A 55,907-nucleotide genomic window follows, 5' to 3' on the forward strand; every position below is an offset into this window, starting at 1 on the left:
CGATGCGGGCGGCGAGCTGGTCGGCCTCGTCCAGATACTGCGTGGTCAGGAGCACGGTGGTGCCGTGGCCGACGACCGCGCGGACGATGTCCCAGACCTGGTTGCGGCTGCGTGGGTCGAGGCCCGTCGTCGGCTCGTCCAGGAACAGCAGGTCGGGGGTGTTGAGGATGGACGCGGCGATGTCGATGCGCCGCCGCATGCCGCCCGAGTAGTTCTTGACCTGGCGGGACGCGGCGTCGCCGAGGCCGAAGGCGTCGAGGAGCTGTTCCGCGCGGCCGTACGCGGCCTTCCTTCCGTGGCCGGTCAGGCGGGCCAGGAGCACCAGGTTCTCGGTGCCGGTGAGGTCCTCGTCGACGGAGGCGTACTGCCCGGTGAGGCTGACCAGGCCGCGGACGGTGTCGGCTTCGCGGACCACGTCGTGGCCGAATACATGCGCCTCGCCGCCGTCCGGGCGCAGGAGCGTGGCCAGCATCTTCACGGTCGTCGTCTTGCCCGCGCCGTTCGGCCCGAGGACCCCGTAGACCGTTCCGGCCGGTACGGCGAGGTCGACGCCGTCGACCGCGCGGTTGTCGCCGAAGGTCTTCACCAGGCCCGCGGTCTCGATGGCCAGGCCACCGGGCCCGGGGCCCCGGTGCGGCTGCTTGCTGCTCATGTCCCTGCGCCCTCCGATTGCGGATCGTCGGCCGCTCGTCGGCTGCTCGGCTGCGGCTCGTCATGAGGGGAGACCGGGCCCGCGGCGGAAACTCATCGCCGAACGGGTGGCCGATTCCCAGAGTGGCACGGGCTCCGGTGGAGCGCGGGGTCGAACGGGTGTTTCCTTGATGGGACGCCGCAAGGCGTGCGCAGTACACCGCAAGGCGTGAGCAGAGAGGAGCCGTCATGGCTCACACCGCACACGGAGCGCCCGGCACCCCCACCCTTCCCGGCATCCGCGCGCTCACCGGCACCTGGGCGGGCCCCGCCCTCCTCGCCGTCGTCTACGGCCTCTGGGCCGCCGCGAACCACCGCGGCGGCGGACCGATCACCGGCGGGAACGTCCTCTTCGGCGTGGTCTCGGGCGTCGCCTTCGGCGCGCTCTACGTGGCCGTGCGCCGCCTCGCCCCCGCCCTGCCGCGCGAGCTGCGCGCCGCGGCCTGGGCGACCTTCGCGGGCGTGTCCTTCGGCTTCCTGTACAGCCTCACCGACGCGAGTGTGCTGCGGTCGGTGGGGATGGCGGGGGTGGTGGCCGCGAGCGTGTTCGCGATGACGTTCTACCGCTTCTACACGCGGGAGTGACCGTACGGTCCCGCGTCCGGGCATTTCGGAGGGCCCGGGCACGACGGAGCGGCCGGGGCGGACCAGCCGCCCCGGCCGCACGTGCCGCCGTGCTCAGCCGGGCTCTCAGAGCGAGCCGAGGTCGACGGCCCGCGCCATCGCCGCGTACCCGGCGTCGTTCGGGTGCAGGTGGTCGCCGCTGTCGTACGCGGGCCGGATCCGCTCCGGGTCCTTCGGGTCGGCGAGGGCCTTGTCGAAGTCGACGTAGCCGTCGTACTCACCCGACGTGCGCACCCACTCGTTGAACTCGTTGCTGACCGCCGCGGCGCGCTCGCCGTAGTGGTCGGAGCCGCCGAGCGGGAGCAGCGTCGCGCCGACGGCCTTCAGGCCCTTGTCGTGGGCGGCGCGGATCAACTTGCGGTGTCCGGCGATGAGTTCGTCGGCGCTGACGATCGGCGCGGGCTTGTAGGTGGGCTTGTCGGTCTCGCTGAAGCCGATGTCGTTGAGGCCTTCGAGAATCACGACGGTGCCGACGCCGGGCAGGTCGAGGGCGTCCCGGCCGATGCGCCCGGTGCCCTTGGCGCCGTACCAGGCCGAGTCGTTGAGGACCATGTTGCCGCCGATGCCGGAGTTGACGACGGGCCGGGGCTCGCCGGACTTGGCGAGGCGCTCGGCGAGCGCGTCGGACCAGCGGCGGTTGAGGTCGGTGGAGGAGGCGAAGCCGTCGGTGATGGAGTCGCCGAAGAGGACGACGCCGTCCCGCTTCGAGGCGTGCCTGCCGTCCTTGCGGCTGTCGGCCACGTCCACGCCGGACAGGTAGTACCAGGACTCGGTCGACTCCTTGAAGGCCTCGGCGCCGGTGTCGCGGGTGTGGTCGCCGTCGGCCCGGTAGCTGGTCGCGAAGGCCTGCGAGTGGAAGGTGGCGGGCCCGGTGGTGCGGGCCAGGTGCAGCGTGACGGTGACGGACTCGAAGCGGTCCAGGTCGAGTCCGGCGGCGTCGCTGGAGAGCTGGCCGCCCGCCGGGACGGTCACCGACTTCTTGCCGCCGAAGGTCAGCGTGCGCACCGAGCCGCGCTCGACGCCCGCGCCCTTGCCGCCCTCGGTGCGGGCGACGGTGGCGCTCGCGATGTGCAGCGGCGACGCTCCGTACGCGTTGGAGAGGCGGACGCGGGCTCTGTCGCCCCCCTCGGTGACACGGACGACCTGCCGCACGGTCTGGTTGTCGAAGCCCGCCTCGGACCAGTTGGCCTTGAACCCGGTGCTCGGCCGCTGCGGCGAAGCGGCCCAGGCGGCGGACCAGGCGACCCCCTTCCCGGCCGCGTGGCGGCCTTGGCCCGCGCCGCCGTCGGAGGCCTGGGCGACGGTGACGGCGGTCCCGGCGGTGACGGCGAGGGCGACAGCGACGGCGAGGGTGCGGGTACGCGAAAACATGGGGTGCTCCTGGAGGTTGGCACGGCGGCACCGGGTTCTCCCGGTTCCTGAGCCGGTGCGGCGGGCTTGCCGCTCCGACTCCTCAAAGATCCGCCGATCGCGCGGGACCATCAACGGCGATCCGTGAAACGATCTCGAAGCCGAGGCTTATCGATGCAGGTCAGGCGGGCGGGGAAGGATGCGGGGGCCTGCCGGTGTTGCCGCTCTCGGGCCGTACGCAAGTGCTCAGGCCTGACACAAGTGCTCAGGCCTCACGCAGGTTCTCAGGCCTTACGCAAGGGGGAGCGCGCATGGAACGCCAGGAACTGCAGACCTTTTTGACCCTCGCCGAGGAGTTGCACTTCGGCCGCACCGCCGAGCGGCTGCTGCTCTCGCAGGCGCGGGTCAGCCAGACCGTGAAGAAGCTGGAGCGCAAGATCGGCGCCCCGCTCTTCGAACGCACCAGCCGCGTGGTGCGGATGTCCCCGCTGGGACGGCAGTTGTACGACGAGCTGGCGCCGCTGCACCACCAGATGGAGGAGGCCGTGGCCCGCGCCAAGGACCAGGCGCGGGGCATCGACGGGGAGTTGGGCGTCGGCTTCCTCGGCTCCGGGGCCGGGTCGCTCACGCAGCCGATCCTGAAGCTGTTCCGGGAGCGGTGCCCCGGGTGCGAGGTGCGGATGCGCGAGACGCAGTTCCAGGATCCGCTGGGGGCGCTGCGCGCGGGCGACATCGACGTGCTGTTCACGTGTCTGCCGGTGGAGGAGCCCGACCTGACGGTGGGCCCCGTCGTCATCAACGAACACCGCGCCCTCGCCGTGCCCGTCGGCCACCGCTTCGCCGACCGGACCTCCCTGTCCTTCGAGGAGTTGGCGGGCGAGACGTTCTTCCGGGTGGCGGGCGGCGCGCCCGCTTACTGGTGGGACTTCCATGTGCCGCCGCGCACGCCGAGCGGCCGCGAGATCCGCCGCGGGCAGGCGGTGGCGACGTTCCAGGAGCTGATGACCCTCGTCGCCACGGGGCAGGGGGTGTCCCCGGTCATCGCCTCCGTGGAGACGTACTACGCGCGGCCGGACGTCGTGTTCGTACCCGTGCACGACCTGCCGACGGCGGATGTGGCGCTGGTGTGGCGGACCGGCAGTCAGGGGTCTCGCGGGGACGCGTTCATTCGGACGGTGCGGGACGTTCTCGCCGCGAACGGAGGGCCTGCGGCGTTCTAGACCGCCCGCTTCGCGGCGGATCGTTCTCCCGCCCGCCCGTCCGTTTCTCCACCGTCGACGAGCTTCGCGCCCGCCGCGAGGAACCGCGCGCCCTGCGGCGAGGTCCACTTGGCGACGAACTGGTCGCCGAGGGCGGCGGCGGGCGGGTTCACAGGCCGGGGGCCGCGCCGGGACGATCCGCATCGGGACGATCCGTGCCGGGACGATCCGTGCCGGGACGATCCGTGCCGGGACGATCCGTGCCGGGACGGTCCGCGCCCGACCCGTTCGCCGCCGCCCCGTCCGCCGCCGCCCCGTCCGTGCACAGCGCCCAGATCACGAACATGCCGAGCGCGATCGAGACGAGCGCCCACAGGGGTGTGTACGGCAGCCACAGGAACTGGGCGACGATGCTCACCGCCGCGAGCCCCACACCCGCGCCCCGGGCCCACTCCATGCCCTTGAGAACGCCCCACCCGGTGACGGCGACCACGATGCCGAGCACCAGGTGGACCCAGCCCCAAGTGGTGAGGTTGAACTTGTAGACGTAGTCGCCGAGGCGGGCGTACACGTCGTCCTTCGCGATGCCCGTGATGCCCGCGAGGACGCTGAGGACGCCGTTGACGAGCATCAGGACACCGGCGAACAGGGTGGGGCCGGAGACCGCGGATGCGGTGGCGCGCCGCGCGTCGCGCTGTGCAGAATCCATGGTCCGAGCCTCTGGCGCGGCCGGGCGAAGGGCCAGGTGGGGCGGGCCATTCGGGGCGCCGACCGCACGCGGACCGTGACCCCCGCCCGAGCCTGCCCCCGGCCGGGGGTGCCTAGCCCCTGCGCTGGGCCTCCAGCCCGTCCAGGATGCAGTCGAGCCCCTGGTCGAAGTTGCTGCGGCGGGTCTCGCCCACTCCGGCCGAGGTCTGCTCGGCGTGCAGCCGGCGCATGCGCGGGTAGGGCGCCATGGCCTGCTCGGCGATCGACGCCATCCCCGCGAGCCACTCGTCCTCGCTCTGGCCGCTGCGGGCCAGCGCCGTCATCCAGGCGGCCTCGGTGGCGGCGATGCCGAGGACGTACGACCAGATGGTCTTGAGCGCCATCTCGCCCTGGTCCAGGTCGAAGCCGCCGGACTCGAAGAGCTCCAGCATGTCCTCGGTGAGCCGCATCATGTTCGGCCCCAGGTACGACATGCCCATCTCGCCGAGCACGGAGGCGATCCAGGGGTGCCCGAGGATCGCCGAGCGCACGTTGTTGCCGCACTCCAGGGCGGCGGCGCGCCACTCGGCGCGGGAGGCGGCCTTGGGCACCTCGATCTCGCCGTAGACCTGGTCCACGACCAGCTCGATCAGCTCGTCCTTGTTGGACACGTGCGTGTAGAGCGAGGTCGCCCCGGCGTTCAGGCGGGTGCCGAGCTTGCGCATGCTCAGCGCCTCGATGCCGTCGGCGTCGAGCAGGGCGACGGCCTCGGCGACGATCTGGTCGCGGCTGAGCGCGGGCTGCTCGCGGCGTGAGCGCTGTGGACGGGTCCACACGGACCCGGTCGACGGGTCGGACGACGGCTTGGTCGGCTGCGCGGCGCGTGGCATGCGGCCACCCCTTTTCTGCTCGGCGAGTGCGTCTCGTCGCCTCCACCCTAGCGCAGCGGGCGCACGCCGTTCGGGGGTTGCGAACAGTGTGCGGCGTACGTACAGTGTTCGGAGTCAGCGAACGGCGTACGGAAGTACGCGTGAATCACTCGTGAATCACCCATTGGGGAGGTCCTGAATGGACGGGTCGGAAACGAAGGCAGCGGCCGCGAAAGCGGTGGCGCGGGAGCCGAAGCGGTGGCTGATCCTGGTCGTGCTCTGCCTGAGCACGCTGGTCCTGGTGGTCGACAACATGGTGCTGACCGTGTCGGTCCCGCCGATCGCGGAGGACCTGGACGCGAGCGCCTCGGACCTCCAGTGGATCCTCGACTCGTACATGCTGGTGTTCGCGGGACTCCTGCTGACCTCCGGATCGCTCTCGGACCGGTTCGGCCGCCGCAAGGTGATGATCATCGGCTTGCTGCTGTTCGGCGCGGCCTCGCTGCTCGCCACGGTCGCCGACTCGCCCGAGCAACTGATCGCCGGACGCGTCCTGATGGGCGTCGGCGGCGCGCTGATCATGCCGAGCACCCTGTCGATCCTCATCACCGTCTTCGACGAGGACGAGCGGCCCAAGGCCATCGCGGCCTGGAGCGCCGTGGCGATGGTCGGCCTCGTCGGCGGACCGGTCCTCGGCGGCGCGCTGATCGGTCACTTCTGGTGGGGCGCCGTCTTCCTGATCAACGTCCCGATCGCCGTGCTCGCCATCGTCGCCGCGGTCGTCCTGATGCCCGAGTCCAAGGGGCCCTGGCGCAAGGCCGACCCGGTCGGCATGATCCTGTCGGTCGTCGGCATGGTCTCCCTCGTCTGGACCATCACCGAGTGGCCGAAGGTCGGTCTTGAGGACCCGAAGGTGTACGTCGCCGCGATCGTGACCCTGCTCTCCCTGGTCGGCTTCGGCTTCTGGGAGACCCGCGTGGCCGAGCCGATGGTGCCGCTGTCCCTCTTCCGCAACCGCGTCTTCACCGGGGCCAGCTTCTCCATCGTGCTCCTGACCTTCGCCAACGGCGGCCTGATGCTGGTCCTCAGCCAGTACCTCCAGTTCGTCCTGGAGTACTCCCCCACCGACACCGGCTGGGCCTTCGCGCCGCTCGCCATCGCCTCCCTGATCTTCAACACCCTCGGCGCCACGCTCGGCCAGAAGGCCGGCAACCGCGTGATGGTGGCCCTCGGCCTGACCATCACCGCCGCCGGGTTCTTCACCCTCACCACGCTCCAGCCCGGTGACGGCTTCGGCATGGTCACCGTCGCCATGGTCCTCATGGGCATGGGCGGCGGCCTGGCGATGCCGGCCGCGCAGGCCGCCCTCATGGGCGCCGTCCCCGCCGAGCACGCCGGTGTCGGCTCGGCCCTCAACGACACCGTCCAGCAGGCCGGCGCGGCCCTCGGCGTCGCCGTCCTCGGCTCCATCCTGTCCCACACGTACGGCAACGAGATGCCCGCCGACGCCCCCGGCAAGGCCGACGAATCCATCGTCGAGGCCTTCGCGGAGGCCGCGCGCACCGGCAACACCGCCCTCATCCACACCGCCCGTGACGCCTTCACCGAGGCGATGTCCACGAGCTTCGTGGTCGGTGCCGTCGGTGTCCTCGTCGCCGCGGCCCTCTCCCTCCTCCTGATGAAGGACCGCACCCCCACAGACGCGGTGGTGGCCCCGGAGGCCGGTACGGAATCGGCGGGTGCTGCCGCGCCCGCCTCCGACGAGGCCGCTGCCACGGCCCCGAAGCCCGGCCTCTGAGCCCACGGCCCCGGGCCCCGCGCCCCGGCCCACCGCACCGACGGCCGCCCCGCGCTCTCCCCGCGCCGGGCGGCCGTCGCCGTCCCGGCAGGGGGGAACCCCACGACGGGCTCTCCCCCACCCACCCGCCCCACCTGTCCACAGCCTGGCCAACAGCCCGGCACCCACGGCCCCACCCCACCGACGCCTACCGGCCCGCCCCGGCGAAGTCTCAGCCCGTCCGGCGCTTGAGGACGAGGCGCGGAGCGCCGATCAGCGGGGTCCGGGGCGCAGCCCCGGTTTCGGAGAAGGGGCGGGACCGGGGCGCCCCCGCGAGGGCACCCCACCCGCATCGCCCCAGCTCACCCACCCCCAGCGATAATGACCCCATGCGGCACCGCACCCTCCGCCCCCTCACCCCTCCCGACTGGCTGGTCAGGTCACTCAAACCGCAACCCGCCCCCATCCCATGGGCAGCCGTCACCCGGGCGGCGATCGGGATGTCGCTGCCCCTGGCGATCGGCACGGCGGCAGGGAAACCGACGTACGGCGCACTGGCGGCGATGGGCGCCCTGTCAGGGGTGATCGGCGACACGGCGGACGCGTACCGCATGCGCATCCTCAACATCGCGGTGCCCCAACTGTTCGGCGCCCTCGGAGTCACCCTGGGAGCCCTGGTCTTCGGCCACGGCTGGGCGGCGGTGGCAGCGGTGACCCTGGTCGCCCTGGTCTCCGGGATGATGTCGACGATCGGCGCGGTGGCGTCCGTGTCGGGACTGTTGCTGCTGCTCAACTGCGTGATCGGGGCGGGCCTTCCACTGCCCGGCGAGTGGTGGCTGGCGCCGGCGTTGATGACGGGCGGCGGCCTCCTGGTCCTCGCCCTGGCCCTCCTCGCGTGGCCCCTGCGATCGGGCGTACCGGAACGCGCCGCGGTCGCCGCGACGTACCGGAACGCCGCCGCCCTCCTGGACGCCGCGGGCACCGGCGACGGCGACGACGAGGCGTACGACCAGGCCCGCGCGGCCGTCACCGCGTCCCTCAACCAGGCGTACGACCTGGTCCTCGCCCGCCGCGCCCGCGACCACGGCCGCAGCCCCGACCTGGTCCGCCTGATCGCCGAACTGAACGCCGTCACCCCCGTCGTGGAGGCCGCCCCGGTCGCCCACCGGTACGGCGAGAAGCTTCCGCCCGAACTCCCCGCCGCCATGCGGGAGCTGGCCACGGCCGTGGAGCGCGGGGAACGGGGCGAACGCGGCGGCGCCGCCGGCTACGCGGACCTCGGCCTGCCCGAGGAGCTCCCCGAGCCGCACGGCGCCGCCGCCCGCGCCGTGCACCACGCCCTGCGGCACGCCGCCGACACCCTCGCCGACCCCGACCCGCTCACCGTCGTGCACGCCGAGGACCGCCTCGGCCGCCCGGCCGCACTGCGGGTCCGCGCCCGGCGCGCCACCCGCAACGTCATCCTCTCCGGGGCGTCCTGGCGCTACGGCCTGCGCCTCGCCCTGTGCATCGGCATCGCCCAGGCGCTGGTGTCCCTCATCGACGTACCGCGCTCGTACTGGGTGGCCCTGACCATCACGTTCGTCCTCAAGCCCGACTTCGGCTCGGTGTTCTCGCGGGCGGTGCTCCGGGCGCTCGGCACGGCGGTGGGCCTGGTCGTGGCCGCGGCCGTCCTCTCGGCCGTGGAACGCGGCTGGTGGGACGTCCCCGTGGTCCTGGTCCTCGCGACCCTCATCCCGGCACTCACTCCACGCGGCTACGGCTACCAGACAGCCGCCATCACCCCCGTGATCCTCCTGCTCTCCGACGTCCTCAACCACCAGGGGTTCGGGCTCGTCGTGCCGCGCCTCGTCGACAGCCTCATCGGCTGCGCCATCGCCCTGGTCGCCGGTTATCTCCTCTGGCCGGAGAGCTGGCACACCCGCATCGGCGACCGCCTGGCCGACGCCGTCTCCGACACGGCCCGCTACGTCGAATGCGCCTTCGGCCCCGGCTCCGACGCCACCGCCCCGGCCGCCCGTGCCCGCATGCGCCGCCGCCTCTACCGCGACCTCTCCGACATCCGCACCGAGTTCCAGCGCGCCCTGACCGAACCCCCGCCGACCGGCGCGCGCGCCGCCGCGTGGTGGCCCCTCGTCGTGGCCGTCGAACGCATCGTCGACGCGACGACCGCGGCGCGGGTACGGGTGCGGCACGGCGCCGAGGCGCCCGGGGCCGGGGAAGTCGGCGAGGTCTCGCGCCAACTGAGCGAACTGGCCGAGGCCCTGCGCGAAGTCGAAGTCCTCGTACCGGTACCGGTGGAGTTCACCGGCTCCAAGGACAGCGTCCTGGAGCCGCTGCGCCAGGAGGTCGGCGCGGCCCGCGCGGTGGCGTCACCCCGGGGGTGAGGCAGCACCCTCCCCAGCGCTTTCGCGCAGGCAGGACCGCTGCGCCGCTCGCTGTTCCTGACGCAGGCGGGCACCCTCGCAGCAGTCCATCTCGCCCTGGCAGTCGGCGCAGTTGTCCACGTGCCGGAGGTAGGCCTCGTACGCCTCCTGGACCTGCTGATCAAGGTGAGACGCAGGCAGCGGGAGGTTCATCGACCCGCTCCCGTCTCCGCCGTCCCGGCGACGGCGAGGAGCGCGGCAAGGTGAGCCGTGTCGCACAGGCCGCCGCGGCGAGACGGCCTGACCACCCAGTACGTGACCGGTGAGACCTGCTCACCGACACGCGGCACAGCCAGATACGTGCCCGCGCCGAGACGATCCTCCGCACCCACCCATTCCGCGTCCAGGGCCACGAGTACGTAGTACGTGCCCTGTCCCGTCCTCGTGTCACGGATGACGGGTCCGCGCAGCCACTCGCCGAGTGTCTCCGCCACCACTCCCGGCTCGTCACTGCCTACCGCAGCGTGGACGCGCGACGCCGGGACGCGTACAGCGTCGAATCGCGCGCCGAGCGGCAGCAGCGCCACTCCGTGGTTCGCCCACTCCGCCATGGCCTGCCGCGGCACCGGGTGTGCCTTCGCGAGCCAATCGCAAACCGCACCTCTGTCAGGCGTCGGTGTACCGGTGCCCATGCCGTCCATGTGCGGCTCCCTCCCATGCCGGTGGACAGATCATGGGTTCCGGGAAGGGCGGCCAGGGACACAGGCTGTGTCCCTGGAACTCCCCCGGGAGGCTGACGTCACACGGCTCCGGTCCACGCCGCGAAGCGGGCCAGGCTCTCCTCGTCGACGCGCCTGAGCCGCAGCAGCGTGCCCGCCGTCTCCCTCGCCCACGGGTGCTCGCGGGTGTGCTGGGGTGCAATGGCGCGGGCCGTCTTGAGGGAATCGAAGGCGTCGTCTATACGCCCGCCCCACAGTTGGGCGCGAGCAAGCTCGATCCAGAAACCGGAGCGGCGTTCGGCGGGAAGATCGACGGACGGGTTCCACGACTCGGCCACCGCGAAGGCACGGTCCACGTGGTCGGGACCGAGGCTCACGGCCACCGACACCTCGTGGATGCGCACGCTTTCGGGTCCAAAGGCCGTGCCGAGATAGGTGCCTTCTGGAACTGTGTCCCCCAGCCTGCGGGCCTCCGCCAGATGGAGTTCGGCCGCTGCCGCGTCTTCGGCACGGCCCGCGATGACGGCGGCGCGCATGTGGAGTGCCCCGCGACAGGCACTCGCCTCGTCTGTACCGAAGGCGGGGGCGGCGTCGACGGCGGCCTCCAGTGCGCGCAGACCGGCCGATCGATGTCGTACGCGGCGATGCTCTGCGAGATGGCCGGCAGGGCGGCGTGGACACGGCGCTCGGTGCCGGTGTGGCCACGTTCCAGTCGGGTCGCGTCGACACCCAGTGCTGCCGCGATCGACTCAAGGGCGTTGTCGCTGGGCGTGCGACGTGCCTGCTCGATCTTCTTGATCTCCGACAGCGACAGGTAGCTCGCTCGGGCAAGGTCGGCCTGGGTGAGGCGCTTGGCCCTGCGGGCCGCCGCGATGCGCAGGCCGATGTGGTCGGTGGGTGCAGGCATGGCTGGCTCCGTTCAAGGCATCCCCCTCGAACGGTACTCATGCGGCCTCATACGGGATATGCGATCAGCCGCACCCGACCCGCAGGACACGTAGGGGTTTTTCGAGTCAGCCGGGGACGATCCGCAGGAGGTCCAACAGCCCGTTGATCCTGTAGTCGACGGCCGCCACCACCTGGGGGTCGTCCGCCCAGAGGTGGCCCCACGGGCCCCGGCGCAGGTGCGCGGTGCGCAGCCCCGCCCGGCGGGCCGGGAAGACGTCGTTCTGCGGGTGATCGCCGACGTACAGCACTTGCTCGGCCGTAACGCCCGCCGCCTCGACGACGCGGGAGAAGAACCGTGGGTCCGGCTTGGCGACGCCCCACTCGCCGGAGGTGGCGATCAGGTCGGCGGGCAGGTCGAGGCCACGCAGCAACTCCCCTGCCTTCACAGTCTGGTTACCGGCGACAATGATCTGGATGCCCTGCTCACGCAGTGCTGCGAACGCGGGGCGGACGTCGTCGTACACATCCGTCTCGTCGAGGTACTCACCGCGTCCGGCCGCCTCACGGGCGTCATAGGCGGACCTGATGTCGATACCCGGCTGGATCAGCCGCAGCGCTTCGGCGTTGTCCTTTCCCTGAGCGACGACAGCACCCACGATCGCCGACACCGTGTGCCGTGGCACGTGGAACCAGTCTGCCCAGGCTGCCCAGTAACGGTCGTCCCGGACAAGGGTCTCGCCGACGTCGAACGCGATGGTGTGGATCATCCCGGTCAGGGTACGCGTACACGACGCGCCGCCCGCTTCGCGAAACCTGGGGTGAAGCCCCGGTCTCACGAAACGGGCGGCGTCGGGGAAGGGTCAGGTCAGGCCGACACGGAGTCAGCCCTGCTTCTGGACCTGCTTCATCGCCTTGGCAAGGCCATTCGCCCACAGCTGGTTGACGCGGGCGCGCTCAGCCGCGTTGGGCTGCGCGTTCTGGCAGGACGTGCCGGGGCCGCCGCCCGACATCAGCTCGGAGCACGGGCCCCGGTAGTTGTCGGGGAGACCGAGGACGTGCCCGGTCTCGTGGGCGGTGACGCGGGTGGAGTTGTACTGCTGGTTCTGCCGGTAGTCGAGGAAGATGTAGCCACGGCCGTGGCCGTCGGTGCTCGCGTACGAACCGCGCGGGTCGTTGCCCTCGCGGTACGAGAAGCTCGCACCACTGGTGCCCTGCTGGAGCTTGACGTTGGTGACGGCGGCGTTCCATATGGAGGTGGACGACGCGATCTGCTGACGGAAGGACGGAGCCTGCGAGGCGTTGTACGTCACGGTGACGGCCTTGGCGCCCGGGTTGGCGGCGCGCTTCTCGGCGACGGCCTTGACGACCGCCTCGAAGAACGCCTTGTTCGCGGCGGCCTCTTCGCCGGAGCCCTGGTAGCGGGCGACGGAGGCGGCCGTGGACACCGAGGACTTCTCGGCACCGGCCCGGGGGGAGTCGGCGGCCGAGGCGACGGTCGACGTTCCGAGCGCGGCGGCGGCGAGGCCGAGGGCGGCGGCGACGGACAGATAACGCTTGTGCATGTGGGGGGCTCCCTACTCGTTCGGTGAAAGGTGAACGTTTCGGTATCCGTGAGTGTCGGGGAGCCACGGCGCCCGCGGATGATGGCAGATGGCGATAGGGCGGTGCTATCGCCGCACATCCGGACACCGGTCATACGTGCCAACTCATGGGGGTCCGTAGGGGTTTGGGAGGCTGGTGTGAGCACGTCAGCCGTTCTAGTCTCACGCCCATGGAGCTCGAGGTCAGGCATCTCCGCGCACTCTGTGCCATCGCCGACACCGGAAGCCTGCACAAGGCCGCCCGCCAACTCGGCATGAGCCAGCCCTCCCTGACCACCCAGCTGCGCCGCATCGAGCACGCCGTCGGCGGCCAGCTGTTCGCCCGCGAGCGCACCGGCTGCCGCCCCACCCCCCTCGGCCGCGTCGTGCTGAGCCGCGCCCGCCCCCTGGTCGTGGAGATGCGCGCCCTGGTCACCGAGGCCCGGGCCACGGCCGCGCGTGCCGACGACGGCACCCCGCACCTGCGCATCGGCTCCACCGCGAGCCGCGCCATACCGGGCTGGCTGCGCCGCCTCCGACACCGTATGCCGGGCACCGAGACCTCCCTCCAGATGGACGTCTCCGCGAACGCGCTCCTGCAAATGGTGGCCGCCGGTCAGCTTGACATCGCCTTCGTCCACGAGGTCGAGGGCTGTCCGCTGCGCCTCCCCGACGGGCTGCGCAGACGCGTCCTCGTCGACCGCGAACCGCAGTTCGTCTCGCTCGCCGCCGACCATCCCGCGACCCGCAAGGACGTCGTCCACCTCACCGACCTCGCCGCCGACCGCTGGATGGTGGACCCGACGGTCGACGGCGAATGGGACGGACTGCAAAGAGTGCTGCGGGAGGCCGGGCTCAACCCGCGCGTCCTGCACGGCGATTACCTCACCGCCGCCACCCTGGTCGCCACCGGCGAGGTCGTCACCGTCTGCCAGCCCACCTCGGTGGCGAGACCCGACATGGCCGTCAGACCCCTGTACGGCGATCCGCTCGGCGTCCGCCTCCTGGTAGCCGCCCGTACGACGGCGGAGCTCGACGCGGTCTACGGCGAGCTGGAGGCCGCGTACTGGGAGGCCGCGGCGGAGGCCCCGGCCTACCAGGACTGGCTCCTCGGCGGCAGGGGCGGCGGCAGACGCGACGACAGACTCGCCGAGAGACACGGCGAGAGACACGGCGACGCGAGATACGGCGACGGGCGAGGTACCGCCCCGGCCTCGGTGCCGGTCTCCGTGGCGATACCGGTCTCCCTTCCGAGCCCGGCCCCCGTCACCGCCCCGGTCGCGGGCCCCGTCACCGCCCCGCTCCCCACCCCCGCCCCACCCCCGGACCTTGGTCCCGCAGCTTCTCAGGACCTTCGCCCCACCCCCCTCTAGACCCCATCTGACCTGTGGTTTTCGCCGTTTTACGGTTCCGCGTCACGGCGTCCGGCCGGTTGTTACGTTCCCTACGGATGACGCACACATGGCGCCCGTAGCTTCATATCCGTCGCCACCGCAAAGGGGCACAAAGACGGACAGTACGTAAGCCAGCCACGAGGGAAGTCACGCCATGCGCGCCACCCGACGCACCATCCGCACCGCCGCCATCGCCACCGGCGCGATCGCCGCGCTCGCCGTCCCCACCACCGCGGCGTTCGCGGACGCACCGTCCACCCCGCAGTCCCACGTCGCCCCGGACGACGAGGGCACCCCCGCACCGAAGCCGGACGGCGAGGTCACGCCGCCCCCGAAGCCCGACGACGAGGTCACCCCGACGCCGGGCCCGGACGACAGGACCACCCCGGACGACAAGACGACGCCCGACGACAGGACGACGCCCGACGACAAGACCAGCCCCGACGACAAGACCGACCCCGACAAGCCGGTCCCCGGCGGCTGGGAGTCCAAGGGCACCGTCTCGCTGGGCGGCGGCTGGACCGCGGACGTCGAGGTGAGCGCCTCCGCGCGTGCCGCCAAGGCGCAGCTCTCCCTCGACGGCACCCCCAAGGGTTCGCTGAACGCCGACGGCGCCGCCGCGAGCACGAAGATCGACGGCTACACCTTCACGCTGGCCGCGGACGGCTCCGTCACGAAGTCCGGCAGCGGCGACCAGGACAACCGCGACAAGGACAAGGACAAGCCGGTCCCCGGCGGCTGGGAGTCCAAGGGCACCGTCTCCCTCGGCCACGGCTGGACCGCCAAGGTCGACGTGAACGCCTCCGCCCGCAGCGCCAAGGCGCAGATCTTCCTGAACGGCAAAGCCAAGGGCTCCGTGCAGGCGTACATCAAGCCCGCCTCCACGAGGATCGGCGGCTGTGTCTTCACGCTCACCGCCGACGGCACCGTCACCAAGACCGGCAAGCCGACCCCGCCGAAGCCCAAGCCGCAGCCCGCGAAGAAGCGCACCTTCGTGCGCGAGTACACGAACCTCGGCAGGACCGGCTTCGACGCCAAGGTCTACAAGACCAAGGGCGGGTACGAGGCCGACATGATCGCCAAGTCCCCGAGCGGCGGCAAGAAGATCGTCTGGGACACCCTCGAGCAGCGCGGCAACAAGGCCGCGTACGGGCAGCACAACGGCGCCCACTTCGTCCTCAACCCCGACGGCACCATGAAGGGCTGGGTCGAGGGCCGCACCGGCGGCAAGCCGGCGACGCACACCGGCGGCACGGGGACCGGGACGGGCACCGGCACCTCCGCGTCCGACCGTGCCGTCCCGCGGGGCGGCGTGAAGGCCGGCGCCGAGAACGCCTCCCCGGCCTCGCACGGCACCCCGCTGGTCGCCGCGGGCGGCGGCATGGCGGCGCTCGGCGCGGCGGGCCTGGGCTTCGCGATGTACCGGCGCAAGCAGCAGGGCCAGTAAGTCGCGGTACGTGGATGGGGCGCCCCTCCCCCGAGGGGCGCCCCATCCACGTACTCACTGCGCCACTGACAGACGCACTGGACGCACTAGACGCCGATGTCGCCGCCGTCCTTGCGCCACACCGACACGACCGCCGGGCGGACGATCTTGCCGGGGCCGTCGGGCCAGACGCTCGCGGGCTTCTCGACGGACGCGCCGTCGATCTCGCCCGGGTGCTGCACGGCCACCAGGACGCGGCGCTCCTGGACGAGGGGGCCGCAGGTCTCCGCGCCCTTCGGCATGGTGAGGAACTGCTTCAGCTCACCGCGCCGGTCGCCCTTCGTGGCGACGCCGAACAGGCCGTCGTGGGAGCCGAGCTGGTTGCCGTCGGTGGAGATCCACAGGTTGCCGTGCGGGTCGAAGGCCACGTTGTCGGGGCAGGAGATGGGGCTGACCTTGTCCTTGGGGAAGCCCGCGAAGTACGTGGCCGGGTCGTTCGGGTCGCCCGCGACGAGGAAGAGGTTCCAGCCGAAGCGGGTGGACTCGGGGCGGTTGCGGGACTCGGTGAGCTCCAGGACCTGGCCGTGCTTGTTGAGGTTGCGCGGGTTGGCCTCGTCGGCGCCGTCCTTGCCGGGCTTGCCGCGGTCGGTGTTGTTCGTCAGGGCGACGTACACCTTGCCGCTGCTCGGGGAGGGCTCGATGTCCTCGGGGCGGTCCATCTTCGTGGCGCCGACCTTGTCACCGGCGAGGCGCGTGAAGACGTACACCTCGTCGGCGGTCATGCCCTCGACGTGGGAGACGGCCTTGCCGCCCGCGTACGCGGTGGCCAGCGGGATCCACTTGCCGCTGCCGTCGAACTCGCCGTCGGACGGCAGCTTGCCCGTGCCGTCGATCTCCGCGGCCGGGGAGTCGCCGGTGAACTTGGCGACGTACAGGGTGCCCTCGTCGAGGAGCGTGAGGTTGTGCTCGCGGGCCCAGCGGGAGTTGCCCTTGGCCATGCGCTTGCTGCTGACGAACTTGTAGACGTAGTCGAAGCGCTCGTCGTCGCCCATGTACACGACCGGGCGGCCGTCGCTGGTCAGGCGGGGCTGGGCGCCCTCGTGCTTGAAGCGGCCGAGCGCGGTGCGCTTGCGCGGGACCGAGTCCGGGTCGTACGGGTCCAGTTCGACGACCCAGCCGAAGCGGTTCGGCTCGTTCGGCTCCTTGGTGAGGTCGAAGCGGTCGTCGAAACGCTCCCACTTGCGCTCGGACTCGGCCCCCGCGACGCCGTACCGCTTCAGGCGGGCCGCCTGCGTCGGGTCCGTGACCTTGTCCGCGTGGGCGAAGTACTGGTTGAAGTTCTCCTCGCCGTGCAGCGTCGTGCCCCACGGGGTGGTGCCGCCCGAGCAGTTGTTGAGGGTGCCGAAGACGGTGACGCCGCGCGGGTCCGCCTTCGTGCGGACGAACTCGCTGCGGGCGGCCGGGCCCGTGAGGTGGAACTTGCTGGTGACGGTGAGGCGGCGGTTGAGCTGGTGGCGCGGTACGGCGCGCAGGGCGCCGCTCTTGCGCTCGCCCTCGACCACGACCACGGACAGGCCGTGCGCCGCCCAGGCGATCTCGACCTGCTCGCGGGTGGGGTTCTTGGCGTCGTACCCCTTGAACATCAGGATTTCGTCCGTGTACTCGTGGTTCGCCACGAGGATCTGACGTCCGTGCTCCTCCCCGTGCTTCTCGCCGCGCAGCGGGAGCAGGCTGAGGAAGTCGTTGTTGTAACCGAACTGGCCCGCCTGCGCCTTGGCGGTCTGCTTGTCCGCGTCGAACGCCGGGGCGCCGCGCAGGATGGGCTCGCCCCAGCGGATCACGACGTTCTGGCCGTAGCCGCCGGGGACGGTGACCGTGTCGGCGGTGTTCGGGGCGACCGGGGTGAAGCGGAGGCCGCGGGCCGCCTTCTTGCTTCTGCGTTTCGCCTCGGCGGCCGCGGCGTCTCCGGCGGCGGCCTGGGCCTCCGCGGCGCCGGGGCCGAGGGCGAGGCCGCCCGCGGCGGAGGCCGCGACGGTGACCACGGCCGCGGCGCGCATCATCGAGCGGCGGCTCAGGGCGCCGGCTATGACGTCGCCCATGTACTCGTTGTCGCTGGTGTTGGGCACCGGGTGGAAGCAGGCGTCGCCGCAGCGGAACCGGCACGTCATGGCCGAGCGGCCGCCGGAGCCGCCCGGGTGAGAGGTGATCAGGGGCAGCAGCTTGCGCACGGGGTCCTCCATGGGTGGCCGGTTGACGGCGCTTTGGCTTCTTTTTGCCGGTGATTCCGGCTGGAGGCTAAGGGTGGCGGCCAGCTCCACGGGGGACTGCGGGTGAACGGCGGGTGAATCCGTGTCAGGCCCGGCCCGTCTGCCCGCCCCGAGCGGCGGCCGCTAACCTTACGTGTCCCTCATGGCCAGGGGCTGGCTCCGGGAACAAGTCATGCGAAGGGTTGCGCACATGGGCATTCTGGGACGTCTGCGAGCCGTCTTCCGACGGTCCTCCTCCTCTACGGTGCCCGAGGGGGCCTCGGGGTCGACTTCGGCGGTGCCCGAGGAGGCCTCTGCGGTGTCCGAGGAAGCGTCGGCCGCTGCGGTGCCCGCCGGGGAAGCGTCGGCGTCGACTGCGGATGGCTCTGCGGCCGGTACGCCTGCCGCAGGTACGTCTGCCGCAGGTACGTCTGCCGCTGGTACGCCGGAGAGTGCGCCCCGGGCGGGGAGTGTCAGGCCGTCGGCTGCTGAGGCGTTGGTGGCTGAGGCTTTCGACAACGTGTCGGTGCGTGTCCCGGCCCGCCGCTCCGCGGCGGATGACTCCCACCCACCCACCCGTGACTCCCGACATCAGGGTGCCCCCGCGGCAACCGCCCCAGAGTCCACCGCGGACGCCGAGGCGCCCACGGATTCGGACGCCGCGACCCCGACGGAATCGGCAGCCCCCGCAGTCGCGGAAGCCAAGGCGCCCGTCCAGCCCGAGACGCAGGCCTCCGGCCCCGTCGAGCCTGCACCCGCAGCCCCGGCCGCCGACTCCCCGACGGAGCCCGCCGCCCAGGCCAAGCCCACCGCCGCAGCCGCCACAGCCGAGCCGACCGGCATCCCGGCGCAGCCGGAAGCCTCCGCCCCGGCCCAGGCGGAATCTCCGGCCGAGCCGGTCGGAATCCCGGCCCAGGCGAAGCCCGCACCGGCCGAGCCGGACCCCGCCGCCGAGCCCGCCGCCGGGCCCGCCGTCGAGCCCGCCGCCGACGCCACCCCCGCGCAGCCGGAAGCCACCGACTCGGTCCAGGCTGAAGCTCCGGCCGAGCAAGCCGCCAGCCCCGCCTCACCGGACACCGTTCGGGCCGCGCCCGCCGCCGACGCCGCCCCGGCCCAGCCGGACCCCGCCGCCCCGGCCAAGGACGAAGCCCCGGCCCAGCCGGAGCCCACTCCGGCCCAGGCCGAGCCCGACCCCACCCCGGCCCAGCCCGACCCCACCCCGGCCAAAGCAACCCCCGCGCTCCCCCTGGCCAAGGTGAAGGCCGCCGCCCCCACCCTCGCCACCGCGTACCGCGCCGCAGGCGCCGCCCTCCGCAAGTGTCAGTTGGAAGGCACCCGCGCCCACGTCTACCTCGTACTGGACCGCTCCGGCTCCATGCGGCCGTACTACAAGGACGGCTCCGCCCAGAACCTCGCGGACCAGACCCTGGCCCTGGCCGCCCACACGGACCCTGCCGCCGCCGTCCACCTCGTCTTCTTCTCGACGGACATCGACGGCACCGCCGACCTCACTCTCGCCGGGCACGAGAACCGCGTCGACGAACTGCACGCCGCGGCGGGTCGCATGGGCCGCACCAGTTACCACCGCGCCATCGAGGAAGTCGTCGCCCACTACGAGAAGTCGGACCACGTCGGCGAACCCGCCCTCGTGATCTTCCAGACCGACGGCGCCCCCGACACCAAGGGCCCCGCCAACCAGGCCCTGGCCGACGCCGCCCGCCACCCCTTGTTCTTCTCCTTCGTCGCCTTCGGCGACAAGGACGCCAAGGCCTTCGACTACCTCCGCAAGCTCAAGGCGGACAACGCCGCACACTTCCTCACGGGCCCCGACCCGAGGGAACTCACCGACAAGGAGCTGTACGAGGGGCTGCTCGCCTCCTGGCGCCCGTAGCCCCACAGCCCGTAAGCACGTCACCCCGCACCACGGATCTCGTGGCGCCGACTCCCGCCTTGCGTGTCGTGTTGATGTCTTCCACGCGAGTGGAGCGAGGGGCGGCGACCGCGGGCAGTGGCGACAGGGGACGACCCGGCGGTGACGAGTGGCTCGCCGACCAGGAGGCGTACGCGCTCGGCCTGCGGGAAGCGGTGCTCTGCCTCGCCGACGTCTGCGCCCAGCCGGGCCGCGAGGACGAGGCCCGCTACGTACGCGGACACCTGGCGGCCCCACCACGGCCCCGCACCCCCTCGGCCCCCGGACAGGAGAGACCGCCGCATGACCACGGACCCGGCCCAGCTGATCGACGAGGAGCAGCGCGCGCCGCTGGCGTTCAGCAGTCTGCCGAAGTTCGTCTCCGACTACCTCGCGCTGATCACCAGGGCCGCACGGACGACGGCAGTCACCTCTGGTGTCCGTCCTGGTGGGCGCGCCCCGAGGCGATCGCCCGGCTCGCCGCGCTGTGACGTGTCTTCGAGTACCTGTGGTCGGACCCTGCGCTCGGCCTGTCCAACTGGTGGCTGCACCGCGCAGACCCCCACCTCGCGGTGCTGCTCAGCCCGACCGGGCCGTTCCACGCCTGCGCGCAGGGGCACCGGTCGGACGTCGAGCGGCTGCTGCTCGGCCGGATGCCCGCGGGCCTGATGGACGACCCGGTGTTCACGGTCCTGGTGGGCGACCCCTTCGCCATGTGAGTGGATCTTCGTTGGGCCGTTAGGATTTCGACCATGGCGGCCACTGGATCCGAGAAGCAGGGGGCGAACGACGTGCAGTCGTACTACGTCTCGACCCCCATTTACTACGTCAACGACGCTCCTCACCTGGGCCACGCCTACACGACCGTCGCAGGCGACGTGCTCACGCGCTGGCACCGTCAGCGCGGCGAGAAGGTGTGGTACCTCACCGGCACGGACGAGCACGGTCAGAAGATCATGCGCACGGCCGAGACGCACGGGGTCTCCCCGCAGGAGTGGTGCGACAAGCTCGTCGAGGAGGCCTGGCGGCCCCTCTGGGAGCACCTGAACATCGCCAACGACGACTTCATCCGTACGACGGAGAAGCGGCACACGGACCGGGTGCAGGAGTTCGTCCAGGATCTCTACGACAAGGGCGAGATCTACAAGGGCGGCTACGAGGGTCCGTACTGCGTCGGCTGTGAGGAGTACAAGCTCCCGGGCGAGCTTCTCGACGGCGAGGGCGAGTTCGCGGGCGAGAAGCTCTGCCCGATCCACAAGAAGCCGGTGGAGCTGCTCAGCGAGGAGAACTACTTCTTCAAGCTGAGCGAGTACACGGAGCGGCTGCTCGCGCACTACGAGGCGAACCCGGGCTTCATCCAGCCCGAGTCGGCGCGCAACGAGGTCGTGAACTTCGTCCGCCAGGGCCTGCAGGACCTGTCGATCTCGCGCTCGACCTTCGACTGGGGCGTCCCGGTCCCGTGGGACGCCAAGCACGTCATCTACGTGTGGGTCGACGCGCTCCTGAACTACGCGACGGCCGTCGGGTACGGCGCGGACGAGGCGAAGTTCGCCTCGACCTTCCCGGCGAACGTGCACCTCGTCGGCAAGGACATCCTCCGCTTCCACGCGGTGATCTGGCCCGCGATGCTGATGGCGCAGGGCCTGCCGCTGCCCGGGAAGGTCGCCGCCAACGGCTGGCTGATGGTCGGCGGCGAGAAGATGTCCAAGTCGAACCTGACGGGCATCAAGCCGCAGGACCTGACGTCCCACTTCGGCGTGGACGCCTACCGCTGGTACTTCCTGCGGGCCATCGCCTTCGGCCAGGACGGCTCGTTCTCGTGGGAGGACTTCACCGCCCGCTACACCAGCGAGCTGGCCAACGACTACGGCAACCTCGCGTCGCGCGTCGCCGCCATGGTCGGCAAGTACTTCGGCGGCGCGCTGCCCGCCGACGAGGCGCCCGGCGAGGCCGAGCAGGCGGTCCGGGACGGCCTGGCCAAGGCGGTCGCGGAGGCCGACCGGCGGGTCGGCGACGACCTGGACTTCCAGGGCGGCATCCTCGCCGTCTTCGACTTCGTGAAGCAGGTCAACGGCTACATCACGGAGCAGGAGCCGTGGAAGGTCGCCAAGGACGACTCTCCCGAGGGCAAGGCGCGCCTCGCGACCATCCTCTACACGGCCGCCGAGTCGCTCCGCGCGGTCGCGGTGCTCCTGAACCCGGTCATGCCCGAGACCTCGCAGCAGCTCTGGGACTCCCTCGGCGCCGAGGCCCCGCTGGGCGCCCTCGCCGACCAGCGGGTCCAGGACGCGGGCACGTGGGGCCTGCTGCCCGCGGGCGCGACGGTGACGAAGGGCGCGGTGCTCTTCCCGCGTCTCGAGGAGCCGAAGAAGGACGCGTAAGTCCTTCCCGGACGTGAGTGAGGGCCCCGGAACCTGATCGGTTCCGGGGCCCTCACTCACGTCCGGGGCAGGGTCCTACGGTCGGTCGTGGTCATGGCTCGGTCGGCTTCAGCGTTTCGGCGGTGGAGAGCGGCGCGGCGAGCGCGGGCACGATGGCACGACGCACCCGCACGGGACGGCTCAGGCGTACGAGGCGACCAGCCGTGCCAGCTGTCGGCCGGCTGCCCGCAAGGGCTCTTCGCTGCGGGCTACTTGGGCCGTCACCTCGGCGCCTTCCAGGGCACTGATGACGGTCGTCGCCACTTCGCGGGCGTCCTCGGGGGTGAAGCCGGAGTCGAGGAGTTTCTGCTCGACGATCTGCTCCCAGCCGAGCAGGGCCTGTGCGCACACGCGCTGGATCTCGGAGTCGGAGCCGAGGGTCTCCAGGGCGGCGGCGGTGACGGGGCAGCCGTCGGTCCAGCCGGACTCCCGCAGGCCGACGGCGAGTTCGACGGCACAGGCCTGGACGGCGGCGCCGGGGTCGGCCTCGGCGGCCATGGCGGCGCGCAGCACGGCCGCGAACTCCTCGTCGCTGTACTTGATCGCGGCGACGGCGACGGCCGCCTTGCCGCCGGGGAAGAAGTGGTAGACGGAGCCGAGCGTGGCCTCCGCCTCGGTGGCGATCTGCTTGATGCCGGTGCCGACGTAGCCCTGACGCTGGATGAGCCGGGCGGCGACGGTGACGATGCGCTCACGCGTGCTGGGGGGCGCGGTGTACTGACTCATCCCGCCACCTTACCCACCCTCTGAGTAGAGCGTTCGTTCTAGAGCTGTGCTACGTTTCCTCCAAGCGCTGGATAGAGCGCTCGTTCTAGTACTTTCCTCTACTCACCGGAGACACCCATGCCTCAATCCGTCACCGTCATCGGACTCGGCCCCATGGGCCAGGCGATGGCCGCCGCCTATCTGGACCGGGGCTACGAGGTCACCCTCTGGAACCGCACCCCGTCCCGCGCCGACGCCCTGGTGGCGCGCGGCGCGAAGCTCGCGAGGACCACCGAGGAAGCCCTCGCCGCCAACGAGCTGGTGATCCTCAGCCTGATCGACTACGACGCGATGTACACGGCGTTCGCGGGCGCGGAGCACGCCGTCGCGGGCCGGGTCCTGGTGAACCTCAGCTCGGACGTGCCGGAGAAGGCGCGCGCGGCGGCCCACTGGGTGGAGGGGCTCGGCGGCACGCACCTCACCGGCGGAGTGCTGTCCCCGCCGCCGGGCATCGGCAGCCCGGACATGTCGACGTTCTACAGCGGCCCGCGCGAGACGTACGAGAAGTACCGCGCGGACCTGGAGGTCATCACCGGCCGGACGGACTACCGGGGCGAGGACCCGGGCCGGGCCGCCCTCATGTACCAGCTGAACATGGTCATCTTCTGGCCCGCGATGCTCGCGTACTGGCAGGCGGTCGCGCTCGCGGGCGCGCACGGCATCAGCGCATCGGAGATCGCCCCGTACGCGTCCGAGAACTACGCGGGGATGCAGCAGTTCATCGACTTCTACGCGTCCCGGATCGACGCCGGGAACCACGCGGGCGACGTGGACCGCATCTCGATGGGCATGGCGAGCATGGAACACGTCGTCCACACGAACGCCGACGCGGGCGTGGACACGGCGTTCCCGGAGGCCGTCCTCGACGCGTTCCGCAAGGGCGCGGAGGCGGGCCACGGCGCGGACAGCTTCAGCAAGCTGGTCGACCTGATCCGAAAGCCGTCCTGACGCCAGGCCGGGGCCCGTCGTCCCCAGGGCCGAGAGCTCCGCGACGCCGAACCTGACCGAGTCCACCCGCGAGGCCCACCTCCCGCACCCGCTCGGCCAGGCCGCCCAGGTGCGCGCGGCCCGTCACGAACGCCTCATCCTCCTCGTGGACGGCCTCGACGAGGACCGGGGCGTGACGGCCGGGCCCGACGCGCACAGCATCGCCGGGCCGCTGCCCCAGCCGGCCGTCCCCGCGCTGCCGCACGCGGATCCCACCGCGGTCGGCGTCCTCACGGCGCCCGAGGTGTGGTGGCGCCTGCTCACAGCTCCTTCGCCAGCCGATGGATGAAGTCCCGCGACCGCGCCGGATCCAGGGACGCCGACCTCACCTTGTGGAAGAGGGTGCGGAAGAGGGCCAGTTGGGGCTCCGCGTCCAGGAAGGGGCCGCCGTGGGGCTCGTCGCGCTTGGCGGTGTCGAGCGGGGGGACGGGGCCGCCGAGGTAGACCGCCGCCGCGTTGGCTCCGGCGAAGCCGTCGACGTCGAAGGGGATGACGCGGACCGTGACGTTGGGGCGTTCCGACTGGCGCAGGATGCGGGTCAGTTGGGCGCGGGCGACCTGCCGGTCGGCGACGCGGGTGCGCAGGACGGACTCGTGCAGGACGGCCTCGTACGGCACCGCGCCGGGGCGTTCGACGGCCACGCGGCGGCCCATGCGGTGGGCGACTCTCGGCTCCAGCGCGCCGACGGGGAGTTCGGGGGCCAGGTAGGAGAAGACGGCGCGGGCGTAGTCCTCGGTCTGGAGGATGCCGGGGACGTGGGCCGTGGCGGTCACGTGCAGGAAGGTGGCGTGGTGCTCCAGCTCCGCGAGGTCGAGGAACGCGGGCGGTAAGACGCCCCGGTACTCCTCCCACCAGCCGCGGGTGCGGTCCGTCGCCATGCCGACGAGGCCCTCGACCAGGCCGGGGTCGACGCAGGCGTAGTGGGCGGCCAGCCTGCGCACCCGCGCCTCGCTCACCCCCGCGATCCCGGCCTCCATCTGACTCATCTGGGCCGATGTCGAGCCGAGCAGCTCCGCCACCTCGCGGGCGGTCATCCCGGCGGCGTCCCGCAGCCTGCGCAGCTCCGTACCGAGGCGGACCTGCCGGGCGGTGGGCCGATTCCTCGGCGGCATACGCGACCTGCCCCTCAACGCTGTTCGCCGCAGGACGTGTTGACGCCCCTCTTTCGGGGGGCAGGTTACGCGAACCTGTTGCCGTGGCAGAAATTACTGCCCTACCTTCGGTGATGAAGCGACCACCCACAGCAACTCCCCGCGACCACCCACAGCAACCCCCGGGTCCGGAAGTGCACCGCGTCGCCCCGCCACAGCGGGCACCGGCAGGCCACCACCCCGAGAGAGTCGATCTCCTCCAACTCCTCATCGACCCAACGGAGTTACGCATGACCGAGAGCTGCGACCCCGGCGACGACTTCGACGAACCCCCCGCTGCCCCCTCTCCCCGGCCCGCCGTCACCCCCTCCCGGGCGCCCTCCCGAGCCCCCTGGCAGTACACCCTCCACATCCCCAACGACCTCCGAGCCGTCACCGTCTGTCGTCATACGCTCGGCCTGATCCTGACCGCCCACGGCCTCCCGCACCTCACCGACTCGGCGGAACTGGTCGCGACGGAGCTGGTGGCCAACGCCGTGACGCACACGAAGGGACCGGCGGCCCTGCGCCTGCACTGGGCCGGGGGCATCCTCCGCATCGAGGTCTGGGACGCCGACCCCACCCCGCCCGAGCCCCCGGCGCCCCCGGCCAGGGACCTGGTCCTGGCGGAGGCGGGCCGCGGCCTCGCCCTGGTCAAGGGCTGCGCCGACGGCTGGGGCTGGTATCACCTGGGCGGCGCTCATCTGCCGGGCGGGGAGGGCAAGTTCGTCTGGTGCGAGCTGGCCGAGGCGGCGTGACGCCGCCGCGCCCCGAGCAGCGCCCACGCCACGCCCGCCAGGATTCCGAAGCCGACGAGCAGCGCGCTGGCGTAGCCGTGCACCGAGGCCTCCGTCGGGGCCGCGTCGCGGTGCTCGGCCAGATACGTCCCGGCCGCGCCGGACGCGATCGTGTTGAGCAGCGCCGTGCCGAGGGCGGCCCCCAACTGCTGCGAGGCGTTGTACGCGGCCGACGCGGCGCCGATGTCATGGCCCCGCATCCCGGCCGTCGCCAGACTCGCCGTCGGCGGCAGCACACAGCCGAGGCCGAGGCCGGTGAGGGGCGGCGAAGGGCGCGATGGGGGCGGTCGAGGCGCCGGGAAAGTCTCAAGCGGGGGTTCCGGGCGAGGGACACGGGAGGGGTGTGGGAGGGACGCGGGAGGGGTGGCCGACGAGTGGGCCCCCGGGGCCTGGCTGGATACATACGCTCCCAGTGAGCTGTTGATCACTTCGTGATCGGTCTCACTTCGCCTTCACTCCGGCGCACGTACGCTTCACAGTATGGCCACGAATCCCGCTTCCGAGAGCCGGCGGTCCTCACGCACCGCCGACGAGGTGAACGAGGAGATCCGTGCGCTGTGGCTGCGCTGCGGCGGGCGGCTGAGCACCGAGCAGCGCCGGGAGTATCAACGCTTGGTGACGGAGTGGGCGACGGCGGAAGCCGAGAGTCACAGGTCGTCGACGCGGCACAACTCACCCACCCGAGCGGCCTGACGGACCGGAATCAGTCCGTCCCGCTCGGGACGACGCGGTCCTTGGGCTGTACGCGGCCCTCCGGCCAGCCAAGACCCACGAACGCCAGCCTTCGCGTTCGCGGATCCAGCAGCACCACCGCCACCGGCTTGTCGTAGGGATTGCCCGCGTTGGTGAGGCACACCCACCCGCTGGTTCCGGCCACCCGGCGCGCGGACTCCAGGCGGGACCACTGGGCGGACACGCGCTCGCCGCCCAGCTCCCGGTCCCACGCCCCGGATGCGCGACGCGGTGTACCGCACGGTGACGGCGGCGTGCCGCCCTTGCAGCGCGGCTCGGCCTCGCGGACCATGGCCCGCACCCGGCGCATCACCCCTTCCCGCCCGCCAACTCCCGCTCCAGCGGCGTCCGGTAGGCCGGAGTCACCCGCGTCGGCCCGAGCCACTCGGCCAGCTCCCGGGCCCGCCCGGCCACCGCCTCGCGCGCCGCCGCGCCCACGTCCGTGAGCAGCCGGTACGCCACCTCCCCTGTCGCGCGCTGTGCCCACGCCCCGACGATCCGGCCGTCGGCCCACACGGTCGGGCCGATGTTGCCGTTGCGGTCGAAGAGGGCGGGCACGTGCGCCGGGTCGAGGTAGAAGTCGCGGTGGCGGCGGCCCATCGGGGTGGGGTCGAGGCCGGGCAGCAGGGCGACCCAGGGCTCGGCGGCGGGCACGGGGTCCTCGTCGTCGGGCGCGAGATAGCCGGTGCCGCCGTCGTCCAGGTCCACGTCCCGCGCGCCCACCGCGGCAAGGGCCTTGCGCGCGTCGGTGAGCGTCCAGCCGGTCCACCATTTCAGGTCGTCCACGGTGACCGGGCCGAAGGCGTACAGATAGCGGCGGGCCAGGGCGGCCTTGGCGGCGGGCGGGTCCAGGTCGGGGGCGGGGACATGAGCCGGGTCGGGGGCGGCGGCATGGTCAGGGTCGGGAGCCGGGGGCTCGGGCGCAAGGGTCCACCGGAACTGGTTGGAGGTCCACGCGCCGCGCGGCCGGGCCCGCCGGATCCGCCCCTCGGCCGCGAGGACCCGCAGGATCCGGGAGCCAGCGGTCTGCCAGGACGCGTACGACTTGCCGGGACTGACCAGCGCCTTCTCACTCAACTCCGGTACGTCACGAGCGAGTTCGGCGGCGCCCGCGGCGCCCCGTGCGGCCAGCGCGGCGAGCGCGGCCCGCTCCACGGCGGCGTACCGGCGCTCGTCCCAGCCGATCCCCGCGAGGAACGCGAGGCAGCCCGCGCGTTCCCTGGCGGCGACGGCCCGCGCGGTCGACGCGTGCACGAGCGGCGCGAGCGGGGTCGGCACGACGAACATGGTGCGCCGCATGCACAGCATCCGCGTCACCGTGAGGTCGTCGTAGAGCCCCCGCTCCACCTCGGCGACGGTGGGCCGCTCAAGGCGTGCGGCGGCGGACAGGAACACCGTCGCCGGGTCGGTGGCGTGCAGGCCGACCAGGGCGTCGGCGACGTCCTCGATCCGGTCGGAGCGGGTGCCGGGCGCGAGCAGGTGCCGGGCGCCGAGCCGGGCACGCCGCTCGGCGTCCGTGACGGCGCGCCGCCGGGCGATCACCGCCCGCCCTCCGGCCCGGCCGCGGCCCCCGCACGCCCGGCCTCCGGCCCCGACCCCGGCTCCGGCCCGGCCTCCGCCTCCGACCCCGACGCACCGGCGTCACCCCCGAGCGCCGGATTGGGCACGAGAATGCGCCGCAGCACCCGCTCGACCTCCGCCCGGCTGGGCGGCTTCGGCGCGGCCAGGGCCCGCAGGCTCACGCCCAGGAGCGCGACGCCGGCCGCCTCGGCGGTGTCCGCGTCGGTGTAGTGGGCGAGGGCCCGCACGGAGAGCCGGTGGTGCTGCTCGGCGATCTCCCGCAGGGCGGGGCGGCGCATGGCGGCGGCGTACAGCTCGAACTCCACCACCTGCTGGTCGTGTTCGGGCCCGTCCTCGGGCGGCAGGACGGCGTCGGCGAGCAGCACGGCGCACTGCTCGGCGGTGAGGCCGGGGCGGCGCGCGACCCACTCGTCGAGATACGCCCCGAACCGGTCGACGGAGCGGCGCAGGGCGGCCGCGATCAGGTCGTCCTTCGTGGCGAAGTGGTACGTCGTCGCGCCCAGCGGCACGCCCGCCTCGGCGGCGACCGCGCGGTGCGTGAGCCCCTCGATGCCGCGCTCGGCGATGACCCGCTCGGTGGCGGCGACGATCTCCTCGACCCGCCGCGCCGGATCCCGGCGACGACGCCCTTCGACGGCCATACGAGGCTCCTCACCATGCAGGGACGGCTTGATCAGTACATACGTACCGTAATGCCAAGCACGACGCCAGCGGAAATTAGATGCGAAAGATGTCCGTATTGCACCACTGTCGAATCTTCCTTACAGTACAGGTGTACTAGTTGCTGATGTGCTAGTCACTGCCCCCTCCCCCCACCCCCGAGAGGTGATCCCCATGAGTGCCCCCGCCATCGCCCCCTGCCTCGGCGTCACGGACACCGACGTGACCGTCGCGTTCTACGAGAAGCTCGGCTTCACCGCGCTGCCCGGCAACGACGACCCCGAGGACGACCTGCGCATCCTGCTGTTCGAGGGCCGGTTCGCGCTGATGGTCCACCGCGCCGAGCACCTGCGGAAGTGGCTGCCGGTGCACAAACTTCCCGGTGGGCGCGTTCGGCATGTTCTATCTGGGCGTCGCCGACTTCGACGGGTACGTGGAGCGGATCAGGCCGCTGGTCGACGTGATCAAGGAGACCGCGGTCGAGGGCCGCAGGATCCTGTACTTCACCGACCCCGACGGCTACGTCATCGGCGTCAACCAGCGCCAGGAGGGCGAGTGACCCTGCCCGCCCCCCGGCAGGGGTGCCTGACGCGGGGCACCACAAGCAGAGGGGCCCGGAACCGTGACGGTTCCGGGCCCCTCTGCCGTCACTGTCGTACGACGACTACTTGGCGTCCTGCTCACCCTGGCCGGAGGCCGCCTTGGCGGGAGCCGCCGGCTTGCGGAGCGCGATGTTCAGCTCCTTGAGGCGGGACTCCTCAAGCACCGTCGGGGCGCCCATCATCAGGTCCTGGGCGTTGCCGTTGAGCGGGAAGGCGATCGTCTCGCGGATGTTCGGCTCGTCGGCGAGCAGCATCACGATGCGGTCGACGCCGGGGGCGATGCCGCCGTGCGGCGGGGCGCCGAGGCGGAACGCGCGCAGCATGCCCGCGAACTCCTGCTCGACCGTCTCCGCCTCGTAGCCCGCGATCTCGAAGGCCTTCAGCATGACCTCGGGCTCGTGGTTGCGGATGGCGCCGGAGGACAGCTCGATGCCGTTGCAGACGATGTCGTACTGCCAGGCGAGGATGTCGAGCGGGTCCTTCTCCTCCAGGTCCTTCATGCCGCCCTGGGGCATGGAGAAGGGGTTGTGGGAGAAGTCGACGCGACCCGTCTCCTCGTCCTTCTCGTACATCGGGAAGTCGACGATCCAGCAGAACCGGAAGACGTTCTCCTCGAAGTGCCCGGCACGCTTGGCGGCCTCGACGCGCACCGCGCTCATGATCTTCGAGACCTCGTCGAACTCGCCCGCGCCGAAGAAGACGGCGTGGCCGGGGGCGAGGGAGAGGCGCTTGGTCAGCTCCTCGACATCGCCCTCGGTCAGGAACTTGGCGATCGGTCCCGTCAGCGAGCCGTCCTCGGCGACGCGCACCCAGGCCAGGCCCTTCGCGCCGTGCTCGACCGCGTACTCACCGAGGCCGTCGAAGAACTTGCGGGACTGCGACGCGGTGTCCGGCACCGGCAGGGCACGCACGTGCTTGCCCGCGAACGCCTTGAACTCGGAGTCGGCGAACACGTCCGTGATGTCGACGAGTTCGAGCTTGGCGCGCAGGTCCGGCTTGTCGTTGCCGTACTTCAGCATCGACTCGCGGAACGGGATGCGCGGGAACGGCGAGGTGACCTCGCGGCCGTTGCCGAACTCCGTGAACAGCTCCGTCATCAGCTTCTCGATCGGCTGGAAGACGTCCTCCTGCTCGACGAAGGACATCTCCACGTCGAGCTGGTAGAACTCGCCCGGCGAGCGGTCCGCGCGGGCGTCCTCGTCGCGGAAGCAGGGCGCGATCTGGAAGTACCGGTCGAAGCCGGAGATCATCAGGAGCTGCTTGAACTGCTGCGGGGCCTGCGGCAGGGCGTAGAACTTGCCCGGGTTCAGGCGGGACGGGACCACGAAGTCGCGCGCGCCCTCGGGGGAGGTCGCGGTGAGGATCGGCGTCGCCATCTCGTTGAAGCCGAGGGCCACCATCTTGGAGCGGATCGAGGCGATCACGGCGCTGCGCAGCATGATGTTGCGGTGCATGCGCTCGCGGCGCAGGTCCAGGAAGCGGTACTCCAGGCGCCGCTCCTCGTTGACCCCGTCCTCGGCGTTGATCGTGAAGGGCAGCGGGGCGGCCGCGCCGAGCACCTCGACCTCGACGGCCTCGATCTCGATCTCGCCCGTCGGCAGCTCCGGGTTCACGTTCTCCGCGCCGCGCGAGACGACCTTGCCGTCGACGCGGACGACCGTCTCCTTGGAGAGCTTGTCGAGGGTCTCGGCGGCGGCGGTGCCGGGGCGGGCGACCAGCTGCGTGATGCCGTAGTGATCGCGGAGGTCGATGAAGAGGATGCCGCCCAGGTCGCGCCGATTGTGCAGCCATCCGCTCAGCCGGACGTCGGTGCCGACGTCAGAGGCCCGGAGTTCACCGCACGTGTGCGACCTGTACCGATGCATCGTCGTTCATCCAGTCTTTCGGGATCGGGGAGTGCCCGGCGGGGGCCTGCCCCGGCGGGCGTAAAGAAGGTGCTGGCTGTCAAGGCTACCGTCCGGTGGAAGATCACTTCCCCCCGTATTCGGGCGCCCCTCCCGGTGTCCGGGGCGGGCGCCCGCCCTGGACGGACGGGGACAAGGTGGCGAGCGGTGCACAACTGTTCCTACAGTGATTCAATGCGCACCGATGAGCCCCGCGAGCAGGTGGGGGACGCCTCCCTGCCTCCCGACCGGGACTCCCTCCCGCCCGTGAGCGCCGTGCTCTCGGTCATCGCCACCGGCCTGTGGCGCTGGGACAACGCCACCGGGACCGTCACCCTCGACGCCGAGGCGGCCCGGCTGCTCGGCCTCCCGCCGCACGCCCAGACCACCACCGAGGCGGGCGTGCGCTCCCGCTTCCACCCCGTCGACTGGAACGAGATCCACGGCATCGTGCAGCTCGCCGTCGCCGAGGGCACCCTCGCCGAGGCCCGGCTGCGGATCATGGACGAGCAGGGCCGCCGCGTCCTGCGCACGGTGCGCAGCCGTACGAAGCCGATCGTCCACGAGGGCGGCAGCACCTACGAACTGCTCGGCACCATCCAGGAGGTCTCCGAGCCGTCCCCCGGCTCGGCCGCCCGCTCGCCCGTCACCGGGGACTGGCGCCGCTCCCGCGAGGCGTTCCTGCTCGACGCGGGCCGCGCGCTCGCCGAGGCACGGTCCACCAAGGAGGTCCTGCGGGTCGCCGCGGGCCTGTCCATGCCGGGCTTCTCGCCGGACGGGCTCGCCGTCTTCGGCGCCAAGGCCGACCGCCTCACCCTGGTCGGCCACCACGGCCACCACGGCTACGGCCACGACGACCCGCTCGCGTCGATGCCGCTGGACACGGACTACCCCGCCGCCGAGGTGCTGCGCACCGGCCGCGCCGTCTATCTGTCGTCCCCGGCGGACTACCGCCGCCGCTACCCGACCGCCTGGCCGCTGGCCTCGCGCTTCGAGCGGCAGTCGTGGGCGTTCCTGCCGCTGATCGTCGCGGGCCGCACGATGGGCGCGTGGATGGCGGCGTTCACCTATCCCGTCTCGTTCACGCCCGACGAGCGCTCGGTCCTGACGACGGTCGCGCGCATGCTGGCGCAGGCCCTGTCGCGGGCCGGGGTCGCGGAGTCCGAGCGGGAGCTGACCGAGGGCCTGCAGCGCTCCATGCTGCCGGTGCTCGGCCCGGAGATCCCCGGCATGAGCGTCGCCGCGCGCTACGTACCGACGGGCGGGGGGCTTCAGGTCGGCGGCGACTGGTACGACATGATCCCGCTGCCCAGCGGCCGCATCGCCTTCGTCATCGGCGACGTCCAGGGCCACGACGTGCGGGCGGCCGGCCTGATGGGGCAGTTGCGCATCGCCCTGCGCGCGTACGCCTCCGAGGGGCACCGCCCGGACGCGGTGCTCTCCCGTGCCACCCGCTTCCTGTCCGGCATCACGGACGGCATCGCCTACGGCTCGACGGACACCCGCGACGACCACGGGGGCGCCGCGGCCGACCCGCGCTTCGCGACCTGCCTGTACGTGGAGGCGGATCCGGCGACCGGGGTCCTGGAGATCGCCCGCGCGGGCCATCCCGAGCCCGTCATACGCATGAGTGACGGAACGGTTCTCCAGCGGCCCATCGCGGGCGGCCTCCCCCTCGGCATCGACCCGGACGCCGACTATCCGACGACCCGGCTCGTCCTCGACACCGGCGAGACCATGCTGATCTGCACGGACGGCCTCATCGAGACCGGCGGCCACGACCTGGAGACGGGCTGGAAGCGGATCCGCGAGATCCTTGAGCGGTACGAAGATGGCGCGGCCGGCGCAGCCGGGGACGTGGGCGCGGGCGGGGCCCCCGCCGCAGGGGGCGCCGCCGAGCCCGAGGGGCACGAGGGCTTCGGCGCCTACGAGGCCCCGCCGACCGGGGACGACAGCCTCGAACTGCTCGCCGACACCCTCGTCCAGGCCGTGCACGGTCCGTCCTCGCACCACACCACGGGGCCCCTCGCCGACCGCCGCGAGGACGACATCGCCGTGCTCCTGCTCCGCCGCACCGGCCGCCCCGACCAGCGCGCCCACACCCGCCGCACGATGCTGACCATCGCCCAGGCCGAGCCGGAGCGCGTCGCGGGCGCGCGCCAGCACCTGCGGGACCTGCTGCACGACTGGTCGGACGCCGAGCAGGTCGACTCGGCGGTCCTGCTGGTCTCCGAGATGATCACCAACGTGCTCGTGCACACCGACGGCGACGCGCTCCTGGTCGCCGAGGTCACCGGCGAGGTGCGGACGCGCAGGCTCCGGGTGGAGGTCGCCGACGGCAGCGACGACCTGCCGCACAAGCGCCACCCCGGCGAACTCGCCTCGTCCGGGCGGGGACTCGTGCTCATGGAACTGCTCGCCGACCAGTGGGGGGTGGATCCGCGGGGCGAGGGCAAGAGCATCTGGTTCGAGCTCTACGAAGGCTCGGGGGACTCGCCGGGCGAGGGCGAGGGTCCCGGGGGCGGGGCGGCCGGTGCCTTCGGCGGCGCGGACCCGGACGCCGCGCTGTAGCGGGCGCGCAGCTCGGACAGCACGCCGAACGCGGCGGCCGTCAGCGGTACGGCGAGCAGCATCCCGATGATCCCGGCGACGGACGCCCCCGCGGTGATCGCCAGCATCACCACCGCGGGATGCATCTGCACGGTCCGGCTCTGGATCATCGGCTGGAGCACGTGCCCTTCGAGGACCTGCACGGCGAGGACGACGCCGAGCGCCCACAGCGCGATGACCGGGCCGCGGTCGGCGAGGGCGACGAGGACGGCGATGGCGCCCGAGAGGAACGCCCCCAGGTACGGGATGTACGCGCCGACGAACACCAGGGCGCCGAGCCCGGCGGCGCCCGGCACGCGCAGGATCAGCAGGCCGACGGTGATGCACACGGCGTCGATGAGCGCGATGAACGTCGTCCCGCGCATGAAGCCCTCGACGGCCGTGAAGGCGCGGCGCGCCATGGCCTCGACGGTGTCGGCGGAGGACGCGGGCACCAGGGAGCGCAGCGCGCCCGCGGTCTTGTGCGAGTCGCGCAGGAAGAAGAACACGAGCAGCAGCGCGAGCACGGCGGTCGCGATCATCTCGCCGACCACGCTGATGCCGCTCACCACCCCGGAGGCGGCGGTGCCGCCGAACTTCCCGAGCAGGTCCTTGGCGTTGGACGCGAGGTCGTCGAGGGAGGTGCCCGCCGCGCCGAAGTGCTTCGACAGGTCGGCGGCGGCTTCCTTCAGGGACGAGATGATCTGGTCGCCGGTGTCGATGAGCGCCTTGACCACGATGTACGTCGCGCCGCCGACGACCGCGAGCACGGCGGCGCAGGTCAGGCCCGCGGCGAGCGAGCGCCGCACCCGCATCCGGACGAGCCGCCGGTACAGCGGCCCGAGCAGGGCCGTGCCCAGGAGCGCGAGCAGCACGGGCGTGACGGCCGTCTTGAACACCGTGCACAGCCACACGCCGACCCCGGCCACGCCGGCGACGAGCAGCGTGACCACGCACCAGGCGGCCACGCGCCGCACGGCCTCGGGCAGAAGGGTGTGCACGGGGTCCACCCGAACACGGCGGTACGGCCTACGCAGCGGGGCGTAGGCCGTACGGACGGCGCCGGGTCACCTGCCGCGGTGCCGGGTCGCCTCTCCCGGTGCCGGGTCAGATGCCGTGGTGCCGGGTCACATGCCGTGCACGGCGGGGACCGAACCCAGCAGGCCCTTCTGGAAGTCCTCGAAGGCCTGCTGCAGCTCCGCGCGGGTGTTCATCACGAATGGCCCGTAGTGCGCCATGGGCTCCCGGATGGGCTGCCCGCCGAGCAGCACGACCTCCAGGTCGGGCGTGTGGGAGTCCTGCCTCTCGTCCGCCCGGACGGTCAGCGAGCCACCGGCCCCGAAGACGGCGGTCTGCCCGAGCTCGACGGGCCGCCGCTCCGCGCCGACGGTGCCGCGCCCGGCGAGGACGTAGGCGAGCCCGTTGAAGTCCTCCCGCCAGGGCAGCGTGACCTCGGCCCCGGGCCGCACGGTCGCGTGCACCATGGTGATCGGCGTGTGCGTGATGCCGGGGCCCTCGTGCCCGTCGAGCTCACCCGCGATGACCCGCAGCAGCGCGCCGCCGTCTCCGGTGGTCAGGAGCTGCACCTGGCCGCCTCGGATGTCCTGGTAGCGGGGGTCCATCATCTTGTCCTTGGCGGGCAGGTTCACCCACAGCTGGAGGCCGTGGAAGAGCCCGCCGGACATGACGAGCGATTCGGGCGGCGCCTCGATGTGAAGGAGGCCGGACCCGGCGGTCATCCACTGGGTGTCGCCGTTGCGGATGGTGCCGCCGCCACCGTTGGAGTCCTGGTGCACGAAGGTGCCGTCGATCAGGTACGTCACGGTCTCGAAGCCGCGGTGCGGGTGCCAGGGCGTGCCCTTGGGCTCCCCGGCGGCGTACTCCACCTCGCCCATCTGATCCATCATGATGAACGGGTCGAGGTACTTGTAGTTGATCCCGGCGAAGGCGCGCCGCACCGGGAACCCTTCGCCCTCGAAGCCGCTGGGCGCGGTCGTCACGGCGAGCACGGGGCGGGCCACGGCGTCGCCCGGCACGGTCACCCTGGGCAGGGTCAGCGGATTCTCGACGGTCACTGCAGGCATGGATGGGACCTCCTTGTACGCTCAGATTAGTTGAACGTAGAACTTTCTGCCACCTGGAACACGAAACGCCCGGAGGGCATTCCCTCCGGGCGTTCCGGTGATCACTGGGGGCGGAGTACGTGGCCGAAACCGTCGGCCGCGTCCACGGTCCGTCATCCGTACGTGCGGGCCGTCATCCGTACACGGGCTCCGTCATCCGCACACGGGCTCCGTCATCCGCACACGCGGCCTGTCATCCGTACATGCGGCGCATGGCGAAGTCGACCATCTGCTCGACCGCCTTCGCGTCGAACACCATGCGGTGCTCGCCCTCCATGTCGAGGACGAAGCCGTAGCCGGTCGGCAGCAGGTCGATGACCTCCGCGCCGGTGATCACGAAGTACTTGGAGTCCTTGCCGGCGTACCGGCGCAGCTCCTTGAGCGACGTGAACATCGGGATGACCGGCTGCTGGGTGTTGTGCAGCGCGAGGAAGCCGGGGTTGTCGCCGCGCGGGCAGTACACCTTCGAGGTCGCGAAGACCTGCTGGAAGTCCTCGGCGGCCATGGAGCCCGTGGTGAACGCGCGCACCGCGTCCGCGAGGGACGGAGGCGACGGCTCCGGATACAGCGGGGGCTGCTGGCCGTAACCACCGGGCGTCTGCGCTTGCGGCGGCGGCTGTTGCGGCGGGACGTACCCCTGCCCGACACCCGCGTGCTGGTCGTAGCCGTACATGCGGCCCAGCGTACCGATCCTGGCAGGGGCGCCCTACGCGGACGCCGGATCCGCGGGACTCCGGGCACCCCCGCCCCACCTCCCGCCGGGCCGAATCCCCCACCCGCCCCCAAGCCCTCAAGGAGCAGGGGGGACCCCATCCCACTCCTGCCCCACAACAGGGCGAACGCCACCCACGGGGGCCACTCACCGTCGACGACTGCGGGCCCGCGGCCCCACCGCCGCTCCGCGACGGATGCCTCCCACCCGCCCACCCGTCTCTGCCCCACAACGCGGTGGACGCCGCTCGCGGGGCCACTCGCCGTCGGCGACTGCGGGCCCGCGGCCCGGGTCCACCACTGCGGCGCCCGCTGGCACCGCCGTCCCACCCTGTGGGCAGCTGGGCCGCCAGGGGCGGCACGGGTGGGCACAGCCCCGGTCGGCGGTGGCGTTGGCGACGGGGGTCAGGTGGCCTGCGGCGGATGTTTGTGTAGCGGTCGCTAGACAAATGACCGGGGAAGGGGCTACCGTTTTTGTAGCGGGGGCTACAGATACTCGACCCGAGGGGGACCTACGCATGTCCGCAGGCAGGAGCACGAGCACGCACACGACCGGGGCGACGTACGCCCGGACCACCGCCGGAGAGGGCCCCGCCCTGCTCCTGGCGCACGGCGCCGGCGGCTCCGTGGACGCCAACTTCGGGCCGGTCCTGCCGGCCCTGGCGGCGGCCCACAGGGCCGTGGCCATCGACTACCCGGGGACGGGGAAGACGCCGCGCACTGAGGCCCCCTTGACCCTGGACGGCCTCGCGGACGAGCTGATCGCCGCGGCCGACGCGGAGGGCGCGGACACCTTCGCCCTGGCGGGCTACTCCCTGGGCACGGCGGTGGCCATCCGCACCGCAGCCCGCCACCCGGACCGGGTGAAGGCCCTGGTCCTGACGGCCCCCTTCGCCCGCCCCGACACCCGCATGACCCTCACAGCCCAGACCTGGCACCACCTGGCCTCGTCCCGCGACCGGGACAAGCTGGCCCGCTTCCTGCTCCCGCTCGCCCTGAGCCCAGAGGCCCTGGACGCCCTGTCCCCGGAGCAGCTCGACGCGACCCTGCGGGGCACGGCGGAGTCGGCCCCGGAGGGCACCGCGGACCACGTGGACCTGGTGATCCGGGCGGACGTCCGCGCCGACCTGGCCGCGGTCACCGCCCCGACCCTGGTCATCACGACCACCCGGGACCAGCTCGTCCCGCCCGCGCTCCAGCGCGAGGTCGCGGCCGGAATCAGCGGCGCCCGCGTGGCCGAGATAGCCACCGGCCACCTCCCCTTCGCCGAGGCCCCCACCCAGTGGCAGCGGCTGATCACCGACTTCCTGGCCGAGACGGAGGGCGAGAAGGAGGGCGGGGCGCGGGCGGGGGCCTAGCCCGGCCCGGAGGCGGGCGCGGCGAATAGACCCTGCTCACACTTGGGCCATCAGGGGTTGCCTCTTATTACCGACGGGTAGCATCATGGTCAACGACTAGCTACTTACTGGTACGCCCACGAGGATTCCAGCCTCCCAAGCCACTTACGGAGCCGTCGCCATGGGGCACTACAAGTCGAATCTCCGCGACATCGAGTTCAACCTCTTCGAGGTGCTCGGCCGCGACAAGCTGTACGGCAGCGGCCCGTTCGCGGAGATGGACGTCGAGACCGCCAAGAGCATCCTCAGCGAGCTGTGCCGCCTCGCGGAGAACGAGCTGGCCGAGTCCTACGAGGACGCCGACCGCAACCCGCCGGTCTTCGACCCGGCGACCAGCACCGCCCCGGTCCCGGCCTCCTTCAAGAAGAGCTACCAGGCCTTCATGGACTCCGAGTACTGGCGCCTGGGCCTCCCCGAGGAGATCGGCGGCACCACCGCCCCCCGCTCCCTGATCTGGGCGTACGCGGAGCTGCTGCTCGGCGCCAACCCGGCGGTCTGGATGTACTCCTCCGGCCCGGCGTTCGCCGGCATCCTCTTCGAGGAGGGCAACGAGGCGCAGAAGAAGGTCGCCGAGATCGCCGTGGAGAAGCAGTGGGGCTCCACGATGGTCCTGACCGAGCCGGACGCGGGCTCCGACGTGGGCGCGGGCCGCACCAAGGCCGTGCAGCAGGAGGACGGCTCCTGGCACATCGAGGGCGTGAAGCGCTTCATCACGTCCGGTGAGCACGACATGTCGGAGAACATCCTCCACTACGTCCTCGCCCGCCCCGAGGGCCACGGCCCCGGCACCAAGGGCCTGTCCCTCTTCCTCGTGCCGAAGTACGACTTCGACTGGGAGACCGGCGAGCTGGGCGAGCGCAACGGCGTCTACGCGACCAACGTCGAGCACAAGATGGGCCTGAAGGCGTCCAACACGTGCGAGATGACGTTCGGCGACCAGCACCCCGCCAAGGGCTGGCTGATCGGCGACAAGCACGACGGCATCCGCCAGATGTTCCGCATCATCGAGTTCGCCCGCATGATGGTCGGCACGAAGGCGATCTCCACCCTCTCCACCGGCTACCTGAACGCCCTGGAGTACGCCAAGGAGCGCGTCCAGGGCCCCGACCTCGCCCAGTTCATGGACAAGACCGCGCCGAAGGTGACCATCACTCACCACCCGGACGTGCGCCGCTCCCTGATGACGCAGAAGGCGTACGCGGAGGGCATGCGCGCCCTCGTCCTGCACACCGCCGCCGTCCAGGACGAGATCGCGGTCAAGGAGGCGAACGGCGAGGACGCGGCACAGCTCCACGCCCTGAACGACCTCCTCCTCCCCATCGTGAAGGGCTACGGCTCGGAGAAGGCCTACGAGCAGCTGGCGCAGTCGCTCCAGACGTTCGGCGGCTCGGGGTACCTCCAGGAGTACCCGATCGAGCAGTACATCCGCGACGCCAAGATCGACACCCTCTACGAGGGCACCACCGCGATCCAGGGCCAGGACTTCTTCTTCCGGAAGATCGTCCGCAACCAGGGTGCCGCGCTGAACGGCCTCGCCGAGGACATCAAGAAGTTCCTCGCCGTCGGCACCGGCGGCGAGCAGCTCGCCGGGGCCCGCGAGGAGCTGGCCAAGGCGGCCGTCGAGCTGGAGGCCATGGTCGGCGTCATGCTCACCGACCTCGCGGCCACGGAGCAGGACGTCAAGTCCATCTACAAGGTCGGCCTCAACACCACCCGCCTCCTCCTCGCCTCCGGCGACGTCGTCGTCGGCTATCTGCTGCTGCGGGGCGCCGCCGTGGCCGCCGAGAAGCTGGAGACCGCCGCCCCGAAGGACCAGGCGTTCTACCAGGGCAAGATCGCCGCCGCCAAGTTCTTCGCAGCGAACGTCCTGCCGGGCGTGGCCACCCAGCGCGCCCTCTCCGAGACGGTCACCCTCGACCTCATGGAGCTCGACGAGGCGGCCTTCTAACCCCCTCGAACCAGGTGGCCCGCTCCTCCGCCCCGGGGACCGGGCCACCGCCGTGTCCGTGCGCCCCGGGGGCCGGGCCACCATCGAGTCCGTGCGCCCCGGAGACCTGGGCAGCCCGCGAACCCACAGCCCCCGCGGCGCCGCACGCGAAAGAACCGCCCCCAGCCCCCCGCAGGGGCCTGGCTAAGGTGACGCCATGAGCACACGCGCCCGCTTCGACCGCGGCCACACCGACGACCTCATGACCTTCCTGGCGGCAAGCCCCTCGCCGTACCACGCCGTGGCGAGCGCCGCCGAACGCCTGGAGAAGGCCGGCTTCCGCCAGGTCGGCGAGACCGACGCCTGGGACGGCTCGACCGGCGGCAAGTACGTGCTGCGGGGCGGCGCGATCGTCGCGTGGTTCGTACCGGAGGGCGCCACCCCGCACACCCCGTACCGCGTCATCGGCGCCCACACCGACTCCCCGAACCTGCGCGTCAAGCCCTTGCCGGACACCGGCGCGCACGGCTGGCGCCAGGTGGCCGTGGAGATCTACGGCGGCCCGCTGCTCAACTCCTGGCTTGACCGCGACCTGGGCCTGGCGGGCCGCCTTTCCCTGCGGGACGGCACGTCCCGCCTGGTCAACATCGACCGCGCGCTGCTCCGCGTACCCCAACTGGCCATCCACATGGACCGTTCGGTGCACACCGACGGCCTGAAGCTCGACAAGCAGAAGCACATGCAGCCCATCTGGGGCCTCGGCGAGGACGTCCGCGAGGGCGACCTGATCCGCTTCGTCGAGGAGGAGTGCGGCCTCGCCCCCGGCGAGGTGACGGGCTGGGACCTGATGACGCACTCCATCGAGCCGCCCGCGTACCTGGGCCGCGACCGCGACCTGCTCGCGGGCCCCCGCATGGACAACCTCCTTTCGGTGCACGCCGGTACGGCGGCCCTGGCCGCCGCGGCCACCGCCACCGACGCCGACGCGCTGCCGTACATCCCCGTCCTCGCCGCCTTCGACCACGAGGAGAACGGCTCGCAGTCCGACACCGGCGCGGACGGCCCGCTGCTCGGCACGGTCCTGGAGCGTTCGGTGTTCGCGCGCGGCGGTTCGTACGAGGACAAGGCGCGGGCCTTCGCGGGCACGGTCTGTCTGTCGTCCGACACCGGCCACGCCGTCCACCCCAACTACGCCGAGCGGCACGACCCGACGCACCACCCGCGCGCCAACCGGGGCCCGATCCTGAAGGTGAACGTCAACAACCGGTACGCCACGGACGGCGGCGGCCGCGCCGTCTTCGCCGCCGCCTGTGAGAAGGCGGGCGTGCCGTTCCAGTCGTTCGTCTCCAACAACTCGATGCCCTGCGGCACGACGATCGGCCCGATCACGGCCGCGCGGCACGGCATCAAGACGGTCGACATCGGTGTGGCGATCCTGTCGATGCACAGCGCGCGCGAGCTGTGCGGCGCCGACGACCCGCATCTGCTCGCGGACGCGCTGCTCGCGTTCCTCGAAGGCTGAACCGGCCGGTCGCCGGGGGGATATCGCCTGTTTCGGGGTACTCATGGGCGCATGAGACTTCTCGTGCGCGACCGGATGTTCGGCATCGGCGACGACTACTGGATCGAGGACGACCGGGGCCAGAAGGTCTTCCTCGTCGACGGCAAGGCGATGCGGCTGCGGGACACCTTCGAGCTGAAGGACATGCAGGGGCGGGTGCTCATCGACATCCGGGCGAAGATGCTGGCGCTGCGCGACACGATGGTCATCGAGCGCGGCGGCGAGCCGCTGGCCACGGTGAAGCGCAAGCGCCTGTCCCTGCTCCGCAACCACTACCGCGTCGCCCTCGCCGACGGCACGACCGAGCTGGACGTGAGCGGCAAGATCCTGGACCGCGAGTTCGCCGTCGAGTACGAGGGCGAACTCCTCGCCGACATCTCCCGCCGCTGGTTCACGGTCCGCGACGCCTACGGCGTCCACATCACCCGCGAGGACGCCGACCCGTCCCTGCTCCTGGCGATCACGATCTGCGTGATCCGCCTGGCGGAGAAGGAACGGGGCACCGCGGACTAGCGGCTCACCTCCGCGGACCGGCGGCTCGCCTCGACGGCCGCTGTCACGACAGCCTGCGGTCCTTCAGCGCCGGGAACTGTTCCCGGGTCTCGGCCACCTTGGCCAGGTCAAGGTCCACCGTGAGGACCTCCTCCTCGGCCCCGGCCGACTCGGCCAACACCTCGCCCCACGGGTCGACCACCACACTGGCCCCCGCCTGCGGCACCCCCGCATGGGTCCCCGCGGTCCCGCAGGCGAGCACGTACACCTGGTCCTCGACGGCCCGGGCCCGGGCGAAGAGCGACCAGTGCGCCCGCCGCCGGGCGGGCCACCCCGCGGGCACGACGAACACCTCGGCCCCGGCGTCGACGAGCCCCCGGAAGAGCTCGGGGAAGCGCAGGTCGTAGCAGGTGGCGAGGCCGAGCACGGCCTCGGGCGTACGGGCGGTGACCAGCTCCGTGCCCGCGCCCATCAGCACGGCCTCCCCCTTGTCGAAGCCGAACCGGTGGATCTTCCGGTAGGAGGCGGCCAGCTCGCCCTCGGGCGAGAAGACGAGGGAGGTGTTGTAGAGGGCCCCGTCGGGGGCGCGTTCGGGGATCGACCCGGCGTGCAGCCACACCCCGGCCTCCCGCGCGGCCTTGGCCATCACCTCGTACGTGGGCCCTTCGAGGGGCTCGGCCTCGGCGGCGAAGGACTCGTAGGCGAACGCGCCCGTCGTCCACAGCTCGGGCAGCACGACCAAGGCCGGACGCTCCCGCTCGGCGACCTCGCGTACCAGCGAAGACACCCGCCGCCGACGGGAATTGACTGTTTCGTCATCGTCTACGGCGATCTGGAGGAGAGAGGCGCGCACACTACCACCGTCCTGGCATTCGAGCCGTCAAGTAGGCCTACGATCGTCACACGAAAGCACTGCCGGGGTGCCAGCGGGCAGCGTAACTTAGCGTCCCAGACACCCACCGCCCGCGTACGACCGCCGAGGGGTCCCGTGAGTCTCCATCCCAGCCTTCAAACCTACGCCGATGCCTGGACCCACTCCGTGGAAGCGATATCCGAGCTGGTGTCCCCCCTCACCGAGGGAGAGTGGAACCAGCCGACCCCCTGCCCGGCCTGGTCCGTGCGGGACATCGTGTCCCATGTCATCGGCCTCGACTGCGAGATGCTGGGTGACCCGCGCCCGATCCACACCCTGCCGCGCGACCTGTACCACGTACAGACCGAGGGCCAGCGCTACATGGAGATGCAGGTCGACGTCCGCCGGCACCACACGGCGCCCGAGATGACCTCCGAGCTGGAGTACACGATCATCCGCCGCTCCCGGCAGCTGCGGAACGAGTCCCGCGACCCGTCGACGAAGGTGCGCGGCCCGCTCGGCTCGGAGCAGACCCTGGAACTGGCCACACGGATGCGGGCGTTCGACGTGTGGGTGCACGAGCAGGATCTGCGCACGGCCCTCGGGAAGCCGGGGAACACCGACTCCCCGGGGGCGTATGTCGTCCGTGATCTGCTGTTGCAGGGACTGCCGAAGGTGGTCGCGAAGAAGGCGGGCGCCCCGGCGAACTCCGCGGTGGTCTTCGACGTGAGCGGCCCCGTCGAGTTCCTGCGCACGGTCCGCGTCGACGCGGACGGCAGGGCGACGGTGGACAGCGCCCCCTCGCTCGGCCCGCTCGCCACCATCGGGATGGACTGGGACACGTACTTCCGGCTCGCCTGCGGCCGGGTCTCGTACGCGGCCGTCAAGGACCGGGTGAAGGTCGAGGGCGACCAGGACCTCGGCGACGCGATCCTCGGGGAGTTCGCGGTCACGCCGTAGCGCGCCGGCCGGGGTTCCGGGGCGGTCCCGGAACCCGGCGGCGCGGCGGGCCCCCGCGTCAGCCGGGGGCGTACGCCTCAGACGGGGACGTGCACCGTCTCCACCCGGCTGGCCACGAGCCGCTCCCGCTCCCGCCGGGCGGCCCGGTTCCGCAGCCGCAGGATCTGGCTGAGGCCGACGGCCTCAAGGACGAAGACCGCCGAGAAGGCGATCCGGTAGTTGTCGCCGGTCGCGTCGAGCAGCACACCGATGGCGAACAGCGTCGTCATCGAGGCGATGAAACCACCCATGTTGGTGATGCCGGAGGCCGTCCCCTGCCGCTCCGGCGGATTCGCGGGCCGCGCGAAGTCGAAGCCGATCATCGAGGCCGGACCGCAGGCGCCGAGCACCACGCACAGGACCACGAGCAGCCACAACGGCGCGTGCTCCCCGGGGTAGGCGAGCGTCGCCGCCCAGACCGCCGCCGTCGCGCCGACCGTGCCGAGGGCCAGCGGCAGCCGCGCCGCGTGGTGCCGGGCCACGACCTGCCCGAAGACCAGGCCGATCGCCATGTTCGCCAGGACGATCAGCGTGAGGAGGTCCCCCGCCGCGCCCCGGGACAGGCCCTGCGCCTCGACCAGGAACGGCAGGCCCCACAGGAGCAGGAACACCATCGCGGGGAACTGCGTCGTGAAGTGCACCCACAAGCCGAGCCGGGTGCCGGGCTCCCGCCAGGACAGCGCGATCTGTTCGCGTACGAAGCCGGGTCCGCCGCCGGGCCGGGCCGCGGGCGGCTCCGGCTCGTGGCCCTCGGGGTGGTCCTTCAGGAACACCGCCATCACCACGAGCACGACGACTCCGGCGAGCGCGCTGCCCGCGAACGCGGTGGTCCAGCCGACCTCGTGCAGGACCCGGGCGAGCACCAGGGTCGAGACCAGGTTGCCCGCCATGCCGACGAGCCCGGCGAGCTGCGCGACGAGCGGGCCGCGCCGGACGGGGAACCAGCGGGTGCCGAGCCGCAGCACGCTGATGAACGTCATCGCGTCGCCGCAGCCGAGCAGCGCGCGCGAGGCCAGCGCCATGCCGTACGACGGCGAGAGCGCGAAGCCGAGCTGGCCGAGGGTGAACAGGACCACGCCGAGGGTCAGGACCTTCTTCGTGCCGAGCCGGTCCACCATCAGGCCGACGGGTATCTGCATGCCCGCGTACACGAGGAGTTGGAGTATCGAGAACGTGGAGAGGGCGGAGGCGTTGACGTGGAAGCGGTCGGCGGCGTCCAGGCCCGCGACGCCCAGCGAGGTGCGGAAGATGACGGCGACGAAGTAGACGGAGACGCCGACGGACCACACGAGGACGGCCCGCCGTCCGCCCGGCGGGTCCCCGGGCAGCCGGGCGGCCCCGGCCGTCGCGCCGGTGGTCATCGTGCCGCTCCCCGCGCGAGGTTCTGGAACCAGCCGACGTGCCGCGTGACCACGTCGACCGCGGCGTCCGCGTCCTCGGCCGTCAGCGCCGCGAGGATCTCCTCGTGCTCGGCGAGGGTCTTGGCGATGCGGTCGGGGTGGGAGTGCATCACGGCGACGCCCATCCGCAGCTGGCGGTCGCGCAGTTGGTCGTAGAGGCGGGACAGGATGTCGTTGCCGCCGCTGCGGACGATCTCCGCGTGGAAGCAGCGGTCGGTCCGCGCCGCCGCCGCGAGGTCACCGGCCGCGGCCTGCTCCCGCTGCTGTTCGAGCAGCGCCGTCAGCCGGCCGAGGAGCCCGGCCGGCGCGGGCACCGCCTTGCGCACCGAGTGCGTCTCGACGAGCAGCCGGGTCTCGACGACGTCCGCGATCTCCTGCGCGGAGACCGGCAGGACGAGGGCGCCCTTCTTCGGGTAGAGCCGCAGCAGCCCCTCGACCTCCAGCTTGAGCAGCGCCTCCCGCACCGGCGTGCGGGACACCCCCACGGCCTCGGCCAGCTCGCCCTCGGTGAGGAGCGTGCCGCCCTCGTAGTGGCGCTCCAGGACGCCCTGCTTGACGTGCGCGTAGACGCGCTCGGCGGCGGGGGGCTGCTTGGGGGAGGCCTGGGAGGCCTGGGAGGCCTGGGGGGACTTGGAGGCGTCCGGGGCGTCCGGGGCGGACGGGGGCGGGGCCATGGAGGTGGGTGGGGCGGCTGGCATGCGCACAGCATAGATACAACGCGTATACGCGGGGAGTCCGGTCCACGATCCGGGACAGCGATCCGGACAGCGATCCGCGCGACCGAACCGGACAGCGATCCGGGCACCGACCCGGACAGCGATCCGCGAGTGATCTACCCGACACGACTTGGCCGCATCTTTACCCGTTTGGCACGCATCCGTTCCGCCCTCTCATCAGTCATCCCTGTGACGGCTGTCCCATCTCACCTGCACCGCAAGGAGATTCGGGACATAAGCCGCCAACTACCTCTCATCAAGCAGGGACAACGGAGCGTTCACCTTGAGAATCCGCACCCCGGGCGTGCGCGTGCGCCGTATAAGCGCAGCCGCTGCCGTCACCGCCGGAGCCGTCCTCACCACGGGCATCGCCGTGGCTCCCGCGCAGGCCGCCGCGCCGCCCAAGCCGTCGATCGCCGCCAAGGGCGGCTTCCTGATGAACAACGGCTCGGGCAAGGAACTGTTCAACAAGGCCGCGGACACGCGCCGCGCCACCGGCTCGACGACGAAGATAATGACCGCCCGGGTGGTCCTCGGCCAGCGGAACCTCAACCTGGACTCGAAGGTCACGATCCAGAAGGCGTACAGCGACTACATCGTCCGCAACAACGCCTCGCACGCCCGCCTCATCGTGGGCGACAAGGTGACGGTCCGCCAGCTCCTGTACGGGCTGATGCTGCCGTCCGGCTGCGACGCCGCGTACGCCCTCGCGGACAAGTACGGCAAGGGCTCGTCCCGCGCCGCCCGCGTGAAGTCCTTCATCGGCCAGATGAACAAGACGGCCAAGGACCTGAAGCTGAAGAACACGCACTTCGACTCGTTCGACGGCATCAGCAACGGCGCCAACTACTCGACGCCGCGCGACCTGACGAAGCTCGCGAGCAACTCGATGAAGTACTCGCAGTTCCGCACGATCGTGAAGACGAAGACGTACACGGCGAAGACGAAGACGAAGACCGGCGGCACCCGCACCATGGCGCCCTGGAAGAACACCAACGCCCTGCTCGGCTCCTACCGCGGCGCGATCGGCGTGAAGACGGGCTCCGGCCCCCAGGCCAAGTACTGCCTGGTCTTCGCGGCCACCCGCAACGGCAAGACGGTCATCGGCACGGTGCTCACGTCCACCTCCTCCGCGGCCCGGATCTCGGACGCGAAGAAGATGATGGACTACGGCTTCAAGGTCGCGTAGCGACCGACGGCCGTTGTGTACGACGGTCTTTGAGTACGAGGACGGGGCCCACCGCGATGTGCGGTGGGCCCCGGCCTTCGTACTGGGCGATCCTTCGTACCGGCGGGCGCTACGCCCAGGTCATCAGCCGCTTGGGCTGCTCCAGGATCGCCGCCACGTCGCCGAGCACCTTCGAGCCCAGTTCGCCGTCCACCAGGCGGTGGTCGAAGGAGAGCGCGAGGGTGGTCACCTGACGGGGCTTCACCTTGCCCTTGTGGACCCACGGCTGGAGCTTGATCGCGCCGACCGCGAGGATCGCGGACTCGCCGGGGTTCAGGATCGGTGTGCCCGTGTCGATGCCGAAGACGCCGATGTTCGTGATCGTGACCGTGCCGCCCTGCATGGCGCCGGGTGACGTCTTGCCCTCGCGGGCCGTGGTCACCAGCTCGCCCAGGGACGCGGCCAGCTCGGGCAGGGTCTTGGCGTGCGCGTCCTTGATGTTCGGCACGATCAGACCGCGCGGGGTCGCCGCGGCGATGCCCAGGTTCACATAGTGCTTCTGGACGATCTCCTGGTTCGCCTCGTCCCAGGCCGCGTTCACGTCCGGGTTGCGGCGGATCGCGAGCAGCAGCGCCTTGGAGATCAGAAGGAGCGGGTTGACCCGCAGCCCCTCGAAGGCACGATCCTGCTTGAGCTCCTCGACCAGCTTCATCGTGCGCGTCACGTCCACCGTCACGAACTCCGTGACGTGCGGTGCCGTGAAGGCCGAGCCGACCATCGCCTGCGCGGTGGCCTTGCGGACGCCCTTGACCGGGATGCGGGTCTCGCGGGCGTCGCCCGCCGCCACGGGGGCGGCGGCCGGGGCGGGCGCGGCCGGGGCCACCGCGGGCGCGGGCGCCGGGGCGGCCACCGCGGCGTGCACGTCCTCGCGGGTGATGATCCCGTCGGGGCCGGTCGGCGTGATGGTGGCCAGGTCGACGCCCAGGTCCTTGGCGAGCTTGCGGACCGGGGGCTTGGCGAGGGGGCGGGCGCCTGTGGGTGCCGCGGCCTGGGGGGCCGGGGCGGCAGCCTGGGGCGCGGGGGCGTGGCCGTTCATCTCGCCCTGTACCGCCGCCGCGTAGTACGTCCCGGCGGGCGGCTCCTCGCCCTGGCTCGGCACGGGCTTGCGGGCGCGGCGCTTGGTGGAGGACTCGGCGACGCCGTACCCGACGAGGACCGGCTGGCGGCCCTTGGGTGCCTCGGGCTCCTCCGGGGCGGCGGGCGCGGGCGTGGCCTCGGGGGCAGGCGTGGCCTCGGGGGCGGGCGCGGCGCCGCCGGCCGGGCCCACCGTGATGATCACCTGGCCGACGTCCACCGTCGTGCCCTCGGCGAAGCGCAGCTCCCGCACCGTCCCGTCGAAGGGGATGGGCAGCTCGACGGCGGCCTTGGCCGTCTCCACCTCGCACACGACCTGGCCGTCGGTGACGGTGTCGCCCGGCGCCACGTACCACTTGAGGATCTCGGCCTCGGTGAGTCCCTCGCCCACGTCGGGCATCTTGAACTCGCGCACGGCCGAAGCGGTGTCAGTCATTGTCGTCACGACCCTCTTCCTCAGTACGCCAGCGAGCGGTCGACGGCGTCGAGCACCCGGTCGAGGCCCGGCAGGTAGTCCTCTTCGACCCGGGCGGGCGGATACGGGGCGTGGAAGCCGCCGACGCGCAGCACCGGCGCCTCCAGGTGGTAGAAGCACCGCTCGGTGATGCGGGCGGCGATCTCGGCGCCCGAGCCGAAGAACGTCGGCGCCTCGTGCACCACGATCAGGCGGCGGGTCTTCTCGACCGAGGCCTGCACCGTGTCGAAGTCGAGCGGCGAGATCGAGCGCAGGTCGACGACCTCGAGGGACTTGCCCTCGTCGGCGGCGGCCGCGGCGGCCTCCAGGCAGGTCTTCACCATCGGGCCGTACGCCACGAGGGTCGCGTCCGTGCCCTCGCGGACCGTGCTGGCCTTGTGCAGCGGGCCGGGGATGGCCTCGGTGTTGACCTCGCCCTTGTCCCAGTACCGCCGCTTGGGCTCGAAGTAGATCACCGGGTCGTCGCTCTGGATGGCCTGCTGGAGCATCCAGTAGGCATCCGACGAGTTGGACGGCGTGACCACCTTCAGGCCCGCGACGTGCGCGAACAGCGACTCCGGGGACTCGCTGTGGTGCTCGACGGCGCCGATGCCGCCGCCGTACGGAATGCGGATGACGACGGGCACCTTGATCTTGCCGAGCGCCCGCGCGTGCATCTTGGCGAGCTGCGTGACGATCTGGTCGTACGCGGGGAAGACGAAGCCGTCGAACTGGATCTCCACCACCGGGCGGTACCCGCGCAGGGCGAGGCCGATGGCCGTGCCGACGATGCCGGACTCGGCGAGCGGGGTGTCGATGACCCGGTCCTCGCCGAAGTCCTTCTGCAGGCCGTCGGTCACGCGGAAGACGCCACCGAGCTTGCCGACGTCCTCGCCCATGACGAGGACCTTCGGGTCGGTGTCGAGGGCCCGGCGAAGGGACTCGTTAATCGCCTTGGCGATCGGAAATTTCTGTACGGCCATGGCTACTTGACCTCCCCGCCAGCGGCGGCGTTCACAGGTGCGTCCGCGAACGACGCCTGGTAGGCGGCGAACTGGGCGCGCTCCTCGTCCACGAGCGCGTGCCCGTCGGCGTAGATGTTCTCGAAGATCGACATCGGCTCGGGGTCGGGCATCGTCCGCACCACGTCCCGCACTCGTTTGCCCAACGTCTCGCTCTCGGCCTCGAGTTCCGCGAAGAATCCCTCATCCGCGTGACCTTCGGCCTCCAGGTACGCCCGCAGCCGCTGGATCGGGTCCTTGGCCTCCCACGCCTCGCGCTCCTCGTCGCGCCGGTAGCGCGTCGGGTCGTCCGAGGTGGTGTGGGCGCCCATGCGGTACGTGAACGCCTCGATGAGCGCCGGTCCTTCGCCACCCCGTGCCCGCTCCAGGGCCCACTTGGTGACCGCGAGGCAGGCGAGCACGTCGTTGCCGTCGACGCGGACGCCGGGGAAGCCGTAGCCCTGTGCACGCTGGTACAGCGGCACCCGGCTCTGCTTCTCGGTCGGCTCGGAGATCGCCCACTGGTTGTTCTGGCAGAAGAACACCACGGGGGCGTTGTAGACGGCGGAGAACGTGAACGCCTCGGCCACGTCGCCCTGGCTGGTGGCGCCGTCCCCGAAGTACGCCACCACCGCGCTGTCGGCGCCGTCCTTGGCCACGCCCATCGCGTAGCCCGTGGCGTGCAGCGTCTGCGAGCCGATGACGATCGTGTACAGCTGGAAGCCGTTGGTGTTGGGGTCCCAGCCGCCGTTGTTCACGCCGCGGAACATGCCGAGAAGGAGCGTCGGGTCGACGCCCTTGCACCAGGCCACGCCGTGCTCACGGTAGGTGGGGAAGACATAGTCGTCCGCGCGGGTCGCGCGGCCCGATCCGACCTGCGCGGCCTCCTGGCCGAGCAGCGACGGCCACAGGCCCAGCTCGCCCTGTCGCTGCAGCGTGACGGCCTCCGCGTCGAAGCGGCGGGTGAGAACCATGTCCCGGTACAGGACACGGAGGTCCTCCGGCGTGAGGTCCGCGACGTAGCGGTCGTACTCGGAGTTCTCGACCCGCCGGCCCTCGGGCGTCAGCAGTTGTACGAGCTCCGGCTCGCCGCCCTGGGCGGCGTCCTTGCCCTGCGCGGCGCCCTTGCCCGGGCTCGCGGTCTTCTTGGCGCTCGCACTGGCGCGCTTGCCGCCGCTGCTTGCGCGGCGCGGTGTGCGCGCGGCGGTGCTTTCCACGGTCACGTGTGCTCCTCCGTCGGTCCGGCCCCCGGGGTCCACCGGGAGGCCAGTACGGCTCGCCCGATTCCAGCCCGTCGCACGGGGTGGGTGCGGCTCAGCCGGGACAAGGCGTGACAGTTGCTCCGGCGAGCGCCCTTCTCCAAGCACGTTACCCAGTGCGTACCAAAACTGTGAAACCCCGTCTGACCTGCAATTTTGCTTGGATTTCCAAGTAAATCCCGCTAGGAAATCCAAGTAAATCGAGAAGAGCGGAAACACAGCCTGGTCACAGCACTGATCACAGCCTGGCAGGGGGCCGGAACACCGGCACGTTATCCCGGCCACCCCGGGCACGGGAAGAGTTGATGTGTGACACTGGCAGGGTGCGCGAAGAAGGAAAAATCACTGTATTCCTGCTCGACGATCACGAAGTCGTGCGCCGCGGAGTCCACGAACTGCTCTCCGTGGAGTCCGACATCGAGGTGGTCGGCGAGGCCGGCACGGCGGCGGACGCACTCGTGCGGATTCCGGCCACGCGGCCTGATGTAGCGGTCCTTGACGTGCGGCTTCCGGACGGCAGCGGGGTCGAGGTGTGCCGTGAGATCCGTTCCCAGAGCGACGACATCAAATGCCTGATGCTCACGTCGTTCGCCGACGACGAAGCCCTCTTCGACGCCATCATGGCCGGTGCTTCCGGCTATGTCCTCAAAGCCATTCGCGGCAATGAACTCCTCTCCGCGGTGCGCGATGTCGCCGCCGGAAAGTCCCTGCTCGACCCGGTCGCCACGGCCCGCGTCCTGGAGCGGCTGCGCGACGGCAAGAACCCCAAGGGCGACGACCGGCTCGCGAACCTCACCGAACAGGAACGCAAGATCCTGGATCTGATCGGCGAGGGCCTGACCAACCGCGCCATCGGCGAGCGACTGCACCTCGCCGAAAAGACGATCAAGAATTACGTCTCCAGCCTGCTGTCCAAGCTCGGCATGGAGCGCAGGTCGCAGGCGGCGGCGTACGTGGCCCGGATGCAGGCCGAGCGGCGCTGACCGCCCCGCCCCTGCCGGACCCCGTCGAGTGCTTGCCGGACCCCGTCGGCCCCCTGTCGGACCCCTTCGGCCCCCTGTCTGCCCCCTCGCGCTCCCCCAGTGCCCGCACGGGTGCCCCGGAAGGCAGCCTCACACGGGACTTATGGCCCCCTCTTGAAGGGCGGGCGGCTCTTCTTCCGGCGCGGGCCGCTGACGCAGGGTGGGGGAATGCCGACCGAAGAACAGCTCGCCTACGACCTGCTGCGGCGCACGGACTACGGCAGGGTGGCGACCAGCATGCGCGCGCTGCCCTTCCTCGCGGTGGCCCGGCACGTGGTGGTCGACGGCCGCATCCTGCTGCGCATGCACCGGGGCTTCGGCTACCACCAGGCGTGTGTGGGCAGCGTGGTCGCGTACGGCGCCGACAACCTCTCCACCGAGACGGCCCGCGACGGCCAGTGGACGGTCCAGTTCGTCGGCATGTGCGAGACCTTCACCCCCACCACCGGCGACCTGGAACTCTTCGGCCCGACCCCCCACTACGTGGACGGCGACCTCTTCGACCCGGTGTACCTCCGCATAGACCCCCAGCTGGCGAAGGTCCACACGCTCACGCGCGCCGTGGGCAGCGCCTCCCGGCCACCGGCCCCCACACCGGTGGGCAGTTGGTCCACCCAGGGGGCTTAGACGCCCGGGGGCGGGGCTACTCCGTGTCGCCCTCGCCGCCCTGAGCGGCCCCCTCGTTGTTGCCCCCGTCGTCCGGCGGCGACTGAGGATCGGTCGGCTCCGTGGGCGGATCGGTCGGGTCGGTCGGCGGGTCCGTCGGGTCCGTGGGCGGGTCCGTCGGGTCGGTCGGCGGGTCCGTCGGGTCCGTGGGCGGGTCGGTCGGCTTCGTGGGCTGCTGCGTGTCCTGCGTGGGCGGCCGCGTCCAGTCCCCGGTCTGCCCACCGCTCCCGTCCCCACCGGGCTGAGTCGCCCCGTCGGGGGTCTCCTCTTCCTTGCTCTTGCTGGGCGTCTTCTCCTGCGACTGCTTGGTCGAGGGAGTCGTAGGAGACTTGTCCTTCTTGTTGCTCTTGTCGTCCGCCGCGGACAGCGCGAAGGCGACGCCCGCGACGATCGCGATGACGGCGAGCACGGCGAGGATCCACACCTTGCCGCGCCCACGCCCCCGGCCACCGTCACGGTGACCGCCGTCGAAGCCGCCGTCGTCGCCGCCCGGCGGCCGCAGCATCGGCCCGGGAATCGCCTGCGTACCGGAGTCACCGGGGTGCGGCATGGCGGCCGTACCGGCGACGCCCATCGCGGGGGTGTGGCCGCCCTCGTGCATACCGGCCATCTCGACCGGCCCGGTGTTCCAGGTCCCGGTGTGGCTGCCCTGCTCGGCGAGCATCTGCAGGCCGTACTGGACGAGACCGCGCATCTCCTCGGCGGTCTGGAAGCGGTCGTCCGGGTCCTTGGCGAGGGAGCGCATGACGAGCCCGTCGAGCTCCGGAGGCGCCGCGTCGGAGACCTCCGAGGGCGGCACGGGAGCGTCCTGGACGTGCTGGTAGACCACGGACAGCGGCGTCTCGCCGGTGAACGGCGGCCGCAGCGCGAGCAGTTCGTAGAGGAGGCAGCCGGTCGCGTACAGGTCGCTGCGGTGGTCGACGGCCTTGCCGAGCGCCTGCTCCGGCGAGAGGTACTGCGGCGTGCCCATGACCATGCCGGTCTGCGTCATCGTCGACTGCGCCCCGTGCAGGGCGCGCGCGATGCCGAAGTCCATCACCTTCACGGAACCGGTATGGGTGATGCTGACGTTTGCGGGCTTGATGTCGCGGTGCACGATGCCGTGCTGGTGGGAGTACGCGAGCGCCTCGAGGACACCGGAGACGATGATCAGGGCCTGCTCGGGGCCCGGCGCCTCCGCGTTGATCAGCAGATCGCGGATGGTGCGGCCCTCGACCAGCTCCATCACGATGTACGGCACGGAGTTGCCGTTGATGTTGTCCTCGCCGGAGTCGTAGACCCCGACGACCGCGTGGTGGTTCAGGCCGGCCACCGACTGGGCCTCGCGCGTGAAGCGGGCCTTGGACACCGGGTCCTCGGCGAGGTCGGAGCGCAGCAGCTTGACCGCGACCGTACGGCCGAGGCGGACGTCCTCGGCGGCGAACACCTCGGCCATGCCACCGCGGCCGAGCCTGCGGGTGAGCCGGTACCGGCCGTCCCCGACGAGCCCGCCATTGCCCCACATCTCGGGCACATCCGACATACCGCCGCCAGACGCCTCGGGGTCGGACGGGCCCTGAGCGCGCTGCGTCTGTGCCATCAGTCCTCGCCGTCGTTTCTGATCGTGGTCCGTCGTGTGAGGAGCGTGTACCGGATGCGTGATAGAGCGGTACGGGGTACTCCGCCGTGCCACGCTACAGCCTTCGCGGGGCCCGCCGGTCCGAGCCGGACCGGCCATCAAACCCGCCGGGCGCCCCGAGGGGCAAACTTGTAACGCTTCCGAGACTCTTCTTGCGCGTACGGTCACGGAACGGGCACCGAGCTTGACGTGTCGGGGCCCTCGGGCAGACTTGGCCAGGAATAGCGGATCGATCACAGTCGAAAAGACATCGTCGATCGCACCCATAGCCACAGTCACAGCAGCGGCGCCGTCTCGCGCCCGCGCCGATGGGGGACGCACGACATGAGCCAGGACGGCGCTCAGGGCCGGTACGCGGGCAGTTCACTGGCCGGTGGCCGCTATCAGCTGCGCGATCTGCTCGGCGAGGGCGGCATGGCCTCGGTCCACCTCGCGTACGACACGGTGCTCGACCGACAGGTCGCGATCAAGACACTCCACACGGAGTTGGGTCGCGAGCAGTCCTTCCGCGAGCGCTTCCGCCGCGAGGCGCAGTCCGTGGCCAAGCTCACGCACACCAACATCGTGTCGGTCTTCGACACCGGCGAGGACGATCTCGGTGGCGCGACGATGCCGTACATCGTCATGGAGTACGTCGAGGGCAAGCCGCTCGGCTCGGTCCTGGACGCGGCGATCCACCAGTACGGCGCGATGCCCAGCGACCAGGCTCTGAAGATCACCGCCGATGTGCTCGCGGCCCTGGAGATCAGCCACGAGATGGGCCTGGTCCACCGCGACATCAAGCCCGGCAACGTGATGATGACCAAGCGCAACGTCGTCAAGGTCATGGACTTCGGCATCGCCCGCGCCATGCAGTCCGGCGTCACGTCGATGACCCAGACCGGCATGGTCGTCGGCACCCCGCAGTACCTCTCCCCGGAGCAGGCCCTCGGCCGCGGCGTCGACGCGCGCTCCGACCTCTACTCCGTCGGCATCATGCTCTTCCAGCTGGTGACCGGACGCCTCCCGTTCGAGGCGGACTCCCCGCTGGCCATCGCGTACGCACACGTCCAGGAGGAGCCGGTCGCTCCCTCCTCGATCAACCGTTCCCTTCCGCCCGCGATCGACGCGATCGTCGCCCGCGCGCTGAAGAAGAACCCGAACGAGCGCTTCCCGACCGCCGAGGCGATGCGCGACGAGTGCCTGCGCGTCGCCCAGTCGTTCCAAGCCTCGGCCCCCAGCATCGTGCCGGGCGCCCAGACCGCGAGCGGCGCGGGCGTCGGCTCCGCGGTGTTCCCGCCGGTCGACACGGCCGCCCCCGCCGCGGGCGGCGTCCAGACCCCGTACCAGCCGGGCCCCTACGGCCCCGCGACCCCGGCCCCGACCCCCACCCCGGGCTACGGCTACCCCCAGCCGGGCTACCAGACCCCGGCCCCCACCAACGCCTACGCCCCCCAGGCCGCCCAGACCCCGCCCCCCTACAACCTCTCCCCCCAGCCCGCGACCACCGCCCCGTCCCCCAGCGGCGGCTCCGGCGGCCGCAAGCGCAACATGCCG

At 71.7% G+C, this 55,907-nt stretch carries 51 protein-coding genes and 1 pseudogene (2 of these 52 running past the window's edge); 24 read left to right on the forward strand and 28 right to left on the reverse strand.

The annotated features are described in order from the left end of the window. A protein-coding gene (locus ACZ6BG_RS27830; RefSeq protein WP_469006361.1) for an ATP-binding cassette domain-containing protein crosses the window boundary here: on the reverse strand, window positions 1-652 show its 5' portion. It extends 410 nt beyond the left edge of the window; only the first 652 of its 1,062 coding nucleotides appear in the window; the start codon lies at window positions 650-652; its stop codon lies off the left edge, out of view. A gap of 227 nt (window positions 653-879) precedes the next feature. On the opposite strand from ACZ6BG_RS27830, the gene ACZ6BG_RS27835 reads away from it, so the two are divergent. Then, entirely contained in the window at window positions 880-1,275 is a 396-nt protein-coding gene (locus ACZ6BG_RS27835) for a hypothetical protein (protein ID WP_469006363.1), read from the forward strand. A 105-nt stretch (window positions 1,276-1,380) separates the two neighbouring features. On the opposite strand, the gene ACZ6BG_RS27840 is transcribed toward ACZ6BG_RS27835, so the two are convergent. Further along, window positions 1,381-2,685 carry an SGNH/GDSL hydrolase family protein gene (locus ACZ6BG_RS27840; RefSeq protein WP_469006365.1) on the reverse strand — a complete coding sequence of 435 codons (1,305 nt, stop codon included), beginning with the start codon at window positions 2,683-2,685 and terminating at the stop codon, window positions 1,381-1,383. Window positions 2,686-2,975: 290 nt separating this feature from the next. Between ACZ6BG_RS27840 and ACZ6BG_RS27845 the strand changes: the two genes are divergently transcribed. Beyond that, window positions 2,976-3,884 (forward strand): LysR family transcriptional regulator, encoded by a 909-nt coding sequence (locus ACZ6BG_RS27845; RefSeq protein ID WP_469006368.1) that lies wholly within the window; start codon window positions 2,976-2,978, stop codon window positions 3,882-3,884. Here the strand turns inward: ACZ6BG_RS27845 and ACZ6BG_RS27850 are convergent. The 3 genes from ACZ6BG_RS27850 to ACZ6BG_RS27860 all read right to left on the reverse strand — a co-directional run bounded on the left by ACZ6BG_RS27850 (window position 3,881) and on the right by ACZ6BG_RS27860 (window position 5,440). Further along, window positions 3,881-4,036, reverse strand: a complete 156-nt coding sequence (locus ACZ6BG_RS27850; protein WP_469006370.1) for a hypothetical protein — start codon at window positions 4,034-4,036, stop codon at window positions 3,881-3,883. The genes ACZ6BG_RS27845 and ACZ6BG_RS27850 overlap by 4 nt on opposite strands. Next, entirely contained in the window at window positions 4,033-4,572 is a 540-nt protein-coding gene (locus tag ACZ6BG_RS27855) for a DUF7144 family membrane protein (RefSeq protein WP_469006372.1), read from the reverse strand. Before ACZ6BG_RS27855 ends, ACZ6BG_RS27850 begins: the two co-directional genes overlap by 4 nt. Window positions 4,573-4,684: 112 nt before the next feature. Then, window positions 4,685-5,440, reverse strand: a complete 756-nt coding sequence (locus ACZ6BG_RS27860; RefSeq protein ID WP_469006374.1) for a TetR/AcrR family transcriptional regulator — start codon at window positions 5,438-5,440, stop codon at window positions 4,685-4,687. Between the two features lie 178 nt (window positions 5,441-5,618). On the opposite strand from ACZ6BG_RS27860, the gene ACZ6BG_RS27865 reads away from it, so the two are divergent. Further along, the gene (locus tag ACZ6BG_RS27865; RefSeq protein WP_469006376.1) at window positions 5,619-7,217 is read left to right on the forward strand and encodes an MFS transporter; all 1,599 of its coding nucleotides are present in this window, start codon (window positions 5,619-5,621) and stop codon (window positions 7,215-7,217) included. 368 nt (window positions 7,218-7,585) lie between these two features. Beyond that, window positions 7,586-9,583, forward strand: a complete 1,998-nt coding sequence (locus ACZ6BG_RS27870) for an FUSC family protein (protein WP_469006378.1) — start codon at window positions 7,586-7,588, stop codon at window positions 9,581-9,583. Window positions 9,584-9,771: 188 nt separating this feature from the next. Here the strand turns inward: ACZ6BG_RS27870 and ACZ6BG_RS27875 are convergent, their stop codons facing one another. The 5 genes from ACZ6BG_RS27875 to snpA all read right to left on the reverse strand — a co-directional run bounded on the left by ACZ6BG_RS27875 (window position 9,772) and on the right by snpA (window position 12,731). Beyond that, window positions 9,772-10,188 carry a hypothetical protein gene (locus tag ACZ6BG_RS27875; RefSeq protein ID WP_469006381.1) on the reverse strand — a complete coding sequence of 139 codons (417 nt, stop codon included), beginning with the start codon at window positions 10,186-10,188 and terminating at the stop codon, window positions 9,772-9,774. A 173-nt stretch (window positions 10,189-10,361) separates the two neighbouring features. After that, complete coding sequence (locus tag ACZ6BG_RS27880) at window positions 10,362-10,658, reverse strand: hypothetical protein (RefSeq protein WP_469006384.1); 297 nt, start codon at window positions 10,656-10,658, stop codon at window positions 10,362-10,364. Further along, window positions 10,655-11,188, reverse strand: coding sequence for a helix-turn-helix domain-containing protein (locus tag ACZ6BG_RS27885; RefSeq protein WP_469006387.1), 534 nt, complete (start codon window positions 11,186-11,188; stop codon window positions 10,655-10,657). The genes ACZ6BG_RS27880 and ACZ6BG_RS27885 overlap by 4 nt, the downstream gene beginning before the upstream one ends. A 106-nt stretch (window positions 11,189-11,294) precedes the next feature. Next, on the reverse strand, window positions 11,295-11,936 hold the full coding sequence (locus ACZ6BG_RS27890) for an HAD family hydrolase (protein WP_469006389.1): 642 nt from the start codon (window positions 11,934-11,936) through the stop codon (window positions 11,295-11,297). Between the two features lie 114 nt (window positions 11,937-12,050). Then, complete coding sequence (snpA, locus tag ACZ6BG_RS27895) at window positions 12,051-12,731, reverse strand: snapalysin (protein ID WP_469006391.1); 681 nt, start codon at window positions 12,729-12,731, stop codon at window positions 12,051-12,053. A 209-nt stretch (window positions 12,732-12,940) separates the two neighbouring features. Here snpA and ACZ6BG_RS27900 point away from each other — a divergent pair. Both ACZ6BG_RS27900 and ACZ6BG_RS27905 read left to right on the forward strand, forming a co-directional pair. Beyond that, window positions 12,941-13,858: pseudogene (locus tag ACZ6BG_RS27900) on the forward strand (LysR family transcriptional regulator); the annotation flags it as partial. Window positions 13,859-14,297: 439 nt separating this feature from the next. Then, window positions 14,298-15,590, forward strand: a complete 1,293-nt coding sequence (locus tag ACZ6BG_RS27905) for a hypothetical protein (RefSeq protein WP_469006394.1) — start codon at window positions 14,298-14,300, stop codon at window positions 15,588-15,590. 86 nt (window positions 15,591-15,676) lie between these two features. Here ACZ6BG_RS27905 and ACZ6BG_RS27910 read toward each other — a convergent pair whose 3' ends face one another. Beyond that, entirely contained in the window at window positions 15,677-17,797 is a 2,121-nt protein-coding gene (locus ACZ6BG_RS27910) for a PhoX family protein (RefSeq protein ID WP_469007184.1), read from the reverse strand. Between the two features lie 517 nt (window positions 17,798-18,314). On the opposite strand from ACZ6BG_RS27910, the gene ACZ6BG_RS27915 reads away from it, so the two are divergent. From ACZ6BG_RS27915 to metG, 3 genes are all read left to right on the forward strand, one after another. After that, a complete protein-coding gene (locus ACZ6BG_RS27915; protein ID WP_469006397.1) occupies window positions 18,315-19,706 on the forward strand; it encodes a VWA domain-containing protein in 1,392 nt (463 codons plus the stop codon). Window positions 19,707-20,296: 590 nt separating this feature from the next. Next, the gene (locus ACZ6BG_RS27920) at window positions 20,297-20,443 is read left to right on the forward strand and encodes a hypothetical protein (RefSeq protein ID WP_469006401.1); all 147 of its coding nucleotides are present in this window, start codon (window positions 20,297-20,299) and stop codon (window positions 20,441-20,443) included. Between the two features lie 33 nt (window positions 20,444-20,476). Continuing rightward, complete coding sequence (gene metG / locus ACZ6BG_RS27925) at window positions 20,477-22,105, forward strand: methionine--tRNA ligase (protein WP_469006404.1); 1,629 nt, start codon at window positions 20,477-20,479, stop codon at window positions 22,103-22,105. Between the two features lie 180 nt (window positions 22,106-22,285). On the opposite strand, the gene ACZ6BG_RS27930 is transcribed toward metG, so the two are convergent. Next, window positions 22,286-22,870 (reverse strand): TetR/AcrR family transcriptional regulator, encoded by a 585-nt coding sequence (locus ACZ6BG_RS27930; protein ID WP_469006406.1) that lies wholly within the window; start codon window positions 22,868-22,870, stop codon window positions 22,286-22,288. A 117-nt stretch (window positions 22,871-22,987) separates the two neighbouring features. Here ACZ6BG_RS27930 and ACZ6BG_RS27935 point away from each other — a divergent pair, with 117 nt between their 5' ends. Beyond that, a complete protein-coding gene (locus ACZ6BG_RS27935) occupies window positions 22,988-23,857 on the forward strand; it encodes an NAD(P)-dependent oxidoreductase (RefSeq protein ID WP_469006408.1) in 870 nt (289 codons plus the stop codon). A gap of 109 nt (window positions 23,858-23,966) precedes the next feature. Beyond that, on the forward strand, window positions 23,967-24,185 hold the full coding sequence (locus ACZ6BG_RS27940; protein ID WP_469006410.1) for a hypothetical protein: 219 nt from the start codon (window positions 23,967-23,969) through the stop codon (window positions 24,183-24,185). Here the strand turns inward: ACZ6BG_RS27940 and ACZ6BG_RS27945 are convergent. Beyond that, complete coding sequence (locus ACZ6BG_RS27945) at window positions 24,157-25,008, reverse strand: helix-turn-helix domain-containing protein (protein WP_469006412.1); 852 nt, start codon at window positions 25,006-25,008, stop codon at window positions 24,157-24,159. The genes ACZ6BG_RS27940 and ACZ6BG_RS27945 overlap by 29 nt on opposite strands. Before the next feature lie 269 nt (window positions 25,009-25,277). On the opposite strand from ACZ6BG_RS27945, the gene ACZ6BG_RS27950 reads away from it, so the two are divergent. After that, the gene (locus ACZ6BG_RS27950) at window positions 25,278-25,784 is read left to right on the forward strand and encodes an ATP-binding protein (RefSeq protein WP_469006415.1); all 507 of its coding nucleotides are present in this window, start codon (window positions 25,278-25,280) and stop codon (window positions 25,782-25,784) included. Here ACZ6BG_RS27950 and ACZ6BG_RS27955 read toward each other — a convergent pair. Next, complete coding sequence (locus ACZ6BG_RS27955) at window positions 25,727-26,059, reverse strand: hypothetical protein (protein ID WP_469006418.1); 333 nt, start codon at window positions 26,057-26,059, stop codon at window positions 25,727-25,729. The genes ACZ6BG_RS27950 and ACZ6BG_RS27955 overlap by 58 nt on opposite strands. Window positions 26,060-26,303: 244 nt before the next feature. On the opposite strand from ACZ6BG_RS27955, the gene ACZ6BG_RS27960 reads away from it, so the two are divergent. Next, window positions 26,304-26,516 carry a hypothetical protein gene (locus ACZ6BG_RS27960; RefSeq protein WP_468454113.1) on the forward strand — a complete coding sequence of 71 codons (213 nt, stop codon included), beginning with the start codon at window positions 26,304-26,306 and terminating at the stop codon, window positions 26,514-26,516. A gap of 10 nt (window positions 26,517-26,526) precedes the next feature. Here ACZ6BG_RS27960 and ACZ6BG_RS27965 read toward each other — a convergent pair whose 3' ends face one another. From ACZ6BG_RS27965 to ACZ6BG_RS27975, 3 genes are read right to left on the reverse strand one after another with little or no spacing between them, the layout of a single operon-like run. After that, window positions 26,527-26,865, reverse strand: a complete 339-nt coding sequence (locus ACZ6BG_RS27965) for a hypothetical protein (protein ID WP_469006421.1) — start codon at window positions 26,863-26,865, stop codon at window positions 26,527-26,529. Further along, complete coding sequence (locus ACZ6BG_RS27970; protein WP_469006422.1) at window positions 26,865-28,097, reverse strand: winged helix DNA-binding domain-containing protein; 1,233 nt, start codon at window positions 28,095-28,097, stop codon at window positions 26,865-26,867. Before ACZ6BG_RS27970 ends, ACZ6BG_RS27965 begins: the two co-directional genes overlap by 1 nt. Further along, the gene (locus tag ACZ6BG_RS27975) at window positions 28,094-28,777 is read right to left on the reverse strand and encodes a TetR/AcrR family transcriptional regulator (RefSeq protein WP_469006423.1); all 684 of its coding nucleotides are present in this window, start codon (window positions 28,775-28,777) and stop codon (window positions 28,094-28,096) included. The genes ACZ6BG_RS27970 and ACZ6BG_RS27975 overlap by 4 nt, the downstream gene beginning before the upstream one ends. 401 nt (window positions 28,778-29,178) lie before the next feature. Here ACZ6BG_RS27975 and ACZ6BG_RS27980 point away from each other — a divergent pair, with 401 nt between their 5' ends. Further along, window positions 29,179-29,355: a VOC family protein gene (locus tag ACZ6BG_RS27980; RefSeq protein WP_469006426.1), complete on the forward strand. Its 177-nt coding sequence runs from the start codon at window positions 29,179-29,181 to the stop codon at window positions 29,353-29,355. A 105-nt stretch (window positions 29,356-29,460) separates the two neighbouring features. Here the strand turns inward: ACZ6BG_RS27980 and aspS are convergent, their stop codons facing one another. Then, window positions 29,461-31,263 carry an aspartate--tRNA ligase gene (aspS, locus tag ACZ6BG_RS27985; protein ID WP_469006429.1) on the reverse strand — a complete coding sequence of 601 codons (1,803 nt, stop codon included), beginning with the start codon at window positions 31,261-31,263 and terminating at the stop codon, window positions 29,461-29,463. Between the two features lie 213 nt (window positions 31,264-31,476). Between aspS and ACZ6BG_RS27990 the strand changes: the two genes are divergently transcribed. Further along, window positions 31,477-33,852 (forward strand): ATP-binding SpoIIE family protein phosphatase, encoded by a 2,376-nt coding sequence (locus ACZ6BG_RS27990; protein ID WP_469006431.1) that lies wholly within the window; start codon window positions 31,477-31,479, stop codon window positions 33,850-33,852. On the opposite strand, the gene ACZ6BG_RS27995 is transcribed toward ACZ6BG_RS27990, so the two are convergent. From ACZ6BG_RS27995 to ACZ6BG_RS28005, 3 genes are all read right to left on the reverse strand, one after another. After that, a complete protein-coding gene (locus tag ACZ6BG_RS27995) occupies window positions 33,756-34,880 on the reverse strand; it encodes an AI-2E family transporter (protein ID WP_469006433.1) in 1,125 nt (374 codons plus the stop codon). The genes ACZ6BG_RS27990 and ACZ6BG_RS27995 overlap by 97 nt on opposite strands. A 117-nt stretch (window positions 34,881-34,997) precedes the next feature. After that, window positions 34,998-35,954: a pirin family protein gene (locus ACZ6BG_RS28000; RefSeq protein WP_469006435.1), complete on the reverse strand. Its 957-nt coding sequence runs from the start codon at window positions 35,952-35,954 to the stop codon at window positions 34,998-35,000. A 232-nt stretch (window positions 35,955-36,186) separates the two neighbouring features. Next, complete coding sequence (locus tag ACZ6BG_RS28005) at window positions 36,187-36,666, reverse strand: SseB family protein (RefSeq protein WP_385709664.1); 480 nt, start codon at window positions 36,664-36,666, stop codon at window positions 36,187-36,189. A gap of 556 nt (window positions 36,667-37,222) precedes the next feature. On the opposite strand from ACZ6BG_RS28005, the gene ACZ6BG_RS28010 reads away from it, so the two are divergent. From ACZ6BG_RS28010 to ACZ6BG_RS28025, 4 genes are all read left to right on the forward strand, one after another. Continuing rightward, window positions 37,223-38,062 carry an alpha/beta fold hydrolase gene (locus ACZ6BG_RS28010; protein WP_469006438.1) on the forward strand — a complete coding sequence of 280 codons (840 nt, stop codon included), beginning with the start codon at window positions 37,223-37,225 and terminating at the stop codon, window positions 38,060-38,062. 160 nt (window positions 38,063-38,222) lie between these two features. Beyond that, window positions 38,223-40,049 carry an acyl-CoA dehydrogenase gene (locus ACZ6BG_RS28015; protein WP_469006441.1) on the forward strand — a complete coding sequence of 609 codons (1,827 nt, stop codon included), beginning with the start codon at window positions 38,223-38,225 and terminating at the stop codon, window positions 40,047-40,049. Window positions 40,050-40,245: 196 nt separating this feature from the next. Next, window positions 40,246-41,550, forward strand: coding sequence for a M18 family aminopeptidase (locus tag ACZ6BG_RS28020; RefSeq protein ID WP_469006443.1), 1,305 nt, complete (start codon window positions 40,246-40,248; stop codon window positions 41,548-41,550). Window positions 41,551-41,601: 51 nt separating this feature from the next. Then, window positions 41,602-42,102 carry an LURP-one-related/scramblase family protein gene (locus ACZ6BG_RS28025; protein ID WP_469006445.1) on the forward strand — a complete coding sequence of 167 codons (501 nt, stop codon included), beginning with the start codon at window positions 41,602-41,604 and terminating at the stop codon, window positions 42,100-42,102. Between the two features lie 43 nt (window positions 42,103-42,145). Here ACZ6BG_RS28025 and ACZ6BG_RS28030 read toward each other — a convergent pair whose 3' ends face one another. Next, window positions 42,146-42,934, reverse strand: coding sequence for a carbon-nitrogen family hydrolase (locus ACZ6BG_RS28030; RefSeq protein WP_469006448.1), 789 nt, complete (start codon window positions 42,932-42,934; stop codon window positions 42,146-42,148). Between the two features lie 135 nt (window positions 42,935-43,069). Between ACZ6BG_RS28030 and ACZ6BG_RS28035 the strand changes: the two genes are divergently transcribed. Beyond that, window positions 43,070-43,894: a maleylpyruvate isomerase family mycothiol-dependent enzyme gene (locus tag ACZ6BG_RS28035; RefSeq protein WP_469006450.1), complete on the forward strand. Its 825-nt coding sequence runs from the start codon at window positions 43,070-43,072 to the stop codon at window positions 43,892-43,894. 77 nt (window positions 43,895-43,971) lie between these two features. On the opposite strand, the gene ACZ6BG_RS28040 is transcribed toward ACZ6BG_RS28035, so the two are convergent. Together ACZ6BG_RS28040 and ACZ6BG_RS28045 are read right to left on the reverse strand one after the other, a co-directional pair. Next, window positions 43,972-45,294, reverse strand: a complete 1,323-nt coding sequence (locus ACZ6BG_RS28040; protein ID WP_469006452.1) for an MFS transporter — start codon at window positions 45,292-45,294, stop codon at window positions 43,972-43,974. After that, the gene (locus ACZ6BG_RS28045) at window positions 45,291-46,031 is read right to left on the reverse strand and encodes a GntR family transcriptional regulator (RefSeq protein WP_469006454.1); all 741 of its coding nucleotides are present in this window, start codon (window positions 46,029-46,031) and stop codon (window positions 45,291-45,293) included. Before ACZ6BG_RS28045 ends, ACZ6BG_RS28040 begins: the two co-directional genes overlap by 4 nt. Window positions 46,032-46,332: 301 nt before the next feature. On the opposite strand from ACZ6BG_RS28045, the gene ACZ6BG_RS28050 reads away from it, so the two are divergent. After that, the gene (locus ACZ6BG_RS28050) at window positions 46,333-47,238 is read left to right on the forward strand and encodes a D-alanyl-D-alanine carboxypeptidase family protein (RefSeq protein WP_469006456.1); all 906 of its coding nucleotides are present in this window, start codon (window positions 46,333-46,335) and stop codon (window positions 47,236-47,238) included. A 109-nt stretch (window positions 47,239-47,347) separates the two neighbouring features. Here the strand turns inward: ACZ6BG_RS28050 and ACZ6BG_RS28055 are convergent, their stop codons facing one another. Genes ACZ6BG_RS28055 through pdhA form a run of 3 tightly spaced genes read right to left on the reverse strand, consistent with a single transcriptional unit; the run spans window position 47,348 to window position 51,029 of the window. Continuing rightward, window positions 47,348-48,787: a dihydrolipoamide acetyltransferase family protein gene (locus ACZ6BG_RS28055; RefSeq protein ID WP_469007186.1), complete on the reverse strand. Its 1,440-nt coding sequence runs from the start codon at window positions 48,785-48,787 to the stop codon at window positions 47,348-47,350. 20 nt (window positions 48,788-48,807) lie between these two features. Continuing rightward, window positions 48,808-49,788, reverse strand: coding sequence for an alpha-ketoacid dehydrogenase subunit beta (locus ACZ6BG_RS28060; protein WP_469006459.1), 981 nt, complete (start codon window positions 49,786-49,788; stop codon window positions 48,808-48,810). A gap of 2 nt (window positions 49,789-49,790) precedes the next feature. Further along, the gene (gene pdhA / locus ACZ6BG_RS28065) at window positions 49,791-51,029 is read right to left on the reverse strand and encodes a pyruvate dehydrogenase (acetyl-transferring) E1 component subunit alpha (protein WP_469006461.1); all 1,239 of its coding nucleotides are present in this window, start codon (window positions 51,027-51,029) and stop codon (window positions 49,791-49,793) included. Window positions 51,030-51,388: 359 nt separating this feature from the next. Between pdhA and ACZ6BG_RS28070 the strand changes: the two genes are divergently transcribed. Together ACZ6BG_RS28070 and ACZ6BG_RS28075 are read left to right on the forward strand one after the other, a co-directional pair. After that, a complete protein-coding gene (locus ACZ6BG_RS28070; protein ID WP_030362322.1) occupies window positions 51,389-52,048 on the forward strand; it encodes a response regulator in 660 nt (219 codons plus the stop codon). A gap of 207 nt (window positions 52,049-52,255) precedes the next feature. Beyond that, window positions 52,256-52,714 carry a pyridoxamine 5'-phosphate oxidase family protein gene (locus ACZ6BG_RS28075; RefSeq protein WP_469006464.1) on the forward strand — a complete coding sequence of 153 codons (459 nt, stop codon included), beginning with the start codon at window positions 52,256-52,258 and terminating at the stop codon, window positions 52,712-52,714. Between the two features lie 16 nt (window positions 52,715-52,730). Here the strand turns inward: ACZ6BG_RS28075 and ACZ6BG_RS28080 are convergent, their stop codons facing one another. Then, window positions 52,731-54,332, reverse strand: coding sequence for a protein kinase domain-containing protein (locus tag ACZ6BG_RS28080; protein WP_469006466.1), 1,602 nt, complete (start codon window positions 54,330-54,332; stop codon window positions 52,731-52,733). Between the two features lie 363 nt (window positions 54,333-54,695). Between ACZ6BG_RS28080 and ACZ6BG_RS28085 the strand changes: the two genes are divergently transcribed. Next, window positions 54,696-55,907 carry the 5' portion of a protein kinase domain-containing protein gene (locus ACZ6BG_RS28085; RefSeq protein ID WP_469006469.1) on the forward strand. 411 nt of this gene lie beyond the right edge of the window, so only the first 1,212 of its 1,623 coding nucleotides appear in the window; the start codon lies at window positions 54,696-54,698; its stop codon lies off the right edge, out of view.

This window comes from Streptomyces sp. NPDC041205, assembly GCF_055591765.1.

Coding starts and splice junctions, on each gene's coding strand:
- ACZ6BG_RS27835 (WP_469006363.1), top strand. CDS start 880: ATGGCTCACACCGCACACGGAGCGCCCGGCACCCCCACCCTTCCCGGC.
- ACZ6BG_RS27840 (WP_469006365.1), bottom strand. CDS start 2,685: ATGTTTTCGCGTACCCGCACCCTCGCCGTCGCTGTCGCCCTCGCCGTC.
- ACZ6BG_RS27845 (WP_469006368.1), top strand. CDS start 2,976: ATGGAACGCCAGGAACTGCAGACCTTTTTGACCCTCGCCGAGGAGTTG.
- ACZ6BG_RS27855 (WP_469006372.1), bottom strand. CDS start 4,572: ATGGATTCTGCACAGCGCGACGCGCGGCGCGCCACCGCATCCGCGGTC.
- ACZ6BG_RS27860 (WP_469006374.1), bottom strand. CDS start 5,440: ATGCCACGCGCCGCGCAGCCGACCAAGCCGTCGTCCGACCCGTCGACC.
- ACZ6BG_RS27865 (WP_469006376.1), top strand. CDS start 5,619: ATGGACGGGTCGGAAACGAAGGCAGCGGCCGCGAAAGCGGTGGCGCGG.
- ACZ6BG_RS27870 (WP_469006378.1), top strand. CDS start 7,586: ATGCGGCACCGCACCCTCCGCCCCCTCACCCCTCCCGACTGGCTGGTC.
- ACZ6BG_RS27885 (WP_469006387.1), bottom strand. CDS start 11,188: ATGCCTGCACCCACCGACCACATCGGCCTGCGCATCGCGGCGGCCCGC.
- ACZ6BG_RS27890 (WP_469006389.1), bottom strand. CDS start 11,936: ATGATCCACACCATCGCGTTCGACGTCGGCGAGACCCTTGTCCGGGAC.
- snpA (WP_469006391.1), bottom strand. CDS start 12,731: ATGCACAAGCGTTATCTGTCCGTCGCCGCCGCCCTCGGCCTCGCCGCC.
- ACZ6BG_RS27905 (WP_469006394.1), top strand. CDS start 14,298: ATGCGCGCCACCCGACGCACCATCCGCACCGCCGCCATCGCCACCGGC.
- metG (WP_469006404.1), top strand. CDS start 20,477: ATGGCGGCCACTGGATCCGAGAAGCAGGGGGCGAACGACGTGCAGTCG.
- ACZ6BG_RS27930 (WP_469006406.1), bottom strand. CDS start 22,870: ATGAGTCAGTACACCGCGCCCCCCAGCACGCGTGAGCGCATCGTCACC.
- ACZ6BG_RS27935 (WP_469006408.1), top strand. CDS start 22,988: ATGCCTCAATCCGTCACCGTCATCGGACTCGGCCCCATGGGCCAGGCG.
- ACZ6BG_RS27945 (WP_469006412.1), bottom strand. CDS start 25,008: ATGCCGCCGAGGAATCGGCCCACCGCCCGGCAGGTCCGCCTCGGTACG.
- ACZ6BG_RS27950 (WP_469006415.1), top strand. CDS start 25,278: ATGACCGAGAGCTGCGACCCCGGCGACGACTTCGACGAACCCCCCGCT.
- ACZ6BG_RS27960 (WP_468454113.1), top strand. CDS start 26,304: ATGGCCACGAATCCCGCTTCCGAGAGCCGGCGGTCCTCACGCACCGCC.
- ACZ6BG_RS27965 (WP_469006421.1), bottom strand. CDS start 26,865: ATGCGCCGGGTGCGGGCCATGGTCCGCGAGGCCGAGCCGCGCTGCAAG.
- ACZ6BG_RS27975 (WP_469006423.1), bottom strand. CDS start 28,777: ATGGCCGTCGAAGGGCGTCGTCGCCGGGATCCGGCGCGGCGGGTCGAG.
- aspS (WP_469006429.1), bottom strand. CDS start 31,263: ATGCATCGGTACAGGTCGCACACGTGCGGTGAACTCCGGGCCTCTGAC.
- ACZ6BG_RS27990 (WP_469006431.1), top strand. CDS start 31,477: ATGCGCACCGATGAGCCCCGCGAGCAGGTGGGGGACGCCTCCCTGCCT.
- ACZ6BG_RS28000 (WP_469006435.1), bottom strand. CDS start 35,954: ATGCCTGCAGTGACCGTCGAGAATCCGCTGACCCTGCCCAGGGTGACC.
- ACZ6BG_RS28005 (WP_385709664.1), bottom strand. CDS start 36,666: ATGTACGGCTACGACCAGCACGCGGGTGTCGGGCAGGGGTACGTCCCG.
- ACZ6BG_RS28010 (WP_469006438.1), top strand. CDS start 37,223: ATGTCCGCAGGCAGGAGCACGAGCACGCACACGACCGGGGCGACGTAC.
- ACZ6BG_RS28015 (WP_469006441.1), top strand. CDS start 38,223: ATGGGGCACTACAAGTCGAATCTCCGCGACATCGAGTTCAACCTCTTC.
- ACZ6BG_RS28020 (WP_469006443.1), top strand. CDS start 40,246: ATGAGCACACGCGCCCGCTTCGACCGCGGCCACACCGACGACCTCATG.
- ACZ6BG_RS28025 (WP_469006445.1), top strand. CDS start 41,602: ATGAGACTTCTCGTGCGCGACCGGATGTTCGGCATCGGCGACGACTAC.
- ACZ6BG_RS28040 (WP_469006452.1), bottom strand. CDS start 45,294: ATGACCACCGGCGCGACGGCCGGGGCCGCCCGGCTGCCCGGGGACCCG.
- ACZ6BG_RS28045 (WP_469006454.1), bottom strand. CDS start 46,031: ATGCCAGCCGCCCCACCCACCTCCATGGCCCCGCCCCCGTCCGCCCCG.
- ACZ6BG_RS28055 (WP_469007186.1), bottom strand. CDS start 48,787: ATGACTGACACCGCTTCGGCCGTGCGCGAGTTCAAGATGCCCGACGTG.
- ACZ6BG_RS28060 (WP_469006459.1), bottom strand. CDS start 49,788: ATGGCCGTACAGAAATTTCCGATCGCCAAGGCGATTAACGAGTCCCTT.
- ACZ6BG_RS28075 (WP_469006464.1), top strand. CDS start 52,256: ATGCCGACCGAAGAACAGCTCGCCTACGACCTGCTGCGGCGCACGGAC.
- ACZ6BG_RS28080 (WP_469006466.1), bottom strand. CDS start 54,332: ATGGCACAGACGCAGCGCGCTCAGGGCCCGTCCGACCCCGAGGCGTCT.